The sequence below is a fragment of the Pedobacter sp. NJ-S-72 genome (assembly GCF_053890575.1).
Genome location: NZ_CM132681.1, coordinates 2,350,959 through 2,406,774 on the forward strand (window position 1 = coordinate 2,350,959; position 55,816 = coordinate 2,406,774).

The 55,816-nt window shown below is 37.7% G+C and carries 62 protein-coding genes, 1 tRNA gene and 10 pseudogenes (2 of these 73 only partly in view); 45 read left to right on the top strand and 28 right to left on the bottom strand.

The window, feature by feature from the left end; translation table 11 throughout:
• Positions 1-1,028, bottom strand: a pseudogene (gene alaS / locus ACWYN3_RS15745) (alanine--tRNA ligase) (it extends 1,682 nt beyond the left edge of the window).
• A 116-nt stretch (positions 1,029-1,144) separates the two neighbouring features.
• On the opposite strand from alaS, the pseudogene ACWYN3_RS15750 reads away from it, so the two are divergent.
• The 8 genes and pseudogenes from ACWYN3_RS15750 to ACWYN3_RS15785 all read left to right on the top strand — a co-directional run.
• Positions 1,145-1,465 (top strand): annotated as a pseudogene (locus tag ACWYN3_RS15750) (MerR family transcriptional regulator); the annotation flags it as partial.
• A gap of 470 nt (positions 1,466-1,935) precedes the next feature.
• Complete coding sequence (locus ACWYN3_RS15755; RefSeq protein WP_456221984.1) at positions 1,936-2,466, top strand: hypothetical protein; 531 nt, start codon at positions 1,936-1,938, stop codon at positions 2,464-2,466.
• Positions 2,467-2,588: 122 nt separating this feature from the next.
• A complete protein-coding gene (locus tag ACWYN3_RS15760; protein ID WP_456221985.1) occupies positions 2,589-3,617 on the top strand; it encodes a hypothetical protein in 1,029 nt (342 codons plus the stop codon).
• Positions 3,618-4,469: a ComEC/Rec2 family competence protein gene (locus tag ACWYN3_RS15765; RefSeq protein ID WP_456221986.1), complete on the top strand. Its 852-nt coding sequence runs from the start codon at positions 3,618-3,620 to the stop codon at positions 4,467-4,469. It begins immediately after the preceding gene.
• Positions 4,470-4,474: 5 nt separating this feature from the next.
• A complete protein-coding gene (locus tag ACWYN3_RS15770; RefSeq protein ID WP_456221987.1) occupies positions 4,475-5,725 on the top strand; it encodes a ComEC/Rec2 family competence protein in 1,251 nt (416 codons plus the stop codon).
• A gap of 37 nt (positions 5,726-5,762) precedes the next feature.
• Positions 5,763-6,170: a hypothetical protein gene (locus ACWYN3_RS15775; RefSeq protein ID WP_456221988.1), complete on the top strand. Its 408-nt coding sequence runs from the start codon at positions 5,763-5,765 to the stop codon at positions 6,168-6,170.
• Positions 6,171-6,501: 331 nt separating this feature from the next.
• Positions 6,502-7,233, top strand: coding sequence for an enoyl-CoA hydratase/isomerase family protein (locus ACWYN3_RS15780; protein WP_456221989.1), 732 nt, complete (start codon positions 6,502-6,504; stop codon positions 7,231-7,233).
• 18 nt (positions 7,234-7,251) lie between these two features.
• On the top strand, positions 7,252-7,923 hold the full coding sequence (locus tag ACWYN3_RS15785) for a DUF4412 domain-containing protein (protein ID WP_456221990.1): 672 nt from the start codon (positions 7,252-7,254) through the stop codon (positions 7,921-7,923).
• A gap of 80 nt (positions 7,924-8,003) precedes the next feature.
• Here the strand turns inward: ACWYN3_RS15785 and ACWYN3_RS15790 are convergent, their stop codons facing one another.
• Positions 8,004-8,486, bottom strand: coding sequence for a flavin reductase family protein (locus tag ACWYN3_RS15790; RefSeq protein WP_456221991.1), 483 nt, complete (start codon positions 8,484-8,486; stop codon positions 8,004-8,006).
• A gap of 550 nt (positions 8,487-9,036) precedes the next feature.
• Here ACWYN3_RS15790 and ACWYN3_RS15795 point away from each other — a divergent pair.
• Entirely contained in the window at positions 9,037-11,217 is a 2,181-nt protein-coding gene (locus ACWYN3_RS15795) for a DPP IV N-terminal domain-containing protein (protein WP_456221992.1), read from the top strand.
• 88 nt (positions 11,218-11,305) lie between these two features.
• Here the strand turns inward: ACWYN3_RS15795 and ACWYN3_RS15800 are convergent, their stop codons facing one another.
• Positions 11,306-12,082, bottom strand: coding sequence for an SDR family NAD(P)-dependent oxidoreductase (locus tag ACWYN3_RS15800; RefSeq protein ID WP_456221993.1), 777 nt, complete (start codon positions 12,080-12,082; stop codon positions 11,306-11,308).
• A gap of 148 nt (positions 12,083-12,230) precedes the next feature.
• Here ACWYN3_RS15800 and ACWYN3_RS15805 point away from each other — a divergent pair, with 148 nt between their 5' ends.
• From ACWYN3_RS15805 to pdeM, 7 genes and pseudogenes are all read left to right on the top strand, one after another.
• Positions 12,231-12,479: a hypothetical protein gene (locus tag ACWYN3_RS15805; protein WP_456221994.1), complete on the top strand. Its 249-nt coding sequence runs from the start codon at positions 12,231-12,233 to the stop codon at positions 12,477-12,479.
• 15 nt (positions 12,480-12,494) lie between these two features.
• Positions 12,495-13,241, top strand: a pseudogene (locus tag ACWYN3_RS15810) (ligase-associated DNA damage response exonuclease); the annotation flags it as partial.
• 1 nt (position 13,242) lies between these two features.
• Positions 13,243-14,607 carry a cisplatin damage response ATP-dependent DNA ligase gene (locus ACWYN3_RS15815; protein ID WP_456221995.1) on the top strand — a complete coding sequence of 455 codons (1,365 nt, stop codon included), beginning with the start codon at positions 13,243-13,245 and terminating at the stop codon, positions 14,605-14,607.
• A pseudogene (locus ACWYN3_RS15820) lies at positions 14,567-14,719 on the top strand (hypothetical protein); the annotation flags it as partial. The gene ACWYN3_RS15815 and the pseudogene ACWYN3_RS15820, both read left to right, overlap by 41 nt.
• A 154-nt stretch (positions 14,720-14,873) precedes the next feature.
• Positions 14,874-16,514 carry a DEAD/DEAH box helicase gene (locus ACWYN3_RS15825; protein WP_456221996.1) on the top strand — a complete coding sequence of 547 codons (1,641 nt, stop codon included), beginning with the start codon at positions 14,874-14,876 and terminating at the stop codon, positions 16,512-16,514.
• Between the two features lie 4 nt (positions 16,515-16,518).
• Positions 16,519-17,409, top strand: a complete 891-nt coding sequence (locus ACWYN3_RS15830) for a hypothetical protein (RefSeq protein ID WP_456221997.1) — start codon at positions 16,519-16,521, stop codon at positions 17,407-17,409.
• Positions 17,393-18,028, top strand: coding sequence for a ligase-associated DNA damage response endonuclease PdeM (pdeM, locus tag ACWYN3_RS15835; RefSeq protein ID WP_456221998.1), 636 nt, complete (start codon positions 17,393-17,395; stop codon positions 18,026-18,028). The genes ACWYN3_RS15830 and pdeM overlap by 17 nt, the downstream gene beginning before the upstream one ends.
• Positions 18,029-18,048: 20 nt before the next feature.
• Here the strand turns inward: pdeM and ACWYN3_RS15840 are convergent, their stop codons facing one another.
• From ACWYN3_RS15840 to ACWYN3_RS15850, 3 genes are all read right to left on the bottom strand, one after another.
• Positions 18,049-18,522, bottom strand: coding sequence for an NUDIX domain-containing protein (locus tag ACWYN3_RS15840; protein WP_456221999.1), 474 nt, complete (start codon positions 18,520-18,522; stop codon positions 18,049-18,051).
• Positions 18,523-18,631: 109 nt separating this feature from the next.
• Positions 18,632-18,985 (bottom strand): cation transporter dimerization domain-containing protein, encoded by a 354-nt coding sequence (locus ACWYN3_RS15845; protein WP_456223037.1) that lies wholly within the window; start codon positions 18,983-18,985, stop codon positions 18,632-18,634.
• Positions 18,967-19,557 carry a cation diffusion facilitator family transporter gene (locus tag ACWYN3_RS15850; RefSeq protein ID WP_456222000.1) on the bottom strand — a complete coding sequence of 197 codons (591 nt, stop codon included), beginning with the start codon at positions 19,555-19,557 and terminating at the stop codon, positions 18,967-18,969. The genes ACWYN3_RS15845 and ACWYN3_RS15850 overlap by 19 nt, the downstream gene beginning before the upstream one ends.
• A 246-nt stretch (positions 19,558-19,803) precedes the next feature.
• On the opposite strand from ACWYN3_RS15850, the pseudogene ACWYN3_RS15855 reads away from it, so the two are divergent.
• A pseudogene (locus ACWYN3_RS15855) lies at positions 19,804-20,996 on the top strand (pyridoxal phosphate-dependent aminotransferase).
• A gap of 98 nt (positions 20,997-21,094) precedes the next feature.
• On the opposite strand, the gene ACWYN3_RS15860 reads toward ACWYN3_RS15855, so the two are convergent.
• From ACWYN3_RS15860 to ACWYN3_RS15870, 3 genes are read right to left on the bottom strand one after another with little or no spacing between them, the layout of a single operon-like run.
• The gene (locus tag ACWYN3_RS15860; protein WP_456222001.1) at positions 21,095-21,502 is read right to left on the bottom strand and encodes a S26 family signal peptidase; all 408 of its coding nucleotides are present in this window, start codon (positions 21,500-21,502) and stop codon (positions 21,095-21,097) included.
• Positions 21,486-21,986, bottom strand: a complete 501-nt coding sequence (locus tag ACWYN3_RS15865; protein ID WP_456222002.1) for a S26 family signal peptidase — start codon at positions 21,984-21,986, stop codon at positions 21,486-21,488. Before ACWYN3_RS15865 ends, ACWYN3_RS15860 begins: the two co-directional genes overlap by 17 nt.
• A complete protein-coding gene (locus ACWYN3_RS15870; protein WP_456222003.1) occupies positions 21,953-22,204 on the bottom strand; it encodes a S26 family signal peptidase in 252 nt (83 codons plus the stop codon). Before ACWYN3_RS15870 ends, ACWYN3_RS15865 begins: the two co-directional genes overlap by 34 nt.
• A gap of 196 nt (positions 22,205-22,400) precedes the next feature.
• Here ACWYN3_RS15870 and ACWYN3_RS15875 point away from each other — a divergent pair, with 196 nt between their 5' ends.
• Complete coding sequence (locus ACWYN3_RS15875; protein WP_456222004.1) at positions 22,401-23,531, top strand: MFS transporter; 1,131 nt, start codon at positions 22,401-22,403, stop codon at positions 23,529-23,531.
• Between the two features lie 651 nt (positions 23,532-24,182).
• On the opposite strand, the gene ACWYN3_RS15880 is transcribed toward ACWYN3_RS15875, so the two are convergent.
• Complete coding sequence (locus tag ACWYN3_RS15880; RefSeq protein ID WP_456222005.1) at positions 24,183-25,427, bottom strand: ABC transporter permease; 1,245 nt, start codon at positions 25,425-25,427, stop codon at positions 24,183-24,185.
• 194 nt (positions 25,428-25,621) lie between these two features.
• Between ACWYN3_RS15880 and queA the strand changes: the two are divergent.
• The 3 genes and pseudogenes from queA (at position 25,622) to ACWYN3_RS15895 (ending at position 27,463) form a co-directional block, all read left to right on the top strand.
• Positions 25,622-26,668: pseudogene (queA, locus tag ACWYN3_RS15885) on the top strand (tRNA preQ1(34) S-adenosylmethionine ribosyltransferase-isomerase QueA).
• Between the two features lie 118 nt (positions 26,669-26,786).
• Positions 26,787-27,059, top strand: coding sequence for a 2-C-methyl-D-erythritol 4-phosphate cytidylyltransferase (locus tag ACWYN3_RS15890; protein ID WP_456222006.1), 273 nt, complete (start codon positions 26,787-26,789; stop codon positions 27,057-27,059).
• A complete protein-coding gene (locus ACWYN3_RS15895; RefSeq protein ID WP_456222007.1) occupies positions 26,978-27,463 on the top strand; it encodes an IspD/TarI family cytidylyltransferase in 486 nt (161 codons plus the stop codon). Before ACWYN3_RS15890 ends, ACWYN3_RS15895 begins: the two co-directional genes overlap by 82 nt.
• A gap of 44 nt (positions 27,464-27,507) precedes the next feature.
• Here ACWYN3_RS15895 and ACWYN3_RS15900 read toward each other — a convergent pair whose 3' ends face one another.
• From ACWYN3_RS15900 to gatC, 5 genes and pseudogenes are all read right to left on the bottom strand, one after another.
• On the bottom strand, positions 27,508-27,666 hold the full coding sequence (locus ACWYN3_RS15900) for a lmo0937 family membrane protein (RefSeq protein WP_111632538.1): 159 nt from the start codon (positions 27,664-27,666) through the stop codon (positions 27,508-27,510).
• Between the two features lie 157 nt (positions 27,667-27,823).
• Positions 27,824-28,044 (bottom strand): annotated as a pseudogene (locus tag ACWYN3_RS15905) (DUF2795 domain-containing protein).
• An 83-nt stretch (positions 28,045-28,127) separates the two neighbouring features.
• The gene (locus ACWYN3_RS15910; protein WP_456222008.1) at positions 28,128-28,676 is read right to left on the bottom strand and encodes a cob(I)yrinic acid a,c-diamide adenosyltransferase; all 549 of its coding nucleotides are present in this window, start codon (positions 28,674-28,676) and stop codon (positions 28,128-28,130) included.
• Positions 28,676-29,440, bottom strand: coding sequence for an ABC transporter ATP-binding protein (locus ACWYN3_RS15915; RefSeq protein ID WP_456222009.1), 765 nt, complete (start codon positions 29,438-29,440; stop codon positions 28,676-28,678). Before ACWYN3_RS15915 ends, ACWYN3_RS15910 begins: the two co-directional genes overlap by 1 nt.
• 83 nt (positions 29,441-29,523) lie before the next feature.
• Entirely contained in the window at positions 29,524-29,814 is a 291-nt protein-coding gene (gene gatC, locus ACWYN3_RS15920; protein ID WP_456222010.1) for an Asp-tRNA(Asn)/Glu-tRNA(Gln) amidotransferase subunit GatC, read from the bottom strand.
• A gap of 387 nt (positions 29,815-30,201) precedes the next feature.
• Here gatC and trpS point away from each other — a divergent pair.
• From trpS to ACWYN3_RS15985, 13 genes and pseudogenes are all read left to right on the top strand, one after another.
• Positions 30,202-31,197 (top strand): annotated as a pseudogene (gene trpS, locus ACWYN3_RS15925) (tryptophan--tRNA ligase).
• Positions 31,198-31,233: 36 nt separating this feature from the next.
• Positions 31,234-31,851, top strand: a complete 618-nt coding sequence (locus ACWYN3_RS15930; protein WP_456222011.1) for a deoxynucleoside kinase — start codon at positions 31,234-31,236, stop codon at positions 31,849-31,851.
• A gap of 1 nt (position 31,852) precedes the next feature.
• Complete coding sequence (locus ACWYN3_RS15935) at positions 31,853-32,008, top strand: cytidylyltransferase domain-containing protein (protein WP_456222012.1); 156 nt, start codon at positions 31,853-31,855, stop codon at positions 32,006-32,008.
• 46 nt (positions 32,009-32,054) lie between these two features.
• A complete protein-coding gene (kdsB, locus tag ACWYN3_RS15940) occupies positions 32,055-32,597 on the top strand; it encodes a 3-deoxy-manno-octulosonate cytidylyltransferase (protein ID WP_456222013.1) in 543 nt (180 codons plus the stop codon).
• A 30-nt stretch (positions 32,598-32,627) separates the two neighbouring features.
• Entirely contained in the window at positions 32,628-33,167 is a 540-nt protein-coding gene (locus ACWYN3_RS15945) for a hypothetical protein (RefSeq protein ID WP_456222014.1), read from the top strand.
• 463 nt (positions 33,168-33,630) lie between these two features.
• Positions 33,631-35,257: pseudogene (locus tag ACWYN3_RS15950) on the top strand (CTP synthase).
• Positions 35,258-35,277: 20 nt separating this feature from the next.
• Entirely contained in the window at positions 35,278-36,012 is a 735-nt protein-coding gene (locus ACWYN3_RS15955; protein WP_456222015.1) for a hypothetical protein, read from the top strand.
• On the top strand, positions 35,996-37,081 hold the full coding sequence (gene yidC, locus ACWYN3_RS15960) for a membrane protein insertase YidC (RefSeq protein WP_456222016.1): 1,086 nt from the start codon (positions 35,996-35,998) through the stop codon (positions 37,079-37,081). The genes ACWYN3_RS15955 and yidC overlap by 17 nt, the downstream gene beginning before the upstream one ends.
• A 176-nt stretch (positions 37,082-37,257) precedes the next feature.
• Entirely contained in the window at positions 37,258-37,527 is a 270-nt protein-coding gene (locus ACWYN3_RS15965; RefSeq protein WP_456222017.1) for a hypothetical protein, read from the top strand.
• Positions 37,528-37,586: 59 nt separating this feature from the next.
• Positions 37,587-39,053, top strand: a complete 1,467-nt coding sequence (locus ACWYN3_RS15970; protein ID WP_456222018.1) for a hypothetical protein — start codon at positions 37,587-37,589, stop codon at positions 39,051-39,053.
• 5 nt (positions 39,054-39,058) lie between these two features.
• On the top strand, positions 39,059-40,063 hold the full coding sequence (locus ACWYN3_RS15975) for an alpha/beta hydrolase family protein (protein ID WP_456222019.1): 1,005 nt from the start codon (positions 39,059-39,061) through the stop codon (positions 40,061-40,063).
• 129 nt (positions 40,064-40,192) lie between these two features.
• Positions 40,193-41,047 carry a nucleoside recognition domain-containing protein gene (locus ACWYN3_RS15980; protein WP_456222020.1) on the top strand — a complete coding sequence of 285 codons (855 nt, stop codon included), beginning with the start codon at positions 40,193-40,195 and terminating at the stop codon, positions 41,045-41,047.
• A gap of 5 nt (positions 41,048-41,052) precedes the next feature.
• On the top strand, positions 41,053-41,430 hold the full coding sequence (locus tag ACWYN3_RS15985; protein ID WP_456222021.1) for a spore maturation protein: 378 nt from the start codon (positions 41,053-41,055) through the stop codon (positions 41,428-41,430).
• 91 nt (positions 41,431-41,521) lie between these two features.
• Here the strand turns inward: ACWYN3_RS15985 and ACWYN3_RS15990 are convergent, their stop codons facing one another.
• The 3 genes from ACWYN3_RS15990 to ACWYN3_RS16000 all read right to left on the bottom strand — a co-directional run bounded on the left by ACWYN3_RS15990 (position 41,522) and on the right by ACWYN3_RS16000 (position 42,293).
• Complete coding sequence (locus ACWYN3_RS15990) at positions 41,522-41,761, bottom strand: hypothetical protein (RefSeq protein ID WP_456222022.1); 240 nt, start codon at positions 41,759-41,761, stop codon at positions 41,522-41,524.
• Positions 41,762-41,850: 89 nt separating this feature from the next.
• Positions 41,851-41,979, bottom strand: a complete 129-nt coding sequence (locus ACWYN3_RS15995) for a hypothetical protein (RefSeq protein ID WP_456222023.1) — start codon at positions 41,977-41,979, stop codon at positions 41,851-41,853.
• 29 nt (positions 41,980-42,008) lie between these two features.
• On the bottom strand, positions 42,009-42,293 hold the full coding sequence (locus ACWYN3_RS16000; RefSeq protein WP_456222024.1) for a PaaI family thioesterase: 285 nt from the start codon (positions 42,291-42,293) through the stop codon (positions 42,009-42,011).
• A gap of 44 nt (positions 42,294-42,337) precedes the next feature.
• On the opposite strand from ACWYN3_RS16000, the gene ACWYN3_RS16005 reads away from it, so the two are divergent.
• The 5 genes from ACWYN3_RS16005 (at position 42,338) to ACWYN3_RS16025 (ending at position 46,865) form a co-directional block, all read left to right on the top strand.
• The gene (locus tag ACWYN3_RS16005; RefSeq protein ID WP_456222025.1) at positions 42,338-42,748 is read left to right on the top strand and encodes an OsmC family protein; all 411 of its coding nucleotides are present in this window, start codon (positions 42,338-42,340) and stop codon (positions 42,746-42,748) included.
• Positions 42,749-42,751: 3 nt separating this feature from the next.
• Complete coding sequence (locus ACWYN3_RS16010) at positions 42,752-44,014, top strand: exonuclease domain-containing protein (protein ID WP_456222026.1); 1,263 nt, start codon at positions 42,752-42,754, stop codon at positions 44,012-44,014.
• A 197-nt stretch (positions 44,015-44,211) separates the two neighbouring features.
• Positions 44,212-44,285: transfer RNA gene (locus ACWYN3_RS16015), tRNA-Arg, on the top strand.
• A 959-nt stretch (positions 44,286-45,244) separates the two neighbouring features.
• Positions 45,245-45,586, top strand: coding sequence for a LytTR family DNA-binding domain-containing protein (locus ACWYN3_RS16020; RefSeq protein WP_456222027.1), 342 nt, complete (start codon positions 45,245-45,247; stop codon positions 45,584-45,586).
• A gap of 124 nt (positions 45,587-45,710) precedes the next feature.
• The gene (locus tag ACWYN3_RS16025; protein WP_456222028.1) at positions 45,711-46,865 is read left to right on the top strand and encodes an acyltransferase family protein; all 1,155 of its coding nucleotides are present in this window, start codon (positions 45,711-45,713) and stop codon (positions 46,863-46,865) included.
• Between the two features lie 135 nt (positions 46,866-47,000).
• Here the strand turns inward: ACWYN3_RS16025 and ACWYN3_RS16030 are convergent, their stop codons facing one another.
• Positions 47,001-47,618, bottom strand: a complete 618-nt coding sequence (locus ACWYN3_RS16030) for a nitroreductase family protein (protein ID WP_456222029.1) — start codon at positions 47,616-47,618, stop codon at positions 47,001-47,003.
• A 106-nt stretch (positions 47,619-47,724) separates the two neighbouring features.
• On the opposite strand from ACWYN3_RS16030, the gene ACWYN3_RS16035 reads away from it, so the two are divergent.
• Complete coding sequence (locus tag ACWYN3_RS16035; RefSeq protein ID WP_456222030.1) at positions 47,725-48,039, top strand: winged helix-turn-helix transcriptional regulator; 315 nt, start codon at positions 47,725-47,727, stop codon at positions 48,037-48,039.
• A 129-nt stretch (positions 48,040-48,168) separates the two neighbouring features.
• On the opposite strand, the gene ACWYN3_RS16040 is transcribed toward ACWYN3_RS16035, so the two are convergent.
• The 4 genes and pseudogenes from ACWYN3_RS16040 to ACWYN3_RS16055 all read right to left on the bottom strand — a co-directional run.
• Positions 48,169-48,495: a hypothetical protein gene (locus tag ACWYN3_RS16040; RefSeq protein WP_456222031.1), complete on the bottom strand. Its 327-nt coding sequence runs from the start codon at positions 48,493-48,495 to the stop codon at positions 48,169-48,171.
• Positions 48,496-48,506: 11 nt separating this feature from the next.
• Positions 48,507-48,806: a hypothetical protein gene (locus tag ACWYN3_RS16045; RefSeq protein WP_456222032.1), complete on the bottom strand. Its 300-nt coding sequence runs from the start codon at positions 48,804-48,806 to the stop codon at positions 48,507-48,509.
• Entirely contained in the window at positions 48,781-49,032 is a 252-nt protein-coding gene (locus tag ACWYN3_RS16050; protein ID WP_456223038.1) for an AarF/UbiB family protein, read from the bottom strand. The genes ACWYN3_RS16045 and ACWYN3_RS16050 overlap by 26 nt, the downstream gene beginning before the upstream one ends.
• Positions 49,023-49,832 (bottom strand): annotated as a pseudogene (locus ACWYN3_RS16055) (ABC1 kinase family protein); the annotation flags it as partial. The pseudogene ACWYN3_RS16055 and the gene ACWYN3_RS16050, both read right to left, overlap by 10 nt.
• A 192-nt stretch (positions 49,833-50,024) precedes the next feature.
• Here ACWYN3_RS16055 and ACWYN3_RS16060 point away from each other — a divergent pair.
• The gene (locus tag ACWYN3_RS16060; protein WP_456222033.1) at positions 50,025-50,282 is read left to right on the top strand and encodes a hypothetical protein; all 258 of its coding nucleotides are present in this window, start codon (positions 50,025-50,027) and stop codon (positions 50,280-50,282) included.
• Positions 50,283-50,441: 159 nt separating this feature from the next.
• Here ACWYN3_RS16060 and ACWYN3_RS16065 read toward each other — a convergent pair whose 3' ends face one another.
• The 5 genes from ACWYN3_RS16065 to ACWYN3_RS16085 form a co-directional block, all read right to left on the bottom strand.
• Complete coding sequence (locus ACWYN3_RS16065) at positions 50,442-50,792, bottom strand: DHCW motif cupin fold protein (RefSeq protein WP_456222034.1); 351 nt, start codon at positions 50,790-50,792, stop codon at positions 50,442-50,444.
• A gap of 66 nt (positions 50,793-50,858) precedes the next feature.
• Positions 50,859-51,428, bottom strand: coding sequence for a GNAT family N-acetyltransferase (locus ACWYN3_RS16070; protein ID WP_456222035.1), 570 nt, complete (start codon positions 51,426-51,428; stop codon positions 50,859-50,861).
• Complete coding sequence (locus tag ACWYN3_RS16075; RefSeq protein WP_456222036.1) at positions 51,413-51,616, bottom strand: hypothetical protein; 204 nt, start codon at positions 51,614-51,616, stop codon at positions 51,413-51,415. The genes ACWYN3_RS16070 and ACWYN3_RS16075 overlap by 16 nt, the downstream gene beginning before the upstream one ends.
• 137 nt (positions 51,617-51,753) lie before the next feature.
• The gene (locus ACWYN3_RS16080; protein WP_456222037.1) at positions 51,754-52,677 is read right to left on the bottom strand and encodes a hypothetical protein; all 924 of its coding nucleotides are present in this window, start codon (positions 52,675-52,677) and stop codon (positions 51,754-51,756) included.
• Between the two features lie 114 nt (positions 52,678-52,791).
• Complete coding sequence (locus tag ACWYN3_RS16085) at positions 52,792-53,475, bottom strand: S24 family peptidase (protein ID WP_456222038.1); 684 nt, start codon at positions 53,473-53,475, stop codon at positions 52,792-52,794.
• A gap of 339 nt (positions 53,476-53,814) precedes the next feature.
• Here ACWYN3_RS16085 and ACWYN3_RS16090 point away from each other — a divergent pair, with 339 nt between their 5' ends.
• From ACWYN3_RS16090 to ACWYN3_RS16105, 4 genes are all read left to right on the top strand, one after another.
• Positions 53,815-54,066: a hypothetical protein gene (locus ACWYN3_RS16090; protein ID WP_456222039.1), complete on the top strand. Its 252-nt coding sequence runs from the start codon at positions 53,815-53,817 to the stop codon at positions 54,064-54,066.
• Positions 54,067-54,107: 41 nt separating this feature from the next.
• A complete protein-coding gene (locus ACWYN3_RS16095) occupies positions 54,108-54,545 on the top strand; it encodes an Hsp70 family protein (protein WP_456222040.1) in 438 nt (145 codons plus the stop codon).
• A gap of 31 nt (positions 54,546-54,576) precedes the next feature.
• Positions 54,577-55,110: an Hsp70 family protein gene (locus ACWYN3_RS16100; protein ID WP_456222041.1), complete on the top strand. Its 534-nt coding sequence runs from the start codon at positions 54,577-54,579 to the stop codon at positions 55,108-55,110.
• Between the two features lie 262 nt (positions 55,111-55,372).
• On the top strand, positions 55,373-55,816 hold the 5' portion of the coding sequence (locus ACWYN3_RS16105; protein WP_456222042.1) for a hypothetical protein. 114 nt of this gene lie beyond the right edge of the window; 444 of the gene's 558 nt are visible here — the first part of the coding sequence; it begins with the start codon at positions 55,373-55,375; the stop codon falls past the right edge of the window.

Below are 55,816 nucleotides of genomic sequence, written 5' to 3' on the forward strand. Positions count from 1 at the left end.
AAGAACAGGTACCAATTGATTTAAGAATGGCTCTTTCAGGTCAAGGAAAGTATAAGCATAGCGAACTGCCCTTCTTAAAATCCTGCGGATCACATAACCTGCCTTATTGTTTGCAGGCAATTGCCCATCAGCAATTACAAAAGAGATGGCACGAATATGATCGGCCATTACACGCATGGCAATATCTGTTTTTTTTTTTCGTTAGTCCCGTAAACTATACCAGATTTCTTAGCGATGAACTGGATAAGCGGCTGGAATACGTCAGTATCATAGTTTGATGCTTTATTCTGCAACACGCGGACCAGACGTTCAAAACCCATTCCTGTATCAACATGTTGTGCAGGTAAAGGTTGTAATGAACCATCTTTTAATCTGTTGAACTGCATAAATACATTGTTCCAGATCTCTATAACCTGTGGATGATCGGCATTCACCAATTCTTTACCACTTACAGCTGCACGCTCTTCATCAGGGCGGCAATCCACGTGGATTTCAGAACATGGGCCACATGGCCCCATATCTCCCATTTCCCAGAAATTGTCTTTTTTATTTCCCAGAACGATCCTATCTTCAGGAACATATTGCTTCCATAATTCGAAAGCTTCAGTGTCTCTTGGAAGACCTTCTTTTTCGTCTCCTTCAAATATGGAAACATATAATTTATCTTTAGGGATACCATAAACTTCCGTCAGTAACTCCCAGCTCCAGGCAATAGCCTCTTTCTTGAAGTAGTCACCAAAACTCCAGTTACCCAACATCTCGAACATGGTATGGTGATAAGTATCAATACCCACTTCTTCGAGGTCGTTATGTTTACCGGAAACCCGTAAACAACGTTGTGTATCTGTCACTCTTGGGTACCTGGCCGGTGCCTCTCCTAAAAAGATGTCTTTAAACTGATTCATACCTGCATTGGTAAACATCAGTGTCGGATCATTTTTTACAACGATAGGTGCTGATGAAACGATATGGTGTTGTTTCGATTCAAAAAATGCTAAATAGGCTTGTCTGATTTCTTTTGCTGTCATTCGTAGTAGAAATTATCCAACAAAATTAAAATTTTATTGCGGTATTCTACTAAAATCCCTTTACATTTGAATGCTTTATATAAAAGCCATAAACCACTAAATATCAACAAAGAAGTATGCCTTACAAGGAACGGGAAATTAATAAAATGTATTACACGATGGGTGAGGTGACTGAAATGTTCAATGTAAACGCTTCACAGATCCGCTTTTACGAGAAGGAATTTGATGTTCTTCAACCTAAGAAAAACAAAAAAGGTAACCGTCTTTTCACTCCGGAAGACATTGAAAATTTAAAGATCATTTTCCACCTGGTGGACGACAAAGGCTTTACACTTAAAGGTGCAAAAGACCATTTAAAGAACAATAGTACCGATGTTAAAGAAAATCAGAAGATCATTGCATCACTGGAAAAACTGAAAGACTTCCTGTTAAAGCTAAAACGAAGAAATTTAATTAATAAATTAACATTATTAATTAAATCAATATTACTTTGGCATTCCTATGCCAAAGCTAACTCTCCTATCCATTCATTGTCCCGGATTCCAAAGTATCAGGATTTCTTTGCCGGGATACGGTATATTACTCCTTTTCATCTTTTGTTGTCCTTATGCTACTGTTTTTGCGCAGGAAGAGATCCGTATCAAGGAGATCATTTCGTCCGTAACAGAAACTTTTACAGAAGAGGAGGATCTTTCTGAGCTGACTGAGCGACTTTCGTTCTATCTCAAACATCCTATAGATCTCAATAAGACAAATCCCGAAAGCCTGAAAGGACTGTTTTTCCTTTCCCCTTTACAAATCAGTAATCTTTTCAAGCATATTCTGATTAACGGCAAGTTAAAGGACGTATTGGAGCTTCAGTCAATTGATGGTTTTGATATAACGACAATCACCAGGTTAATCCCCTTTGTCACCGTTAAGGAAACAGGGGAAACTGAATTTCAGAAAAATCTATACAGGTAACAGCGAGCTAACGCTGAGGTACGGACTCTTACTGGAAAAACAGAAAGGATACCAACTGCTTCAGGGAAGCAGATACCTGGGCAGTCCGGAAAAAATCCTGCTCAAGTACAGATACAACTTTAATGATCAGGTTGCAATTTCAGTGCTCGCAAAAAAAGATGCAGGTGAAAGCTTTTTCAGCGGAGCCAGCAAAACTGGTTTTGACTTTATTTCAGGAAGCCTTGCCCTGTATAAAACAGGCAGGTTTAAAAAGATAATCGCCGGAGATTACAGCCTGCAATTTGGACAGGGACTAAGCTTATGGACCGGCTCATCTTTTGGAAAAGGAGACGACGTATCAGGGATAGCAAAAAAAGACACCGGGCTTAAACCCTATACTTCTGCCAATGAGTATTCCTTTTTCAGAGGAGCAAGTTTAGTTTATAGTTTATTAAAAAGCATTGATTTAACCTCATTTATATCATTTAGAATTTAGATGCGAGCCTGACCAAAACAGCTGATGGAATTTATAAACTATCAGCCGTTAACACCAGTGGCTTACATAGAACTGCTACTGAATCTGCGCATAAAGGGAATCTTGGATTATTGCTTTATGGCATGGCAGCAACCTATAACAAGAACAACTTAGACTTAGGTATAACTGCTTATCATTCCAGCTATCAGCATGAATTTATGACCGGAAACCAGCGCTATAAACAGTATAGTTTTAGTGGCAAAGAGCTAACCAATCTGGGATTTCATTACAATTACACTTTTAAAAACATTTACTTTTTTGGCGAACTTGCTCAAAGTATTCCTGGTGGCATGGCACTTTTGAGCGGAGCCATGGCCAGCCTCTCCCCCCGTATTTCTACAGTAGTTGTTTTCAGGGATTACGGGAAAGAACATGTTACCTTTTACAGCAAGGGAATGGGTGAAGGAACCGCAGCAGCAAATGAAAAAGGTATTTATAGTGGTATTCATTACAACATTTCCAGAAAATGGACCGCATCTGTTTATGGAGACGTTTTCTGGTTTCCATGGGCAAAGTACAGGATTGACGCCGCTTCTGCGGGATATGAACTAATGGGGCACCTCAGTTTCAAACCAAACAAGACATTTAAAGCCTTGTTGAGCTGGAAAACCAAACATAGTGAACAGAATGAAGACCCGGGTCTGCCCGTGAACCCTCTGGTGGATCTCAGAAAAGACAATTACAGACTGGAAGTGCATTGGAAAGCAGGCAGAAAAATAGAACTGCAAAACAGGCTGGAAATAACCAGCTATAAAAAGGGTTTAAAGAATTATGAATATGGATACCTGATTTATCAGGATGCAGACTATCATCCCATGTCGTCCAGGTTTTCAGGTAATCTCAGATTGGCTTATTTCCATACCACATCTTACAATAGCAGGATCTATGCTTATGAAGATGATGTGTTACATGGATCCGGATCGGGTGTTTACAGCGGTGAAGGAATCCGTACATTTCTAAACCTGAGTTACAGACTATCCAAACACCTTCGCGCCTGGTGCAGGTATGCAGTTTACCTCTATCCGGGAAAGTCAGGAACAGGCTCAGGACTTGACCAGATCGATGGAAATAAAAAGTCTGACATCAAGTTTCAAATGCGTTATCAGTTCTAAATGAAACTACAGCAGGGCTATTCTGTTTTCGGAAAAATTCTACTCCCATTTTGCATAGGATTATGGGTTTTGCATGTAACAGAGAATACCAAATTAAATTTCGCCATACAATTTTTTGCTATTTTACTATTTATTTTATTATTAACAATCAGTCTATTATATAGACTACTTAAAGTTTACCATTATAAAAAAGGAATTGCAACTTTGATTAACCTTTTCTTTTTATCATTAGGATTTCTCTGGTATGCTAACGCAAATCAGGCCGGGAATTCTAACAACTTTTCACTTAAGCAGGCAGATTTCCTCTGTATATCCATCACCGGAGAACCTCAGCAGCAAGGATCAATAGTAAGGTTCAAAGCGAAAGTTCATGCGACCTATTTTGCATACCAGAGACAGGAAGCAACCGGCAACCTACTGGTTGCTATTCCCTCAGATTTACACCACCCGGTCTTGCTTCATTATGGAGAAGTTTACCTCATACCAGCTCAATACAAAACAATAGAACCTTCATTTAACCCGGCAGAATTTGACTTCAAAACCTGGCTGTCTTTCCAGGGCATCAACCACCAGATCTTCCTCCAGCCTCAGGAGCTGATCTCTTTAAAAAAGAATAAAGGAATTGCTTTAATCAGGTTTGCGCTGGCACTCAGAAAACGACAGGTGGATTTATACAGAACCCTGATCAGGGATGACAATGCCTATGCAGTTGCCTCTACTTTGATCCTTGGTTACAGGGCCGACTTAAATGCAGAAACAATGTCTGCTTATTCAAAAACAGGAACTATCCACGCGCTCTCGGTTTCGGGTATGCATGTAGGGATTATCTACCTGGTCATCACCACGCATTAAAGTGGATGGACAGAAAATCAATACTGAGGTGGATTAAAGTCATCATCCTGCTCGCTTTAATTTGGTTCTACGCTTTGCTAACCGGATATTCTCCTTCGGTATTACGCTCGGCGGTGATGTTATCCATGTTCATTCTGGCAAAAGCTGTTCACCAGGACACAGATAGCTATCATATCTTATATTTCTCCGCTTTCTGTCTGTTATTGTACAATCCATTTTTCCTGTGGGACGTAGGTTTTCAGCTCTCTTACCTTTCTATCCTGGGATTGATTTATTTACAGCCAAAACTGGAAAAACTCATTACGTTCAGATCCTTTTGGTTGAAAAAGCTCTGGAGTTTGATATCGCTCTCTGTGGCCGCACAGGTTTTCACTTATCCATTGAGCTGTTATTACTTTCATCAGTTCCCTGTCTATTTCATCATCAGTAACCTGTTTATCGCACTTCCAGTTATACTTTTAATGTACATAGGCATTACACTGCTAATGTTCCGCTTATATTGGTTATCACCGTTATTTGAATGGCTGATTATTTTTATGAACCGCGGATTGGAAAAAATTGCAGGTCTCCCCTACTCCAGTATCAATTCGATATGGTACACCAAAACTGAACTCGTCTTACTCTGCTTGTTCCTGTTTTTCCTTTTCGCTGCATGCTCACAAAAAAACAAATATCTGCTGGTGCTTTCTTTACTGCTGTTTTCCTGCTTTCAAGGTTTGCTTGCGTATGATAAGATTAAAACAGGACAACAACAGAAAATCATTCTTTTCGCCCTAAACAGAAACTACGCCGTAGCGTTTATCAGTCAAAAAAAAGCAGTACTGGTAACGGATTTGAAACCTGGAGACAAAACTTTCAGCTTCCATATACAGCCTGCTCTGGATCAATTAAAGATCCGCAAGATTACCTGTTTAAAATGGAATGAAAGCATCAGTATGAATGGCCTGATCATCAAAGAGCATCAGCTTGTGTTCAGAAACTTCAGGGTATTGCTGCTTGATACTACGCTAAACAATCAGAAGATCAGGAATAAGCCCATATTTGATGCCGTATGGATACATAGGAATGCTAAAGTAAAAATCAGTGACCTGAGGCAGGATATAAGCTTAAAAAAAATATGGGTAGATGCCAGCAATAAAAATTATGCAATTCAGAACTATCTGAAGGACAACATAAATTTTAGTGGATCGGTAATCGTTCTAAAAAAAGACAAGGAATATTTAAAACAGGACAGGATCATAGACCTAGGATTTTGAACTCTTTAGCTATCTTTGTAAAAAAATATATAAAACAATGAGTGAAATTAAACAATCTCCAGTCCTGAAACATATTGTAAATGTAATTAAGAATGCCATAGCAGATTCTAAAGTTGAAGAGCAATCTGAAAGCGTTTCAGTTATAAAAGATGGGAATGATTCAATTCATATAACGCAATTATTTGATAGCACTGAAAATATTGATACAATTTTCATTACTGATAAAAAAGAAATATTATTTAGTGAAGATTTATTAGAAACCTTACAGGATATACATGAAACGGCTAAAGCTGATGCAAACCTGAAAAAAGCATTACAAGCCGCTGCTATCGTCATCAACGATTTAAGCATTGAAATGGATTTTATATTCCAGGCTGCCAGAGCTTCATTTGATGAACTAAGTGATAGTTATGAATTTATAAAAGCAACAGAAAAAAAAACATAGAGGAATTAACTGCCCAATTTAAGTTCGGTGATAACAAATTTGATTTAACAATTAAAAATGAGTCCGATAAAATTCACATTGGAGCTGAGGTTAATAAGCTGGTAACCCCAGCGGTTAAAAAAACCATTGAAGCAGATGTTGCCAAGATTGAACAGGCATTAAACAAAATGTTCAAATCATAATCGTTTGATTCCCCCGGCTTCCATATGAATGTGGAAGCCGTTTTTGTTTAACCTGAATTTGAACCAAATATAATCAATAGTATCCCCCATAGTTATGGCATCATCCCGTATTATTATATACAGTAAACGAACGTGTCGCTACAATTTCATTGAACCGTCCTGATAAGCGCAATGCCTTTAATCCAGAACTGGTAAGTTCTTTAACGGGGGCATTATTAAAAGCTTCTGATGATGAAGAGGTGAAAGTGATCATTTTAAAGGCCATTGGTGATGTCTTTAGTGCTGGTGCTGACCTTGCGTATCTACAACAATTACAAAATAACACACACGAGGAAAATGTTCAGGACAGCAACAACCTGAAAACTCTTTTCACTACAATCTATTATCTTCCTAAAGTAGTCATTGCACAGGTTGAAGGTCATGCAATTGCAGGCGGATGCGGACTGGCAACGGTTTGTGACGTCACTTTTGCTATTCCTGAGGCAAATTTCGGTTATACAGAAGTAAAGCTTGGCTTTGTGCCTGCAATAGTTTCTTGTTTTTTAATGCGTAAAACGAGTGAAACAATAGCAAAAAAGATACTATTGACAGGCGATTTGTTTTTTCAGCGGAGCAAGCAAGCACTGGCCTATAATTTGATTACCTATGTAACAAACAAGGAAGAAATTAGTCAGAAGGTACAGGATTTTGCGCAAAAGCTTTGCGAAGAGGCTTCAGGAAACTCCCTGATGGTAACTAAACAACTAATTGGTCAGACTACCAATCCTGAATTGGAAAAAAGTTTGAACTTAGCAGTACAAATCAATGCGAGGGTCAGAGAAAGTGAAGACTTTAAAAAAGGAATCGCCTCTTTTATCAACAAAGAAAAAATTAAATGGTAAACTATCAAAACTAAAAATATGTTAAAATCAATTAAAACAAGTGTACTGGCTGTAATATTAATCAGCACTGCAGTGATTGCACATGCACAGAAAAAAGTAAATGAAGGCACACTTACCTATGGAATTACTTACGAATTAACTGCTGAACAACAATCAATGGCTTCACAGCTTCCAGCAGAGACAAAATTCAAATTCAATGGAAATATTTTAAAGATTGAAATGCAGCAGGGCCCTGCAAAAATCACTATAATTTCTGATGGTGTTCAGAAAAATGGATTGGTATTGGTTGATGTACCACCTATTCAAAAACAATATGCAGTGAAAACTACCAAAGAAGAGACTGAAGCGACTATGGGTAAAACACCTGTATTAAGCGATTTCAAAGCAACTGGTGAGAAATTGAAAATTGGTCAGTATAATACTGAAAAATACACTTATAAAGATGACAAAGGCACTCCTTTCGAACTTTGGGCAACAACTGAGATTCAATTACCAGAAGGAATTATCGGTGAAGAATTCAAAACAGTAAAAGGAACTCCTATCAAATTCACGCGTGTACAAAACGGTGTGAAAGCAGTTTTAACTATCACAGCTCTGGCTGAAGATAAAGTTGGCCCTATATCACTTGAAGTACCTGCAGCTTATGAACTGACTACTATGGATGCTTTAAGAGCAATGGGCGGTCAATAAGCATTAAGAACCGGAGGAAAGGCCTTCTGAGAACTGCATAATGTGGTTATCATCAGAAGGCTTTTTCTTTTTCATTTTAATCACCTGTTTATCATTGCACGGTCAACGTCCGGACTACGATACAGATGCTCAGCTATTGTTGAAAGGGTTGAGGTGTTGACTTGTTCACCCAATCCATAAAACTGCTGGAAACTCATAATCAGTGGTCTCCATTTGTCAGGATCTACCCGATTAGGCTGACCATCCATCTGGATTGATTCTTCCAAATAAATACGCTGGACACGCAACTCGATCGTTACTAGTTTTCCACGTTGAAGTTCGTCCTCCTGAGCCAAGTCGTGAATATTCTCTACTACTGCTTCCATTTGTACAGGACATTCTGCAACCCTGGGTGCAGCAACTGTTTCTGAAAATAATGGAGTTAGTCCGGCTAACTTAAATTTATCAGCTTCATACCTGTATCCTTTTTGTGCTTTCCCTGCAGGTACAGGAAAAGTTCCAGTTGTTAACGCAAGGCGATTTACAGCTTCCGCCTGATTTACTGATGGCAGTTTAAAACACACTCACCTGTACGGCCGATATTTTCAGTCGTTTTTGAAAAGGAGGAGATGCCGATCACACAACGCCAGCCCAACCAAAATACCGATGAGATAGGAGCAAGATTATTTGTTCCGTCCATATTGCGAGTACTGATCAGCACTACCGGAGTGCCGAAATAAAGAATTGATGGTTCACTTAAATGATGCATGTTATTTCGTTTAATGCCCAAAATTACCTGCCAGCAAGTGAGTTTAACACCCGTTTCTTGCGCTATTTATATAAATATGTCTTAAAGATAAAATCAATTCACTATTCTCTCGAACTCAAACTGAAGAAGAGAGGAAATTCTCTTTTTAGCGTATCATTAACCGGAATAAGCTCCTTTATATGCGGCCATCTCAATTGTCGCTACACGGTAGCGACAATCGGAAGAGAGAGAGACGGAATAAATCCAAAAAATAATTAATTATATCAAACTTGGAAATGCGCTTTAACCAGAACAAACAATGTACTACATTTTGAATTGCAGAGAGATCAGAAAACCCCTGAAAAAATTAAAATTATTCAAATCAAATGAAGCGGAAACTCATTATTTTAAAGTTAACGACTGTCTTGTTTATCACCTCTTTTTTTGTAACCGCAGCAAACGCTCAGTATAAAAAAGAAGGAGTTAACTGGACAAAAGATGGTAACGGTTATTATCAGAATTCATACAGAGGAATCGAAATAGTCACTTTACCAAAGAACGAGACAAAAATACTTATCAGCAGCGAATTACTTACGCCTGCCGGACAAAATCAACCATTACCAATCAAAGACTTTGTTCTTTCTGCTGACGGGACTAAAGCTTTGATCTATACCAATAGTAAAAGAGTATGGCGTTATGAAACCAGAGGCGACTACTGGCTTGCAGATTTAACAACTAATAAACTAACTCAAATTGGGAAAGATAAACCAGCTTCATCTTTGATGTTTGCCAAATTATCACCGGATGCAAGTAAAGTTGCCTATGTAAGCGGCCATAATTTATACGTAGAAGATATTGCTGGCGGAACTAGTAAAGCTTTAACAACAGATGGTACAGCCAGACTAATCAACGGTACTTTTGATTGGGCCTATGAAGAAGAATTTGATTGCAGAGATGGTTTCAAGTGGAGTCCTGATGGTACTTCTATCGCTTACTGGCAGCTCGACGCCAGTAAGATCAAGAATTTTCTGATGATCAATAACACAGATTCGATTTATCCTTATACTGTACCAGTTGAGTATCCAATTGTTGGAGAAAATCCTTCTTCATGCAAAATTGGGGTTGTCAATGTAAGCACTGCACAAACTAACTGGGTAAGGGTTCCTGGTGATGCAATACAAAATTATATTCCAAGAATGGATTGGGTGCCTGATACAAAAGATCTGATTTTACAACAGCTGAACAGAGAACAAAATACCAGTCGTGTTTTTGTAGCCAATACACAATCAGGATCGGTATCCAATATTTATACGGAAACTGAAGCATGGATTGATGCTGCACCTGAATGGCAATGGATCAACAATGGAAAAGAATTTATCTGGCCAAGTGAAAAAGACGGATGGCGCCATTTTTACAGAATCAGCAAAGATGGCAAGAAGCAAACACTAATCACCAAAGGCGATTATGATGTAATTAAATCCAGTTTAGTTGATGAAAAGAATAATACCTTTTATTTTATTGCTTCACCAACCAATGCAACGCAAAAATATCTGTTTAAGACAAAATTAGATGGAAAAGGAAAACTAGAACAAGTTACCCCTTCTGTTCTGCCTGGAACACATGATTATGATATTTCTCCCAATGGTATTTTCGCAAACCATAACTATCAGAATGCTAATGTATCTCCGATCAGCGAATGGATGAAGTTAGACACAGGTAATCCTTTCACTATGGAGGGCAGTTTAACAAACCAGCTGGCAAAAATCAGACCGCCAAAAAACAAAACTGAATTTTTCAAGATCAAAACTGAAGATGGCGTTGAGCTTGACGGCTGGATGAAAAAACCAGATAACTTTGATCAGACAAAAAAATATCCTGTAGTATTTTATGTTTATGGTGAACCAGGTGCACAAACTGTCCTTGACACCTATGGAGTCTCTTACAATTTCTTATATGCGGGTGATATGCCTAAAGACGGTTATATCTATATTTCAATAGAAAACCGTGGTACACCAGCACCAAGAGGACGCGAGTTCCGTAAGTCTGTTTACAAAAGCATTGGTACACTAAACATTCGTGATCAGGCAATGGCTGCTAAAGAAATCCTGAAATGGTCATTTGTAGATAAAGACAGGGTCGCTGTATGGGGATGGAGCGGAGGTGGTTCATCTACCCTGAACCTAATGTTCCAGTATCCTGAAATCTATAAAACCGGTATCGCTATTGCAGCAGTAGGCAATCAGCTGACTTATGACAATATTTATCAGGAACGTTATATGGGTTCTCCGTTAAAAACTAAAGAAGCTTATGTTAAAGGTTCACCAATTACCTATGCTAAGAACTTACAAGGTAATCTACTATATATTCATGGTACAGGTGATGATAATGTTCATTATCAAAACGCAGAAATGCTGATTAACGAGCTGATTAAAAACCAGAAAGTATTCCAATTGATGTCTTACCCTAACCGTACACACGGAATTAGTGAAGGAGCTGGTACAAACGCTCATCTTTCTAAAACTTATACTAAGTTTCTTCAGACTAACTGCCCTCCGGGAGGCAGATAATCTGCTAAGAAAATATAAAACCCCCTTATCTGTCTAACAACAGACAAGGGGTTTTCTTTTTAACACACCTTTTTTCTATTATTCTGGATTAAGCTCCCTGACCAATATTGATCATTAAGCCACCATCCATTACATAAGTACTTCCAGTCACGTAATTCGCTTCATCAGAAGCCAAAAATAAAGCCAGAAAAGCAATTTCTTCCGGCCTTCCCGCCCTTCCGAGCGGAATATGCTGCTCTGCTTTTTCTCTGACCTGCGGATCATCCACAGCCTTCTGATTCATCGCAGTAAGAATCATTCCCGGAGCAATATTATTGACATTGATCCCAAATTTGCCTACTTCCAAAGCCATTGTCCGCATCAAATTCCTTATACCAGCCTTTGAAGCATTGTAATCAGCATTACCCGGAGCGTTTATTTCTTCATGGACAGAAGATATATTGATAATTTTCCCAGGTTTACTCACCCCTTTACGATGTTGGATAAACTTTCTGCTGCAAAAAAATGTTCCATACAAATTCGTTTTGATAGTTTTATCAAAAGTATCAGTAGTCATTTCATCAATTGGAATTCCTGATCCATTTACTCCCGAATTATTTACCAGGATGTCAATTCCGCCAAACTCTTTAATGATAGCTTCCATTTTCTCTTCCACATCCTGTTCCTCACTGACATCAAATTTGATTAAAATAGCTCTCCCACCGTGTTTCTTTACTTCTTCCAGAGCCTCCTGCCCTCTTTCTTCATTACTATGATAACAAACGACTACAGTTGCGCCGTTTTTAACAAATTCTATAGCAATGGATCGTCCGATCCCAGAATCTGACCCCGTTACCAATGCAATTTTGTTTTCCAGTTTCTTCATGTGTTATGCTTATATGCCTGATCTTCTTTGCTCTTAACAAACCCCAAAAACCAGGATATGTTTTAGATTACCTGACACTTAACATCATAGAAACCTTTTGTAAACCTTCCGTTAAAACTTTACAGATACCTATTTGTTGTAACAGCCAATGGCACTGATTTCATTCACCAACAAAGGTATATATTGTAAACGGGGAGGTTTTTACATTGATCCCTGGCAGCCAGTAGATCTGGCTGTAACTACGCATGGACATGCAGATCACGTGAAATCCGGCAATAAAGCCTATTTATGCCACGAGCTTACCAAACCTATTTTATTACAAAGACTGGGGGCCGATTTACCTGTACAAACCTTACCTTACAACAAAGAAATCACTATTAACGGTGTCAATTATTAAGCTTTTTTTCCTGCCGGACACGTAATTGGATCTTCACAAGTAAAACTGGAATATAAAGGAGAAATATGTGTTGTTTCGGGAGACTATAAAGTAGAATACGACGGCATCAGTACTGCTTTTGAACCCGTTAAATGCAATACTTTCGTTTCTGAAAGCACGTTCGGCCTTCCTATTTATAAGTGGCTGCCACAGGAAGAAGTATTCGGAAAAATAAGGAACTGGGTTTCTGACAACCATGATCAGTTAAAAACAAGCGTATTAATAGCTTACAGCTTAGGAAAAGCACAACGGTTGATTAAAAATCTTGCAGGTGACACCAATATCTATGTGCATCAATCTATTGCCAATTTAAATGAAGGATTTATCAGGGCTGGCGTTGATTTGCCCCCAACGATCAGGATTACGCCGGATATAAAAAAAGAAGATTTACAAAAAGGTATAGTAATCGTTCCTCCTGCACTTGCAGATGGTAAATGGATGAAAAGCCTGATGAGCGCTTCAACAGGAATTTGTTCCGGATGGATGCAGGTCAGAGCAGGGCGCAGATGGAAATCGGCCGATGCCGGATTTGCATTAAGCGACCATGCAGACTGGCCGGGTTTGTTATCCGCCATCAAATCTACGCAGGCAGAAAAGGTATTTATTACACACGGATTTGTTTCCACATTCGCCAGATATCTGAATGAAACAGGAATAACGGCTGAAGAAGTAACTACCCGCTATGGAAACGAAGAGGAAGAAGAAATTTTAAAAGAAGCTTAACTTGAAAAGGTTTACCGAACTGATACAGCAGCTCGAAATGAGCAATAAGACCAACGACAAGATCGCGGCCCTGGTTAGCTATTTCAACATGGCTGACGAAAAAGACAAACCTTACGTAATTGCAATGTTTACTGGCAAAAAACCACGCAGACCAGTTGCAACAGCCTTAATTAAAGAATGGGCAATAGAACTGAGCGCTATTCCTGCCTGGTTATTTGCCGAGTGTTATCATAGCGTTGGCGATTTAAGTGAAACTATTGCCCTTGTACTCCCTCCTGCTAAACATGGCAGAGACCGTAAGTTACATGAATGGATAACAGACCTGGCTAAATTAAACGGTCAGGAAGATTCGGTAAAAAAGGAATTTATCCTTCAGGCATGGGACAGTCTGGATACACAGGAACGGTTCATCTTCAATAAACTGATCTCCGGGAATTTCCGGATCGGTGTATCTAACAAGATGCTGGTCAATGCGATCGCTAAACAAAGTGATACAGACAGCAATAAAATCATGCACAGTATTATGGGGAAATGGGCTCCGGGAGAGATCACTTATAAAGAGCTGATTGAAGGCGTACATGTCAACACAGATAATTCATGGCCCTACCCTTTTTGTCTGGCTTATGCATTAGATACTGAACCAGAAAAACTAGGCGAAACTACAGCGTGGCTGGCAGAATGGAAATGGGATGGTATCCGCGGTCAAATTGTAAAACGAAACGGGGAGCTATTTATCTGGTCAAGAGGCGAAGAACTGGTAACAGATCAATTTCCGGAACTACATTTTCTCAAGGATGAATTACCTGACGGAACGGTAATAGATGGAGAAATTCTTTCTGTAAAAGACGGAAACGTACAGGCATTCAGCATCCTTCAACAACGGTTAAACAGAAAAACTATTCATAAATCACAGTTAAGAGATGCCCCTATAGGTTTCTTCTGTTATGATATAGTCGAAACTGAGGGAAAAGATATCCGAACAGAACCACTTTCCAGGCGGAGAAAAACACTGGTTGAGCTCATGTCCACCCTTACAATCAAAGACATCGCTATTCTTTCGCCAGTGATCAGTTTCAATAGCTGGGAAGAACTCGCTGAAATCAGAAAAGTGTCAAGAGAGAATAACAGTGAAGGCATTATGCTAAAAAAACTGAGCTCTCTTTACCACAGCGGCCGTAAACGCGGAGATTGGTGGAAATGGAAAATCAACCCCTATACAGTGGATACAGTAATGATTTATTTATGCACAGAAAGGAAGTGGCCGCAGAGCCAATCATTTTACCGACTATACTTTTGCGGTAAGAGACGGAGAACAGCTGATTACGATAGCCAAAGCTTATTCAGGATTAACAGACAAAGAAATTAAAGAAGTAGATTCCTTTGTAAGGAAAAATGCCATTGAGAAATTTGGCCCGGTAAGAACCGTAAAACCAGAGCTCGTCTTTGAAATTGCATTTGAGGGAATCGCTGAAAGCAAAAGACATAAAGCTGGTCTGGCTTTGCGCTTTCCCCGTATCGCCCGCTGGCGAAAAGACAAAGTTGCTGCAGAAATCAATACACTGGACGATCTGAGACAATTATTGGCTTCAACATTATGATATTGATTTAAACCCTTCATACAGGAAAAATCTGATGATGCTAGAAAAAAGTACAGGCTATAAACATGTAATCAAATGGTTAAAAGGTAAAAAGAAAAAGCCTTTTAAATTTCAAACTGATGCCTGGCAATATTATGCTGAAGGATACAGCGGACTGGTCAATGCCCCCACTGGTTTCGGAAAGACATTTTCCCTTTTCCTGGCTGTAGTGATTGATGAACTGAATAATCGTAAACCTGCTAAGGCCGGTTCAAAGAAAAACAAGAAAGACTACGGTTTAAAATTAATATGGATTACCCCCTTGCGTTCTTTAGCCAAAGATTTAGCCAGGGCGATGCGTGAAGTTTGTACAGAATTGGAAATTGACTGGCAAATAGGCGTACGCAATGGCGATACACCACAAAGCGAGAAACTGAAACAGAAAAAACAAATGCCTGAGGTTTTGATCATCACCCCCGAAAGCATGCACCTTTTACTCGCACAGAAAAACACTTCAGCTTATTTTGACGATTTACAGTGTATTGTAGCTGATGAATGGCATGAATTACTGGGTAGTAAACGCGGGGTAATGGCAGAACTGGCCATTTCAAGGATCAGAAGCCTGGTGAAAGAGAAACATCCGGAAAGGCTTTTGAGATGGGGGGGTATATCAGCAACTATAGGAAATATGGATGAGGCACTTGATGTCCTTGTTCCTTATGAAGAAGTATTAAAGATCACGGTGGTTGCTGATGTAGAGAAAAAGATAGAGATTAAATCTATCCTGCCCGATCATATCGATATGCTGCCATGGGCCGGTCACCTTGGACACAAGCTTGCCCATAAATTATTACCAATTATTAAAAAAAAAAAAAGCAAAACCACGCTGATCTTCTGCAATACACGTGGCCAGGCTGAGCTTTGGTATCAGAATCTACTGAAACTCGACGAAAACCTGGCCGGGCAAATCGCCATTCATCATGGATCAATAGATTATGAATTGCGTAACTGGATTGAAGATGCTATTCATACTGGAATATTAAAAGCAGTGATCAGTACTTCTTCGCTGGATCTTGGTGTTGATTTTAAGCCTGTTGATACTGTTGTTCAAATTGGCTCACCCAAAGGTGTAGCCCGGTTTTTGCAGCGGGCCGGCCGTAGTGGCCACTCCCCTTTCGAGACTTCAAAGATCTTTTTTTTACCCACCCATGCTTTGGAACTTGTAGAAGCCGCAGCAATTAAAGAAGCTGCAAGAACTCAGAATATTGAGAGCCGGGAACCGGTGGTTATGGCATTTGATACACTAATCCAATATATGGTTACCCTTGCCGTTGGAGATGGCTTTGACGATCAGAAATTATATACTGAGGTGAAAAACACTTTTGCTTTCAGAGAGCTGGAACCATCAGAGTGGAGCTGGATGATCGCTTTCATTACCACTGGCGGAGATAGTTTAACAGCTTATAACGAATTCAGCAAAGTAGAAAAAGAAGATGGGCTATGGAAAGTTAAAAGCAGACAGGTTGCTATGCGTCACCGTTTACATATAGGAACAATTGTTAGTGATGCGATGTTAAAAGTCAAATATCTGACAGGTGGTTATATTGGTATGCTTGAAGAATCCTTCATTTCAAAAATGAAACCCGGAAACAGCTTTACCTTAGCCGGGCAGAGTCTTAGAGTTTATAATGGTTAAAGAAATGACTGTACTGGTTCGCAAGAGTAAACTCAAAAGTGCCATTACCCCCAGCTGGCTGGGCGGAAGAATATCTTTGAGCGCTAACCTTGGAGCTATTTTAAGGAAAAAGTATAATCAGACACTTGATAAAACCCATGAAGACGAAGAACTCGATATCATTCTTCCCTTATTTGAGCGGCAGGCTAAGGTTTCGCATGTTCCTAAAGATGATGAGTTCCTGATAGAATTGATAAAAACCAGGGATGGTTATCATTTTTTCACTTACCCGTTTGAAGGCCGTCAGGTACATGAGATTATGGCCGCCCTGATCGCTTATCGTCTGGGTAAGATTAAGCCCATAAGTTTTTCTATTGCTATGAATGATTACGGCTTTGAACTACTCAGCGAACAGCCAATCCCGCTGGATGAGGAAAACATTAAGCTGTTATTCAGTCCGGTGAATTTAGGTGAAGATATTGTGGCCAGTATCAATGCAACAACTGAAATGGCAAGACGTAAATTCAGGGATATTGCTTGTATTTCAGGTCTTGTGTTTCAAGGTTATCCGGGTAAGTATGTAGCTAATAAACACCTTCAGTCATCATCATCCTTATTTTTTAACGTTTTTAGTGATTATGATAAACATAACTTATTATTGCGTCAGGCTTATGATGAAGCATTTTATCAGCAGATTGAAGAACCAAGACTGGCCGCAGCTTTGCACAGGATACAAGCCAGTAAAGTAATTATTGTTAAAGCTGAGAGTTATACTCCTTTGTGTTTTCCTATCAAAGTAGATAGTTTAAGAGAAAACATGAGTACTGAGGAATTAGGAGTAAGAATAGCAAAAATGACTGCCGAAGCAGATAAAAAACAGACACAACGCAGAAAAAAGAATGATCATCAATTGTAAAGGAGAAGATTTAGTACTGAGCAAACACAGGGCGATTTATTGGGCAGCTAAAAAGATGCTGATCATTAGCGACCTGCATTTGGGTAAGGGTGCACATTTCAGGAAAGCTGGTATCCAGATCCCTGTTCATGTAAACACGACAGATCTGAATAAGCTAACTATACTTATCCTGGAATTTACGCCTGATATTTTATTGATAAACGGTGATATGTTTCATCATCAAATGAATAGTGAAGCAGAACTTTTCCGACAATGGAGGTTGCAATATCCCAACTTGAAAATCATGCTGATTAAAGGGAATCATGATCTGTTAAAAGCGCATGATTACTCAGAGTTAGCCATCGAAACACATCACACAGAGTTTTTATGTGGACCATTCAGGTTTATACATGATCAGCCCAGCTTTACAGATAATTACTATAATATTACCGGGCACATTCATCCTGGCGTAACCATTTATGGAAAAGCACGTCAGCTGATCAGGTTACCATGTTTTTATTTCGGAAAAACATGCGCGATTCTGCCTGCTTTTAGTGTTTTTACAGGATTAAGTAAAATCAAGACAGAAAAGGGTGATCTGTTTTATGTGATTACACCTGAAAAAGTAATTCTGGTGTAATCAAAAAAGAATAAATCAGGTTAATCTTCGAAACTAATATCTTCCTGCTCCGCAGACTGCGCAATCAGTGAAAGTAACATATTTACAACCGTTTGATCAGTTTTAAAAGTCACATCACTTTCTGCAAGATCATGGAGGTGAATCCAGCGGAATGATTGTAAAGTTTCCGGATCAAAATCAAACACCTCAGTTTTGAAGTTCAGTTTTAATGCATCAACTTCTCTAACCAGGTAATAAATACTGATGATCTGGCTATCATTAAAAGAAGATTTTTCGAAGAAGTCAGTCGTATAGAAGTGGCTTAATACTTCTATCTCAGCATTACATTCTTCCATGAATTCACGTTTAAGTGCATCAATAAGGCCTTCCCCATATTCTAATCCACCACCGGGGAACTTGCTGAAGCTTCGTCCTCCTGATTGTTCGTCACTAACCAATATCTGATTATCTGCATTGATTAATAAACCGTAAACTCTTACATTGAAATAACTCATGGATCTGAAATGTTTTTATGCTATTAACTATGAGCCAATTTTAAAATAAGCTCAATAAGGGGGCAAATATAAACAAACATATCGCTCCTGCTATGATAAAAGCATGGTTTTATTGACTGAAATGCTTTTTATTTTTAGTAGCATTTTCTATATTCCAGCCAATTTCTCCGGCAAATGCATCTTGCCTTACAGGACAATCCTTTAGTTTGCAATAATTACAGCATTCCGGCAAACAAGGATCTGCATGTATAAATAGCTCAGTACTTCTTTCAGCATTACCATTAATTAAATGATCAATTGATGAAATTTCGGTATGTACCTTATTCAGATCATAATAATAAGGAAGCGTAAGATGGCAATCAATATGAAGATCTGAACCATATTGTTGCGCCCTGAGGTTATGTACGTCTATCCAGGAATCGTGTCTGTTATTTTGTAAGATCTTTACAATTGTTTCAACCAGTTCAACATTACTCTCTCATCCATTAAACCACCTACAGATTTTCGGGTCAGTTTATACCCGCTATATACAATATATAATCCAAGAAGTATAGAAATCACACTATCAAGCCAATAAATCTCAGTGACTTTGATTAACAGAATACCAACAACCAGTCCGGCACTTGTAACTGCGTCAGTCAAAAGATGTTTACCATCGGCCTCTAAAGTAAGTGAGTTATATTTTTTACCTGTATTGATCAGATAATAACCAACCAGCATATTAATCACACCGGTAATACCTATAATGATAGCACCATCCAGTAACTGATGGATTTCTCTCGAAACAACAAGATCATAACTCGACTTGACAATGATAATTAGTCCTGCAATTGCAATCAGCACCCCCTCCACAAAAGCAGAGAAAAACTCCACTTTACCATGCCCGTAAGGATGATTTTCGTCCTTAGGCAAAGTAGCGAGATAAATGCTGTAAAAAGCAAAGCTGGTGGCCAGTACGTTCACAATACTTTCGGCAGCATCAGTTAAAATTGCATTGGAATGTGTGATGAAGTATGCACCGAATTTGGCTAGCATCAGGATAACGCTAATGCATAGTGAAATGAGTATTGCTTTCTTTTTGGGTTGCAAATGAAATGATTTAGCCCTCAAAAATACAGTTTCTTTGCCATATTACGAAGTTGTATAGTATTTATACAATGAATTTACAAATACATATATAACTAAATTCAAAAAGGTTTTAGATAATTTCTGAGTTAAAATTTCATTTTTATAGCCGCAAATTGCTTCAGGTTTTTATATTTGCTTTCTTATAAGCGAATCATGACATTTTTATCGAAAAGAATCAATAACCTATCAGAATCACAGACCATTAAAATGGCAAAGCTGGGGAGAGAACTCACCGCTAAAGGAATTGATGTAATTAATTTAAGCTTCGGAGAGCCTGACTTTTTTACACCAGAACATGTTAAGGAGGCCGCAAAAAAGGCAATTGATGAGAATTATTCTTTTATACTCCTGTATCCGGTTACCCTGAACTGCGGAAGGCGATTGTTGAAAAGCTGAAGAATGAAAATGGATTAACTTATACTTTTGATCAGATTGTAGTATCAACTGGCGCAAAACAATCACTGGCAAATGCGGTAATGTGTTTGGTTAACCCGGGAGAAGAAGTTATCGTACCAACCCCATACTGGGTTTCGTACTCAGAAATGATTAAACTGGCCGAAGGCGAAACAGTATTCATTAATGCTACAGTGGAAAATGATTTCAAAATCACTGCTGATCAGCTTGAAGCTGCAATTACCCCAAACACTAAACTTTTCATGTTCTCGTCCCCTTGTAACCCAACAGGATCAGTTTACAGCCATGAAGAATTAGCCAGCCTTGCTGCTGTTTTCGAAAAACATCCAAACATCTATATCATCTCTGATGAAATTTACGAACATATTAACTTCGTAGACAAACATGCTTCGATTGCTTCTTTCGATGCGATCAAAGACCGCGTAATCATTATCAATGGTTTCTCAAAAGCTTATGCGATGACAGGCTGGAGAGTTGGTTATATGGCTTCAAACACTGAAATTGCAAATGCCTGCGATAAACTTCAAGGCCAGATTACTTCAGGTACATCATCTATTTCACAACGTGCAGCCCTTGGTGCTTACCAAAGCAGTCTTGATAGCGTAATTGCCATGAAAGATGAGTTCAGAAAACGCAGAGATTTAGTTTATGGCTTACTTAAAGAAGTTCCCGGTATTAAGGTGAACCTTCCGGACGGAGCTTTCTATTTCTTCCCTGAAGTAAAAGAATACTTCGGAAAAAGCGTAAATGGGAAAGTAATCAGCAATGCTGAAGAACTATGCCTTTACTTATTAAACGAAGCGCATGTTTCCACTGTAACAGGTGAAGCTTTTGGTAACGAAAACTGTATCCGTATCTCTTATGCAGCAGCGGAAGAACAATTAGTAAAAGCAGTTTCAAGAATCAAAGAGGCGTTGTCTAAATTGAGCTAACGTCAAATAAATAAAGGTTTCCAAACCATATACAAAAAAGAGCCGTCGTATAAGTAATTATGTGACGGCCTTTTTTTGTTCAGAAATTGATATTCTTGTTAATTAATCGGCTTTAGAATCCTGTTCCATCTCACCTTATTCAGCAAAGTTTTTGTCGAATCAATGCTCATCCATGTGATTAATGCTTTACCAAGCACATGGTCTTCAGGCACATAACCCCAGAAACGGGAATCCAGCGAATTATGACGGTTATCACCCATCATCCAGTAATAGTTCATTTTAAAAGTATAGCTATCTGCTTTTTTACCATTGATCAGTATAGTATTTCCTTTTAATTGCACCTTATTATTCTCATACAATTCAATTGCCCTGCGATATAAGATTATATTTTCTTCATTTAGTGGTATTGACATCCCTTTTTTTGGCAAAGTAAGCGGCCCGAAGTTGTCCTCATTCCATTTGAACCTATCATTGTGAGGAAAAACAGACTCACATAGCTCCCCCAACAGGCTCAATTACAGGCGTTACACTTTTAATATAAGAGAACCCCTTAAAAGTTGCCAACTGATCTTTCGGGATAATCATTTCATAAACATTGCTATCGATTTGCCGGCGAACTTCAATATTCATATCACGAAAAATATCGGGGTTAATCATATCTCCGGAAGTCATCACCATATACGATGTCTGAGATTTCTCTGCATTTGGGGCAGCCTTCCCATTAATATAGACCTGTGAATTTACGATTGCAAGTACATCTCCTGGAGTAGCCTGACAGCGTTTAATAAGGTTTGTCCTTACATCTACAGGTTTATCATAAGAAGGATCAGCTTCTTCTGGTTTATTAAACACCACAATATCACCCTTTTTTATGGTTGTTAAGCCCGGTAAACGGAAGTACGGCAGCTGTATACCATCCCAGTAAGTTTTGATATGGTATTTTGTAATCGTAGATTCTAAAAAAGGATTTTGAACAGGCGTAAAGGGCATTCTTGCCCATAGCTGATCTTGCTCACGAACAAATAGTCGCCAGTAAGCAGCGATCCTTCCATGGAGCCTGAAGGAATAGCATAAGCTGAGAATAACAATCCCCGTATAATAGTAGATGCAACAACAGCGAATAACACGGCATCAAACCACTCCCGTTTCCTGCTTTTTTTTGGCCTGGTGGTTTCAGTTTTCTTTTTAGAGAAAAAATTCCATTTCATAGCTTTAGTTTTTAGTTACCTTTTGACAAACAAACCGAACACTTGTTACATTCTGCTGTTCAATTTCATTTCAAAGTAATTATCTGATTTATGCCTTTATTAAATACCCGGGGCTACCAAATCTCATTAACTTTGCGCCGTCATCTTAAGGCTGGTTTAAAACCCATCTGATCACCTTAAGCACATATTAAAGGTTATGCAAACAAATACAATCGCGGATGTTACTCCATCAAGCATCCGTTTAACAATAACAAAATTCGTCACATTCACTTTTTCAGGATACTTCACCATAGGTTTATCACTGGCAGTATTACCAGTTTTTATCCATCAGCAATTGGGTTACAGCCCAATGATTGCTGGTATAGTGATCAGTTTACAATATGTAACGACATTTCTATTCCGTGGCTACGCCGGGAACATTGTCGATAAAAGAGGGCCAAAACCAGCAGTCTTAATTGGCATGACCGGATTTGCCTTAAGCGGCATCTTACTCTTTGCAGCCTATCATCTCAGACATACCCCTGCATTAAGCCTTGGAGTTCTGGTGCTCACCCGTTTTATGACAGGTTTCGGAGAAGGTCTGATCGGAGCCAGTCCTGTTAACTGGGCGATATTTGCCGTTGGCGATCAGCACACCGGAAAAGCAATCTCCTTTAACGGCATTGCCAGTTATGGAGCACTAGCGGTTGGAGCCCCTTTGGGAGTCATCCTGAATAACGAATTTGGAATAGGCAGTATTGGCATCCTGATTATTGTAGTCGGAGCAGCCGGCTTCTTTTATGCCAGAAGTCAGAAAGCCTTAAGAGGAAACCATAAAGAGCCCAGACAACCATTCCTTCAAGTATTGAAGACAGTCTCACCTTACGGTATCTGCCTTGCCCTTGGCGGTCTTGGGTTTGGAACAATTTCTACCTTTATCACCCTTTACTACGCCTCTTTAAACTGGGGCGGAGCTGTTTTATGTCTATCTGTCTTTAGTCTTCTCTTTATAGTTGGCCGTCTTATTTTTGGCCGTGCCATAGAAACATACGGTGGTATGAAAACATCCATAGCCTGCCTGGCCATGGAATCTACAGGTCTTTTCATCCTTGCATTAGCCACCAGCCCTCACCTTGCACTTATAGGCGCAGGTATAGCCGGGCTTGGTTTCTCCCTGATTTTCCCAGCCCTTGGCGTAGAAGCCGTTAAACGCGTACCCGCATCAAACAAAGGCGCTGCCCTCGGTGGTTACGGATTATTCATAGATCTTTCCCTTGGGCTTACCGGGCCATTGGTAGGCGGAGTTGGCCAGTTTTTGGGATGCTATATATCTTCCCCTTTAGTATGACAGTAGTATTTATAGGTTTTGTATTAGCAATTCTGATCTATTACAAACAGAAAAAAGAAGTGATTTAAACACAAGACAATTCTTCTGGAAGATATACCTGAAAATTTCTTTTAGCCAGTCTATCTAAAAGTTTCTTCCTCGTTAGCTTAATCAAAAGTTTCTTCTGAAAATTATATTCTTTCAAGCCGGTCTATCTAAAAGTTTCTTCTAAAAATTATATTCTTTCAAGCCAGTCTATCTAAAAGTTTCTTCTAAAAATTATATTCTTTCAAGCCAGTCTATCTAAAAGTTTCTTCTGAAAATTATATTCTTTCAAGCCGGTCTATCTAAAAGTTTCTTCTAAAAATTATATTCTTCAAGCCAGTCTATCTAAAAGATTCTTCTAAAAATTATATTCTTTCAAGCCAGTCTATCTAAAAGTTTCTTCTAAAAACCTTTCCCTAGCCACCCTGCCGACCCATTTATGCAGTTTCTCCTGTTTAGCAGGAGCTTTATCGGGTTTCTCGCAGTGTGTTGCATCTTCAAGGTTTTCCGCTAATGGATATCCGGGATTTTTAGAGGTAAAAAAAAACTGTTAATGAATTCTGGCATCAGGGCCCTCAAAGAGGGAACGTAGCCAGAATTCATTAACAGTTTTTTTTACCCCGTCGATTAAGACCTTATAGCCTCCACCGGATCAAGCCTTGAAGCCGCATAAGCTGGCCAGAAGCCAGATATCATTCCTATAACCACGGAGATACCAATCCCCATGATGATGTTTTTCATATACAAAACAACCTCCACCTTCACCGCATACGTAAACACAAGTGTCAAACTATACACCAGTAACAGCCCTAACAATCCCCCCATTACACAAAGCGCTACCGCTTCAAACATAAACTGTAATAAAATAAAGTAATTCTTTGCGCCCAGTGATTTTTGAATTCCGATAATATTAGTCCTTTCCTTTACAGAAACGAACATGATATTAGCGATACCGAATCCTCCCACTAAAATAGAGAACCCACCAATCACCCAGCCTGCAATCCTCACCATTTTAAACATCATATCCAGCTGATTAGAGATCATTGTCGTCTTATTCAGCGCAAAATCCTCCTCAGTTCCCGGTTTAGTCCTGTGTATAGCACGCATAGCCCCTTCAAGCTCACTTTCCACCTCTTCCAATGGAACATCAGCCTTTCCTCTTACCGTAATCTGAGGGCCATAATTACCATTCTGAACATCAAATAACCCTCTCGCTAAGTTCAAAGGAATCAGTACATTTTTATCTTGCGACATCCCGATCATATCTTCCCCTTCTTTCTTAAACACTCCTACAATCGTCACCCTTCGTCCCATCACTTTAATTTGTTTACCGACAGCAGATTCACCGTTAAATAACCCATTGGCTACATCAGCACCAATAATGGTTACCGGAGCACCATTCTTACCTTCACTTTCAGTAAAATACCTGCCCTCCTGAAAATCCAGTGTCCAGGTTTTATCATAATCCTGCGTTCCCGCATTTAAGGTTACTCCATTTACAGAGCTGCTTCTATATTTTATAGTTCTGTTGCTTGCAGAAGCTTCAAAAGAAATTCCGTCAACATTTTCCATGCGCTCCTTTAAAGCTTCATAATCTCTGATACTCGGATCAGGTCTGTTAATATATTTCCACCACGGATAATCACCCCCAAACCCCCAGGGCCATTTCTGGACAAAAAGCGTATTAGAACCCAGTTTGTCAACGCTTTCCTGTAATTTATTTCTTAGCGTATCTACACCAGAAAAAACAGCAATGATTGTGAATATACCGATCGTGATCCCCAATAAAGAGAGCATTGTCCGGAGTTTATTCTGACGGAGTGCATCGGCAGCAAACCTGAAACTTTCACCTATAAGTCTGAATATCATCATAATTACACTTTAGATTAAAAAAGGGTGAAAAGGTTACATTAAAATCAGTTTATTATCAAATAATCTTTACAAGATCGTTTATTCTTTGGACACAATGGGATGAAAAATTAACATAAATTTATCAGAATAAATATTTATACATTAATAAGCATTAAATTTCGTAAATTTGCGGCCTTAATTATTTTATAAAAAACATGAAGTTATCTCAATTTAAGTTTAATCTACCTGAATCATTAGTTGCAAATAATCCTTCGGAACACAGGGACGAAGCCCGTTTAATGGTTTTGCATAAAGACACAGGTGAAATTGAACATAAAATCTTTAAAGATGTTTTGGAGTATTTTGATGATCAGGATGTAATGATATTGAATAACACCAAGGTTTTTCCTGCACGTTTATACGGTAATAAAGAGAAAACAGGTGCTACAATTGAAGTGTTTTTATTGCGCGAACTGAATAAAGAATTACGTTTATGGGATGTTTTAGTAGACCCGGCACGTAAAATCCGTGTAGGAAACAAACTTTATTTTGGTGATGACGATTTACTGGTAGCGGAAGTTGTTGAATACAACATCACGTGGCCGTACTATCCGTTTCTTATTCGACGGTACTGACGAAGAATTCAGAAAAAATATTGAGATCCTTGGAGAAACCCCACTTCCAAAATATATAAAACGTAAAGCTACTGCACAGGATAAAGAACGTTACCAGACTATTTTCGCTAAACACGAAGGTGCTGTTGCCGCTCCTACTGCAGGTATGCACTTTAGCCGTGAGTTAATGAAACGTCTTGAATTGAAAGGAATTAATTTTGCAGAAGTAACCCTTCATGTAGGATTAGGTACTTTCAGATCTGTTGAAGTTGAAGATTTAACTAAACACAAAATGGATTCAGAGCAATTCATTATTGAAGAGTCACAAGCTAATATCGTTAACAAAGCATTAAATGAAAAAAGACGTATCTGTGCTGTAGGTACTACTTCTATGCGTGCCATTGAGTCTGCTGTGTCTTCAGGAAAAATGCTTAAACCAGCAAATGACTGGACAAGCAAGTTTATTTTCCTCCATATGATTTCAGCATTGCAAATTCAATGATCACCAATTTCCATACACCAGAATCTACATTATTGATGATGGTTAGTGCATTTGGAGGTTACGACTACGTTAGACATGCTTATGAAGTTGCATTAAAAGAGAAATATCGTTTCTACAGTTACGGTGATGCTATGCTGATCATCTAATTGTTAAAAACACCCCATAAAAAAATAGGAGGATCTTTTGATTCTCCTATTTTTTTTGTCCTAAAACTATTTAAAATGTCTAGATTTAAGACATAGCAAGACCCTATAAAAAAAACAGATGAAATATTACGCTATCATTGTTGCAGGCGGAAAAGGTAACAGGATGAATTTAGCTGTCGCCAAACAATTTTTAGAACTGGATGGCAAACCTATTTTAATGTACACACTGGAAGCTTTTAGCCAATGTGTCCTAAATCCAGAAATCATTTTAGTCCTGAATATTCATCAGCACCTGTTTTGGGAAGAATTATGTACCAAAATGATTTCAAAATCCCTCATCAGGTTATTAAAGGCGGACAGGAACGTTTTGATTCAGTACGAAATGGTTTAAAAACAATTAAAGGTAAAGCAATTGTTGCGATACATGACGCTGTACGTCCCCTTGTTACTGCAGAACTCATCCTGCAATCCTTTCAGATGGCCGAAGAAAAGGGAAATGCAATCACTGCAATACAGCCTGTAGACTCCGTTAGAATGAAGCGGGAAGGCCAGAATTCTGAAGCCTTAAACAGAGAGGAGCTTTACCTGATCCAAACCCCTCAGACCTTCCAGATAGAACAATTAAAAAAGGCTTACCTACAACCATATAGAAATGAATTCACAGACGATGCTTCCGTTGTAGAAAGAGCGGGATTTGGCATTAATCTAATCCCGGGAGAACGAAGTAATATCAAAATAACTTATCCTCAGGATCTGGAAATGGCATCCTTCCTGCTCAAAAAGAAAGGCTCCTGATTTCTCAGAAGCCTCTACGCAAGTTTCACTATGTTGATCTGTTATTAAGCAGCTCTGTTAATTATTTTCAGAATAATTGCAATTACTGCAATTACTAATAATACGTGGATCAAACCTCCTACATCGCCGAAACCGTGAAAGAAAAAGCCAATCACCCAAAGTATGATTAACACTACTGCAACTAAATAAAGTAAATTTCCCATAATAGTATTTTTTATTGGTTCGTTAATTAAATGATTTAAAAGTTTAGACAACTCCTGACATTTCACAAACAATCATCGTTCCAAAAAAACGAAAGCCCCGTCACCGGAGCTTTCAATTATGCGTATTCAAGAATGCTTTTTAAAATTTAAACCGCTTCTAATATTCGTCTTCATTAAAGAAGAAATCATCTTTAGTCGGATAATCCGGCCAAATTTCTTCAATAGTTTCATACGGTTCACCGTCATCTTCTAATGCTTGCAGGTTTTCAATGACCTCTACAGGTGCACCTGATCTGATACCGTAATCAATAAGTTCGTTTTTGTTGCAGGCCATGGAGCGTCTTCCAAATGCGATGCTAATTCTAATGTCCAATACATATTCTATACTATTTTATTGTTCTTATTTATTTTGCAAAAGTATATTAAAAATACTGATGAAAACAAATTTTTTTTCCACCATTTTATAGCCTTGGTAACCAGATACTTTCATCTGTTTTATCATCAAAACCAAGCTTCCTTGCCAGAACAAACAGATAATCACTTAATCTGTTCAAGTATATCGTGACTTTATCATCCACAAAGCTATCCGTTGCCAGATGCACGGTTAGTCTTTCAGCTCTCCTGCAAATACATCGTGCAATATGACAATAAGAGACAACAGTATTCCCTCCGGGCAGTACAAAATGTTTCAGTTCCGGCAAAATTTCATTCATCTTGTCCATCTCCTCTTCCAGCAAAGTAATATCTGTCAGATTCAAATCAGGAATTTTCATTTTTGACTTTTCCGGATCCGCAGCAAGAGAAGCGCCTATCGTGAATAAACGGTCTTGTATCTCCTTTAGTACCTGCTCTGCATGATTATCAATTTCCTGACACTGGATCAGGCCGATGTAAGAATTCAATTCATCTACAGTACCATAACATTCAATACGCAGATGAAATTTCGGGACTCTTGTCCCCCCTATTAATGAGGTTTGTCCCTTGTCACCAGTTTTGGTATATATCTTCATTAATTATGTCCCATTTTCTCAAAATCTTCACCACTCTCTATTAATTTAGAAAGACGCGGAGAAACAGTTTTAATATCCGTGTTCAAATAATCATTTTCGATCAGTCCATCACGCATTCTTACGATCCGGTGCGCATGCAAAGCAATATCTTCCTCGTGCGTCACTAAAATAATTGTATTTCCTTTACTATGGATTTCTTCCAGCAAACCCATGATCTCAATGGACGTTTTAGTATCCAGGTTACCTGTAGGCTCATCAGCAAGAATAATAGAAGGATCATTGATCAATGCTCTTGCAACAGCCACACGCTGCCGCTGACCGCCCGAAAGCTCATTAGGCTTGTGTGTAACCCGGTTTCCTAAACCAACGTTTTCCAGGGCCACCATTGCGCGTCTGTCCCGTTCTTTTTTAGTCACTCCGGCATAGATCAGGGGTAAAGCAACATTATCCAGTGATGTAGATCTTGGCAGCAGGTTAAAGGTCTGGAATACAAATCCGATTTCCTGGTTTCTGACTTCTGCAAGCGCATCATCTGTCATATGGCTTACATCAATATCGTTAAGGATATAATCTCCTTTACTAGGAGTATCCAGACAACCTAAAATATTCATCAAAGTTGATTTCCCTGAACCTGAAGGTCCCATTAGGGCAACAAATTCACCTTTATTAATATTTAGTGAAACTGATTTAAGGGCGTGGATAACCTCAGTTCCTATCACATATTTACGACCTATTTCTTTGATAACAATTAATGGTTTTTCCATTTGCGCCTATATTTTAACAATGACAAAGCTTTTAGTAGCTTCTGAGGTTAGACATATTGAATCGCCTGTTGTTACAAACGAAATTATTTATCGAGTATTTTCGGAACAAGAAAAAACTCTTCATTATGCAGCGCAGCATTTTTCAATCCTTCACTAACTGTAATATCCTGTTTCACTACGTCTTTTCTCCATACATTCACCTCAGGGTTCATATAAACAAGCGGCGCTACATTTTTTGTATCCAGCTCATTCAGCTTCTCCATAAAGGTGAGGATTTTGTTCATATCAGCCTGTAAAGTTCCTACTTCCTCTTCCGCAATCTCAATTCTTGCCAGGTCTGCTACCTTATAAATCGTCGCTTTATCTATGTTCATCTTTTTAAAGGATATATTTTATTAGCTCAAAAATACTGTTTTGTCAGCAATATTTACTTAACATGACAAAGACTTCCGTGCGAATATATCTCTGGTACAACGCTATTACATAGTGAGTCCGCCTATTTACAGAAAAAGGCGGACTCGAGGTGGACCCGACGTGGACCTGACGTGGACTCACACGCATGTTCGTCCGAAAGTCTTATACTGGTATCTTAATATTATATCGGTCATACACAGGTGGTTCATACATTAAAATCAATTATTAAACCTTCGGATAAGGTTTTTTTTTTATTAATTTCGACCTTTGGAAACCTCTGCTGACAGAATTTATGTCAGTCAATTAATATTAACCATTACAGGTTTCAGCAAAACAAACCCAGGAAAATGAAAGAAATAGTAGTAAGTGGTATACGTCCAACAGGAAAATTACATCTTGGCAATTATTTTGGCGCAGTAGCCAATTTTATAAAAATGCAGCATGAATATAATTGTTTTTTCTTTATTGCTGATTTACACTCCTTAACTACCCACCCTACTCCTGGAGATTTGCATGGTTATGTTAAAAATGTGTTAGTAGAATATCTGGCCTGCGGAATTGACCCTGAAGTAGCAACAATTTATATACAGTCTGATGTTCCGGAAGTAACAGAACTTTATCTGTACCTGAATATGAACTTATATGGGTGAATTAGAAAGAAGTACTTCTTTCAAGGATAAAATCCGTTCTCAGCCAGATAACGTTAACGCAGGCTTACTGACTTACCCGGCTTTAATGGCCGCTGATATTCTGATCCATAAAGCATTAAAAGTTCCTGTAGGTAAAGATCAGGAGCAGCATTTGGAAATGACCCGTACTTTTGGAAACCGTTTTAACCGTTTATATAATTCAGAATACTTTCCTGAGCCTTTTGCTTTCAGTTATTCAGCAAACCTGGTGAAGGTTCCCGGATTGGATGGAAAAGGAAAAATGGGAAAATCAGAAGGTGATGCTAATTGCATTTATCTGGCCGATTCTCCGGAAATTATCCGTAAAAAAGTATTAAAAGCAGTTTCTGATGGTGGCCCCACTGAAGAAAACCAGCCTAAACCAGAAGCCATTCAGAACCTGTTCGACCTGATGAAGATTGTTTCAACTCCTGATACAATTGCTCATTTTGACGAACTTTATAAAAATGTCAGATCCGTTACGGTGACTTAAAAAAACAACTGGCTGAAGACATGATTGTGTTCAATTCTCCAATACGTGAGCGCATTGAAGAAATTTCAAAAGACAGTGATTATCTGCGTAAAGTAGCTAATCTGGGTGCGGAAAAAGCAAGAGAAAGTGCAAGAAAAACAATAAAAGAAGTTAGAGAACTGATAGGTTTCAAACCATTTTAATAAATTAGATTAATTTAAGCTCATCATAAAGATCATATGCATATAGCAATAGTTGGCAATATAGGCGCCGGTAAAACTACTTTAACAAGCCTGTTGGCTAAAAATTATGGTTGGGAAGCTTTGTACGAAGAAGTAGATAACAATCCCTATCTGGAAGATTTCTATAGTGATATGAAACGCTGGAGTTTCAATTTACAGATCTATTTCCTGAACAATCGTTTTCAGCAGATCGTAGATATCCAGACTAATAAACGGGACGTTATACAAGACAGGACCATTTATGAGATGCATGCACATATTTTTGCAGAAAACCTGCATGAAATGGGATTAATGACTACAAGGGATCATCAGAATTACAGGGACATTTTTGAAAACATAACTTCTTTCATTAAGCCACCTGATCTATTGGTTTATCTGCGTGCTTCTGTTCCTACACTGGTTAACAATATTCAGCGCAGAGGACGTGATTATGAAGCAAGTATCCGTTTAGACTATTTATCTAAACTCAATGAGAAATACGAAGCATGGATTAAAAATTATTCATTGGGTAAATTATTAATTCTGGATAAGGATAAATTAGATTTCACCAATAATCCTGAAGATCTGGGTACAGTAATACAAGCTATAGAAGCAGAAATACACGGACTTTTTTAAGATGGCTAAACTTGGAATTATTCCTGCCCGGTACGCATCGACACGGTTTCCGGGCAAACCGCTGATAGATATCAACGGGAAAAGTATGATTCAGCGCGTTTATGAACAGGCTTGCAGTTCTGCAAGCCTTGATAAAGTCGTTATAGCTAGCTACTGATGACGAAAGGATTATTGCCGAAATAAAGCGTTTTGGCGGCGAATATATGCTAACAAGGCCAGATCATCAGAGTGGCACTGATCGTTGTGCTGAAGTAGCATTAAATTTCCCGGGGTTTGATGTGATCATTAATATCCAGGGGGACGAACCTTATATCGACCCTATCCAGATTGACCTGCTGAGCTCCTGTTTTGAAGATCCCAACGTCAAATTAGCGACCCTGGTCAAAAAAATACATACTGACGAAGAGTTATTCAATCAGAATATCCCTAAAGTTATTCTTAATTCTACTCAGGAAGCTCTTTATTTCAGCAGACAGACAATTCCTTTTCTTAGAAACGCGGTTCCACAAGACTGGGCGAAAACTTTTCAGTTCTATAAACACATCGGGATTTATGGCTATACCACAGAAACCCTGTTAAAAATCACACAGCTCAAACCCTCCCCGTTAGAAATTGCCGAAAGTCTTGAACAGCTGAGGTGGTTAGAAAACGGCTACAGAATCCAAACAAAAGTAACTGATTTGGAGACAATTGCAGTCGACACCCCCGAAGACCTGGAGAAGATCATTAGGATCAAGGGCAATTAATTCCCTATCTTAGGATTAAAATACCTCTGCATGAAAAGCGTTTATATTTACCTCTTAACCCTGCCTCTTTTTTTAGCGGCCTGTAACTCCTCAGAACCGTCTGGGGTACATGATGCTGCATCCAATACAAAAACGGCTTTACGTTCCTTTAGTGACACCACAAAACTAGATACTTTTAGAATTGTCCTTAAAGGAGACGAACCAAAAAACATGGAGCTTGTTTTTACAATCACCCCGCAAGACGGCCATCAGATTTATACGAAAACACTGAAAGCCACTGCGCTCCTGGATAATTACAAAGAGAGTATTGATTTAGGCAAAAAGAAAGAACAGCTGCAATTTATGAGAGAAGAGCTTTCTCTTTTCTTTGATGAGGAGAATTTTATTGAACCAGCGGTTACTGAAACAGAAACTCCTGACAAGAATACACCGGATAAAAACTTTTTTGAAGAATTAAAAAAAACTGGCGTAAATGGTTTCAAATACCGTTTAGGTAAAGAAAGCAAGGTATATATTGCCTGGTCTGAACAGGATAAAAAGGTCAAAAACTACTACGAATGCTGTAAATAAGACAGGAATGTTAGTGTATATGATAAGCTCTTTATAATCGACCTCCAATCCCTCTCTAATCATATTAAAAGAACGTATTAGCTCGTTATTTTTACCTGAAAATGATATACTCCAGAATAAAACAACAATTAATATATCTGAAAACCAACAAGTTACATATAATATTTTTTTATTCAACAATGTGTATACTAAATTCTAAAATTAATATTAGATTTACCTTAGTGTTACGGCGTAGCTGTTTAACATTTGTTTAACCAAGCATATTCTAACCAAATATAAAATTGAAAAAGGCCAGGTAATTTATCTGGTCTTTTTTTTTATAAAACAGCTTATCAGATTCTATATAATTAGATTTGATTGATAATTAGTTTCCCAATTCCACAATATTTCCGTAGCTTTGTATCCCGTACAAAAACAATAAAAACGCCCTTAAAAGCGGCTTTTATTTCACAAACTCACAAACATGACTAAGTATATTTTTGTTACGGGCGGTGTTACTTCCTCTTTAGGTAAGGGCATCATCTCCGCTTCATTGGCCAAACTTTTACAAGCAAGAGGTTACCGTGTAACCATTCAGAAATTTGATCCCTATATCAATATTGATCCGGGAACGTTAAACCCATATGAGCATGGTGAATGCTACGTAACTGAAGACGGTGCTGAAACTGATTTAGATTTAGGTCATTATGAGCGTTTCTTAAATGTACCTACTTCACAGGCTAATAATATCACAACAGGTCGTATTTATCAGAATGTAATCAACAAAGAACGTCAGGGTGAATATCTTGGAAAAACTGTTCAGGTTGTTCCGCATATCACTGATGAAAAATTAAACGCAATATGCGTATCCTTGGTGAAACAGGTGATTATGATATTGTAATCACTGAACTTGGTGGAACTGTCGGAGATATCGAATCTCTTCCTTTCATTGAGGCAGTAAGACAGTTTAAATGGGAAGCTGGCGCCAATAACGCTATCGTGATCCACTTAACACTGATCCCTTATCTTGCAGCAGCTGGTGAGCTTAAAACAAAAAAACCAACCCAACACTCTGTTAAAGCATTATTGGAATATGGTATTCAGCCAGATATCTTAGTATGTCGTACCGAGCAGCATATTAACATGGATATCCGTAAAAAGATCGCCTTGTTCTGTAATGTAAATGTAAATGCAGTAATTGAATCTATTGATGCTTCATCAATCTATTCTGTTCCATTGTTAATGATGAAGGAACAACTGGATAAAACAGTATTGAGCAAACTTAAACTGGCACAGAAAAACGAGCCGGATATGGAAAGCTGGAAAGACTTCCTTGGAAGACTTAAAAACCCAACTTCTTCTGAAGTTAGAATTGGTCTGGTAGGTAAATATGTTGAATTACCAGATGCTTATAAATCAATTATTGAAGCTTTCATTCACGCTGGTGCTAAAAACGAATGTAAAGTAAGGGTAGAATATATCCATTCTGAAGAAGTTAACGCTGAAAATACAAAAGAGAAACTAGGTCACCTTGATGGTGTTTTAGTTGCGCCAGGATTTGGCAGCCGTGGTATTGAAGGAAAAATTGATGCCATTCGTTACGTTCGTGAAAATAACGTTCCTTTCTTTGGTATTTGTTTAGGTATGCAGTGTGCGGTTATTGAGTTTGGCCGTAATGTACTGGGCTTAAAAACAGCAAATACAACTGAAATTGATGAATTAACTGTTGATCCGGTTATCAATATGATGGAAGATCAGAAAACAGTAACGACTAAAGGTGGTACAATGCGTCTTGGTTCTTACCCTTGTGATCTTAAAAAAGGGACTAAAGCTTTTGGTGCTTATGGTAAACAACACACATTAATGAGCGTCACAGACATCGTTATGAGTTTAACAGTGCTTATTTGAATCAATATGAAGAAGCTGGTATGATCGCTTCCGGTACTAATCCAGACAGTCATTTAGTGGAAATTGTAGAGCTTAAAAACCATCCGTTTTTCGTTGGTGGACAATTTCATCCAGAATTAAAATCAACAGTTGCTAATCCTCACCCACTTTTTGTTAAATTTGTCGCCGCTGCGATGGAGTATGCGAAGAAAAAAACAAACTAATACGCGTTTAAATAACAATAATGGATAAAAATACATTCACAGGATTGTTCCTGATCATGATCGTTTTGGCGGGTTCTTTCTATTTCTTCAAGCCTAGTGAGGCTGAAATGAAGAAAGAACGGGAGCGGATTTCTCTTGATTCCGCTAGTAAAGCTGGCGTTAAACACGCTCCGGCTGCTCTTGCTGAAAATGCAGCGGCTCCACAACTAGACTCAGCAGCGCTGAAAGGTCCTTTCGGCACAAGTATTTCTGGTACTGCTACTACAAGTGTATTAGAAAATGAAGCTTTAAAATTAACTTTCACTAATAAAGGTGGTAAAATTAAGGCTGTAGAAGTTAAAGGTGAAAAAACTTACCTTGATAAACCGGTAGTATTGTTTGATGGTGACGAAAATATATTCGGTTTAACCTTAAACGTTGGCGGTAAACTGGTAAAGACTAATGATCTTTATTTTACAGCAACAAAAACAGACAGTTCAATGGTCATGCGTGCTAATTACAGCGCGGATAAATACATTGAGTTTGTTTATGATTTGCAGCCTAAATCTCATAATGTTGGTTTCAATATCAACTTAAAAGGGATGAACCAGGTAATTCAGAGAGATAGTATCTCACTGGATTGGGAAACTGTATTACTTCAACAGGAAAAATCGTTGAAAAACGAGCAGCAGTATTCTGCACCTTATTACAAGTATTTAGAAAAAAATCCAGATCACCTGAGCATTGCTAAAGATGAGAATGAGAAATTTATCTAAAGCTAAAATTGAGTGGATTGCTTTCAAGCAACACTTTTTCTCAGCTGTGCTGATTCCTGCAGATCCTTTTGCTAAAGTTAATCTTGGTGTAAAAATATTGACTACGCCAGGTCAGGTAAAGGGTTATACTGCAAAAGTAAACCTTCCTTTCAACCAGCTTGATGCTCAAAACTACAAGATGAAGTTCTATTTCGGAACTAATCAGTTCAAAGTTTTAAAAGCTCAGGGTCAGGAAATTGAAAAACTGGTAGAAATGGGCTACTGGCCTCTGAAATACATCAACAGGTTTGTTGTATTGCCAGTATTTAACTTCCTTGAAGGTTTTGGATGGAATTACGGACTGATCATCTTAGTCTTAACTATCGCCTTAAAAGTTGTATTGTCACCATTGACTTACAAGTCTTACATCTCTATGGCTAAGATGAGAATATTGAAACCAGAAATGGACGAGATCAAAGCCAAAGTAGGTGAAGATAATGCTACTTTATTACAACAGGAATATCTTAAACTCTACAAACAGGTCGGGGTAAATCCACTGGGAGGTTGTTTACCGATGTTACTGCAGTTGCCTATCGTAATGGCTTTCTTCTTCTTCTTCCCGAATTTATTCGAATTAAGAGGACAAAGTTTCTTATGGATGCATGACCTTTCAACTTATGATGACTTCATTAAATTTGGATTTACAATTCCATTTATTGGTGATCACTTAAGTTTAATGTGTGTGTTGATGACTATCTCTACACTGATTTATACTTATTTCAATAACCAGGTATCAGGTGCTACCGGACAAATGAAATATATCGGTTATATTATGCCGGTTGTATTCTTAGGTGTACTGAACAGCTACCCTGCTGGTTTGAACTACTATTATTTCCTTGCGAATATGTTAACCTTCGGTCAGCAGTTCCTGATTAAATCAATGGTAAACGACGAGAAAATTCACAATATCCTTAAGGAAAACAAAAAGAAACCTGAAGAGCAAAAGAAAAAATCTAAGTTCCAGACTCGTTTAGACGATTATATGCGTCAGCAACAACAAGAAAAAACACAGGAAAAAAAGAATAAATAAACATTCATTTGAGACTTGTAAAAGGCAGCCTTTCTTATCGAAAGGCTGCCTTTTGTCTTTTAATACCTTTTAGCAAATGATGATTGTTTATGAATTTTGTAAAATTTAATATACAAATGGCATATATTGGTGAAAAATTACAATTTTTAAGGCTGATTTAAATTCACACACCAATTATGATGAAAACCCTTACTCTTACTTTTTTATGCTTTGCGACCGCTACCTTCGCCCAGAAAAAGCCGCTTAATCATTCGGTTTATGATTCATGGGAAAGCATCGGTATTAAACAGTTGTCAGACAATGGACAATGGGCAGCTTATTCCATACTTCAACAGGAAGGTGATGCAAATTTGTATCTCAACAGCTTAACCGGTCTTGCTAAAATTAATATACCGAGAGGTGAAAAACCTAAATTCAGCCCCGACAAAAATTCGCCGCTTTTCTGATCAAACCTTTATTTACGATTACACGTCAGGAGAAAATTAAGAAGAAGAAAGCTGAAGAGATGACTAAAGACTCTTTGGGCTTTGTTAATCTTACTTCTGCTGCAGTTGTTAAAGTACCACGAATCAAATCATTCAAAATACCTGAAAATGCAGGAAACTACCTGGCTTATCAGAAAGAACCACTTTTAGATACAACCAAAAAAGCCAAATCTGCTGCCGAAGAGAAAGAAGACGGAGCAAATGATTTCTTTGCGAAAGATGACAAAAAGAAGGATGCTAAAAAAATCGGATCAGACCTTGTAGTAAGAAATTTACTGACTGGTGCAGAAAGGACTTTTAAATATGTTACTGATTATGAATTCAGTAAAAACGGGAAACAATTAGTTTTTGATTGTTTAGGTTCTAAAACAGATAAAACCGCAAAACCAGGTGTATTTTTATTGAATACTGAAAAAGGAACAATTAAAACACTTGTTAGCGCTAAAGGCAATTTTAAAGGTTTCATTTTTAATGAAACTGGTGAGCAGGTAGCCTTTTTAGGAGAAACATCTCCCGAGAAGAAAGAAATCAAAGATTACAGTATCTACTTCAATTCATTAACCCTTGATACCGCGCAGGCATTAGTTGACTATGAAATTGACGGTATGCCAGCTAAATGGGCAGTTAGCGGAGATGGAAAACTGACCTTTAGTAAAGATGGAAATAAGTTGTTTTTTGGTATCGCCCCGGTGAAAAAAGAAAAAGATACTACATTGGTTGATTTTGAACATGCTAAACTGGACATATGGGGATATAAGGACGATTATTTACAACCTATTCAGTTGAAAAATGCAGATAAAGAAAGTAAGAGGAGTTATTTATCAGTGATTGACATTTTTAGCAGCGATCCTAAAATAGTTCCTTTAACTGACATTAAAATCTCTGAAGCGAGCATAGTTAAAGAAGGCGATGCTAATTTCGTATTGGCTTCTACAGACTTCGGAAATCGTGCACAAGCACAATGGACGGGTTCTAAAATCAGTGATTATTACCTTGTTGACACAAAAACAGGTAATAAAAAGAAAATCATAACTGCTCTGGATGGTCAGGCATCAGTTTCTCCAGGCGGGAATTACGTGCTGTTCTATAATAATAAAACAGCAACCTGGTCTACGTATGCAGTAGCTACCGGAAAGATCACTGCGCTAAATACCAGTGCAATGCCAAAATTCGCTGATGAAGATAATGACCTGCCTGATGATCCTAAAGTTTATGGTTTTGCAGGATGGACTGAAGAAGATAAACAGGTTTTAATCTATGACAAATACGACATCTGGAACTTCACACCAGATGGTAAAACTGCCCCTAAAAACATGACGAATGGATTTGGCAGACAGAACAGTATTACTTTCCGTTATGAGAGATTAGATTCGGCTACACAATTTATCAATAAAAAAGATGATATGTGGCTGAGTGCTTATAACAACCTGACTAAGAAAAAGGGTTTTATAAGACAAAAGCAGCAGAGAATAAAAATCCTGAATTAGCAGTGATGGCCAAATTCAAATACTCATCACTGGTTAAAGCAAAAGGAGCTGAACGTTTTATTTATGATAAAGCAAACTATACAGCTTCACCTAATGTGTATGTCTCTACTGATTTAAAAACAGAAATAAAACTGAGTAATACCAATCAGCAGCAGCAGAATTACAACTGGGGTACAGCAGAATTAGTTAAATGGACTACACCAAAAGGATACAAAGCAGAAGGTATTTTATACAAACCGGAGAATTTTGATCCTGCCAAAAAGTATCCGATGATAGCTTATTTTTATGAAAAACTGACTGACGTACTTTACAATTACCAGGCTCCTGCCCCTACTCCATCCAGATTGAATATTTCATTCTTTGTAAGTAATGGCTATTTGGTATTTGCACCGGATATTAGTTATGAAACAGGACATCCTGGAAAATCTGCTGAAGAATATATATCAATTTCAGGAGTAGAATCATTGAAAAAGAACAGTTGGGTTGATGGTACAAAAATCGGTATTCAGGGTCAGAGCTGGGGCGGTTACCAGGTTGCACACCTGATCACGGCTACAAATATGTATGCAGCAGCATGGGCTGGCGCACCTGTAGTTAACATGACTTCTGCTTATGGAGGTATCCGCTGGGAATCGGGAATGAACAGACAATTCCAGTATGAAAAACAACAAAGCAGAATTGGTGCGACTTTATGGGAAAAACCAGAGTTATACATTGAAAATTCACCACTTTTCTCTTTACCTAAAGTGACAACACCAATAGTAATCATGTCTAACGACGCTGATGGAGCAGTGCCATGGTACCAGGGAGTTGAAATGTTTACTGCTTTGAAAAGACTGGGTAAACCAGCATGGTTATTAAATTATAATAATGAAGCCCATAACCTGGTTCAACGTCAGAATAAAAAAGATATCCAGATCCGTGAGCAACAGTTTTTTGATTATTATCTGAAAAGGTGCAAAAGCACCAGTATGGATGACTGGCGGAGTACCTGCTACAGAAAAAGGTAAAACATGGGGTTTTGAGCTGACAGACGAGAAGCCTTAACTCAAACATAATTCTTTCTGATCATAAAAAAAGGATCTGTATTCTGATGAATGCAGATCCTTTTTTTTACTTTCATAGCTTCAAACTAAAATATGGCATTAAATTATTTATGGATTGCGTTTTTTCTTATCGCATTCGTTGTTGCACTGATCAGGCTAATCTTTTTTGGTGATACTGAAATATTCAAACTGATTGTAGATGGTACATTTGAATCTGCTAAAGTAGGTGTAATGGATATTGCATTACCACTGGTAGGTATTATGACCTTATGGCTGGGCATTATGAATATTGGAGAAAAGGCTGGTGCTATCAATTTCCTATCCCGTATTATCGGGCCATTTTTTAGCCGTATCTTTCCTGAAGTACCTAAAAACCATCCTGCTACTGGCCATATGGTCATGAATTTCTCTGCCAATTTACTTGGACTGGATAATGCAGCTACTCCTTTTGGTTTAAAGGCCATGCAAAGTTTACAGGAAATCAATCCTGATAAAGATACTGCCAGCAATGCACAGATCATGTTTTTAGTATTGCATACTTCCGGGCTTACGCTTATTCCTTTAAGCATTATGGCGCAAAGAGCGATTCTGGGAGCAGCAGATCCTGCAGATATATTTATCCCTTGTATGATTGCTACTTACGTAGCTACTGTTGTTGGCTTGATCGCCGTTGCTATTAAGCAAAAGATTAACCTGTTTAATACAGTGGTTATTTCCTGGTTAGGCGGAATTACGCTGTTTTTAGTGGGGATGATCTATTATTTCACGAACTTCCTGAGTAAGGAACAGATAGAAGTAGTTTCCAGGGTAGCTTCTAACTTTATCCTTTTCTCTATTATCATTGCTTTTATTTTAGGGGCCGTACGTAAAAAGGTAAATGTATATGATGCTTTTATTGAAGGACTAAAAATGGTTTTACAACTTGTATTACGATCATTCCCTATTTAGTAGGGATGCTGGTCGCCATTGGTGTATTAAGAAATTCTGGCGTACTGGGTTATATCGTTGATGGCTTTACCTGGTGTTTTGTACATCTGGGGATCAATACTGACTTTACTCCTGCCCTGCCAACGGCGCTGATAAAACCGTTAAGCGGCAGTGGTGCAAAAGCCATGATGGTAGATACGATGAAAACTTTCGGCCCTGATTCATTTGTAGGCCGTTTATCTTGTGTCTTTAATGGTTCTGCTGATACGACTTTTTATATTGTAGCGCTATATTTTGGTTCTGTAGGGATTAAACGTACGCGTTATGCTATTCCATACGGGCTTCTGGCAGATTTAGCTGGAATAATTGCCGCAGTATTTGTGGCTTATCTGTTTTTCCATTAGTCTTTGGATTTACAGCAATTCATCACTATAATTTATCATAAAAAATGCCCCTTCTGATTTATCAAAAGGGGCATTTTTTGGTATATATGGATTAAGCTAGCTTGTGAACATTTAAATGGCTGATGATTTTTTCCAAAATCCCTGGTTCTACATTCGTATATTTAGAGGAACGCCAGGTAGAAGAAGGCTTGTCAAGCCAAATACAAAATGAGTGATAACCCTCCACTATTACTGCATAGGTCTCATGAAAATCATCCTGAATTCTCATACAAAAACCGTTTACAGGTTTACCCTGTACATCAAACTGGAAATTATGATAATTACTTAGCATAGTCATATCTGGTTAGTTGGTCAATGATAACAAATATGGTTATCAAATGTTTAACTAATTTTAAGCTGACAACATTTTTCTGTTAAGTTCTAACTCACATTCAACATATTAGAATATCCCCGGGCTATTAGCCTGTCTTTTTTAGGCAGAAATACTTCACACTGCAAATTGATAATTTTTCTGCCCCGCTTGATAATTGAAGTTTTAGCTACAATCAAGTCCCCTTCTTTGGCAGGAGAAAAATAGTCTATAGAGAGTTATTTACTGTAGTGAATGCATCGTTCAGTCCTAATGAATAAACTGTGGCGCCAATCAGGTCATCTATAATTCCGGCAGTTACACCTCCGTGCAATATTCCATAGGGATTTGTCATTTCATTCCTGATCACATAACTGAACGTCAGTGCTCCTTTTTCTGCATTTACGACTGTTGGTTTTAACCAGTTCATGTAGTTGGATGGTGAACCCGATAGTTGTTTTCCTGTAAAAGATTGTAAAAAAAGCAATCGTTCGTGTATTTCTGATTGTTCCATGAATGAATTTTTATAATTTTAAATTTAACAAATAAAGCAACCTTATGGATAAGAAACAAATCACCGCAATTACTGAACTAGACCGCTCTCATTACCTGACTAAAGTTTATGCAGGCGGACATTTCATTTATGCGGATGAACCAGCAGATGTTGGCGGAACAGATGAAGGGATGAATCCTGGTGCACTGCTTTTAGCCAGTTTAGGGAGCTGTACTGCTGCGATTACTATCCGAATGTATGCCGACAGGAAAAACATGGCCCTGGATAGCATTAAAATTCATTTAGCGATAGCTAATGAAGAAGAAATGACAACAACGACCAGGATTACCCGTAAAATTGAGTTTGGCGGGGATTTATCGGAGGCAGAATTAAGCAGGTTGATGCAGATTGCTGATAAATGCCCTATTCACAAAATATTGAGTAATCCTATACAAATAGAGACAACCACAACATAATTGATGGTAAAATATGCAGTAGTCGATATTGAAACTACAGGTGGTTTTGCTGCTGGTAATGGAATTACAGAAATTTCTATTCTTATCCATGACGGTTCAAAAGTCATTGATAGTTTTGAGACTTTAATTAACCCACAACAGGACATCCCCATCTATATACAAACGCTAACCGGCATCAGTGATGAAATGGTTCGCAATGCCCCGCTATTTGAAGAAGTAGCCCCTAAAATTTACGAATTATTAAATGATAAGATCTTTGTAGCACATAATGTAAATTTCGATTTTTCATTTGTAAGGCACCAGCTGGCTCAGTCAGGATTTACACTGGAGTCAAAAAAACTATGTACAGTCAGAATGAGCAGAAAAATCATTCCTGGTCTTACCTCCTATAGTCTGGGCAAACTCTGCTCAGCGTTACGCATCCCATTAAATGATCGTCACCGTGCTGGTGGTGATGCCGCAGCGACTGCATTATTGCTCAAGCTGCTGCTGGAAAAAGATGTTGCAGGGGCTATCCCGCTTTCTTTACTTAAAACTTCTAAAGAACAGGTTTTACCCCCAAATCTATCAAAAGATAGTATTGATGCTTTACCACCTAACCCGGGTGTGTATTATTTCAAAGATCAAAAAGGAAAAATCATTTACATTGGTAAGGCTGTTAATATCAGGAAAAGGGTATGTTCTCATTTTTCAGGAAACAAGATTAATGAGCAAAGACAGGACTTTCTTAAAGAGATTTATGAGATAGATTTCACTGTTTGTGGCACTGAGCTGATGGCACTTATTCTTGAAGCTTCGGAAATACAGAAACACTGGCCGGAGAAGAACAAGGCTTTAAAGCGTTTTGAACAAAAATATGCGCTGTACAGTTTTGAGGATCAGAATGGATACATCCGTTTAGGTATTGATAAGTATAAAAGGAGCAGTAACGCTTTATATACTTTCAATAGTTTGTTATCCGGACAAAGTATGTTGAGAGGGATGATTACCGAACACACGTTATGTGAGAAACTGTGTTTTATTCAAAAAAACAGAGCTTCCTGTACTGCCCATGAAAAAGGAAATTGTAATGGCGCATGTCTGGGTTTAGAAGATCCTGCTGATTATAATAACCGGGTTAGCGAGGCAATTGCGCATTTAAAATCGGCTCTTCCCTCCTTTGCATTGATAGATTCGGGCAGAAATGAGGGAGAAAAGAGCTGTTTATGGGTCGAAGAAGGTAAATTTCATGGCATGGGCTATATTTCTTTTTACTCGCATCAATGATATGGAAAGCTTAAAGTCTTGCATAGTTCCTTATACATCAAATGATTATATTTTAAATATGATTCTTTCTTATGCAGAATCTCATCCTCAGCAAAGGATTGATCTGTTAAAATCCATACAATTTTAGAATTATTTGAAAATAGATTTGCGTTTAAAGTAGTTTAATCCTACCTTTGTCGTCCCTAACAAGGGGAAATGCATCCATAGCTCAGCTGGATAGAGCAACGGTTTTCTAAACCGTAGGTCATAGGTTCGAATCCTATTGGGTGTACAGGAGATTTATCTCTTAATTAAAGGCGACGTTGCTCCAGACGTTGCCTTTTTTTGTTTAAAGAATTTTGATATTATAATCAACAATGGGATCAAGTCAAAAAAGCATACCAGCCTTGTTAAGTAATTTCTTTTTGTAACCAATATAAGGATTCAACTCTTTGGGTTCTAACAGACCATAAGCATCTCTCCCCACGTGTAAAGGTAAATTCCCATGATCATATGTTGTACAAGAATAAACAACAGGACTTCCAACTTCAAAAAATGTTCCTTAATTCATTAGGCATGAAATACCTTAATTTGAAAAATAAGTATAAAGATCAAAATATAGCTTCAGGATTTAGAAAGGATTTTTTGTAATTTTAATATCGAAGAAACACTCTTTAACTATGAGATTTTATATCAATAGAGAATATCTGCTAAAAGAGATTGAATACCCAGAAATATACAAATCTGAGAATTTATTCAAAAGTGCCGGTATTATCTTAGTAACAGTTCTTGCGTTTCTTTTATTATTCAAACCTTTTGGCGTATATGAACCGGAGTTAAAGATCAATTTTTTTTTTTTCATCTGCGGTCTTCATGCATTGTCTCCCGCACTAATTATTTATATTTATTTTAGAATACTAAATTATTTAAGAGAAAAAAATGATCAGCTGAAAAGATGGTCCTTACTGGAAGAATATACACATACAGGAGTTACCTTCTTTATAACTGGTATCGTCAGCTTTTTAGTACGTAATTTAATCTACATTAACCCATATAACTGGTCATTCCATTATTTACAAGTAGAAATCAGCAACTGCTTTGTTGCAGGTATATTCTTTATATTTTTTCATCAGGTGGACAAGCTTTTATTTTCAATCAGGAAAAGGTTCGTCATCTATAATCCAATTTGTTCGGGTAAATGATGAAACAATAAAAACAACTATTGGATCAATACCTTTTATTCATACACAAGTGAAGCAAGATAATTTTAACCTGGATATTGACAATTTGCTGTTTGTAAAAGCTGATGGCAACTATATTGAATTAAATAATTCTGGTTGTAGTCAGTTAAGTGCAGAACTAAAGAGAATTTCTCTCACCCAGTTTGAAACACAAATTTCAGCTTATCCTTATATCTTCAGATGTCACAGGGCCTATTTAGTCAATATGTTAAAAATCGAAAAAATTACAGGGAACTCTCAGGGTTACTTATTATATTTTAATGATACCAAGGCAAGGGTTCCTGTTTCCAGAAAGTACCTGGATAGTTTTAATAGCTATTACGAACAGCTCAGACTGCGTCATAACTCTTAGTCTTGTTACCCACCACAAATGCTAGTTATTGGTAACAAATATTTTTGCCACTGTTTTTCTTGCCATACGTTTGACCTATTAACCGATATCCGGCTAAAATGAGTAAACGAACCCCCAATCAATCATGTCTTCTGCAACATCAACTTTACTTACCGCTTCAGACCGGGCCAGCAAACTAATATACATTGACAACATCAAAGTTATATTAACAATACTGGTCGTGCTTCACCATACATTTATTACCTATGGCTCTCCGGGTGGTTGGTATTACACAGAAAAAACTACGCATATAGGCGCCCTTATACCTATGACGATGTTTGTTAGCATAAATCAGTCCTTTTTCATGGGCTTTTTCTTTTTGCTGGCAGCTTATTTTACCAGTTCCTCTTATTCCAGAAAAGGTACTGGCAAATTTCTCAAAGATCGTCTGCTCAGATTAGGTATCCCATTGCTGTTTTATTCATTTATACTTTCTCCTCTGATCTGTTATCCGGTTTATTATTTTAAGAACGGTAAGCGCATTACCTATCTGCAATTCCTGAGTGGTTATGACAACTGGATAGATTTTGGCGTGCTTTGGTTTGTGGCTGCGTTACTATTATTTAGCCTCATCTACGTCTTAGTAAAAAGCCTTTTTAGAATCAATTTCAAAAAAACTTTGCCAGCGCCTGGTGCATGGACTGTATTGTTATTCGCTATTATATTGGGCATTATTAGTTTTGTAGTCAGAATCATATTCCCAGTTGGCTGGGTCCTTAAACCACTGGGATTTCAATTAGGTCATTTCCCACAATATATTGTATTATTCAGTATTGGATTGCTGGCTGCAAGCAATAATTGGTTTGAAGGATTAACCGAACAAACAAGGAAGCGCCTGACCTTATCTGCCTGGTTATGCCTATTATTTTTCCCAATGTTTTTTCTGATTCATAAAAAACTCAATATGCCAGTTGGATGGTACTCGGGGGGACTTCACTGGCAGTCATTATTATACGCAATCTGGGAGCAGTGGATAGGGCTTTCTATTCTTACCGCACTACTTATTAAAGGAAAAAGAAGTTGGAATACCACATCACCCCTACTCTGTAAATTATCACGCTCGAGCTTTGCAGTATATATTTTTCATCCGTTAGTAGTTGTCGGCTTATCGCTAACGGTAAGAAACTGGATGATTGATCCTGCAATAAAGCTGCTGGTTGTAGCACCAATAGCAGTACTAGGTAGTTTTTCACTGGGGTCACTCATCTTAATGGTTCCAGGAGTTAAAAAGATCATTTAAATTATATTTTCACTTCAGCGAAGATTAAGTTATAATAATTTTGGACACTAGCTGTGTCCAAAATATCATTTACAATTCAGTTACTGAGGATACCAAACATTAATTTCGCATCCTTAGTAAACTAAATGATTTCTGTTATAAAATTTCTTTTGGAGTTCTAACCTTCTTCATATTCACCAGCCAGTCATTGGCTTCGTCCCTGTAACCTAATGCAAGGATCACTGCACTTTTCAATCCCAGTTCCTTTAAGCCCAACAATTCATCCAAAGCGGGTGGTAAAAACCCTTCTATTGGAGTAGCATCAACTCTTTGCTCTGCCGCTGCACCAATCGCCAGGCCAAATGAAATATAAGCTTGTCTCGCAGCATGGTTGGCATGCCACTCCTGCCCAAGAGGCTCGTACAAACCCCAAAGTATCTTTTTATAATCATCCATTGCATCTGCAGGCAATCCTCTTTCAGTAATAATTTTACCAAATATATCTTCTATCTTTTCTAAGCTATAACCATCCCAGGCTGCAAAGACTAATAAATGTGAGGCATCAGTAATCTGACTCTGATTATAAGCAATAGGCTTTATTTTTTCCAGTAATTCTTTATTAGAAATTACAAAAACGCGATAAGGTTGTAATCCTGATGAGGATGGGGCAAGCCGAGATGCTTCTAAGATATAATCAAGTTTGTCTTGCGGAACAACTTGTCCGTTCATTTTTTTTGTGGCATATCGCCAATTTAATGCTTCTAGTAAGACCATTTTAAAAAAGTTTTTTTTAATGAGTCAAAAGTAGATATAGTTTATATATTTTTGTCATATGGTTACCAAAAGTAACAGTGACAAAAAGTATACTAACTAACATATTATGGATCAAAACACCTTAACAATAACAGAAAAGTGCAGTGGTAGAATACTTGCTATACATGATGCTGTGGATATCTTAAATGGTCGCTGGAAGATTACTATTATGGGTGCACTTTTTATAAATAAAATGAGGTTCACTGATCTTTTGCGTGAAATAAATGGGATTTCAGGTAAAATGTTAAGTCGTGAATTAAAAGATCTGGAAATCAACCAGCTCATCACCAGAACCGTTTTAAATACGCAGCCCATAGGAGTTGAATATGAACTCACTGACTATGGCCGCACATTGGAAAAAATGTTCTTGATGCACTTTTAGAATGGGGGCTGAATCATAGAAAAAAGATTATTGGCAAATAAATCCCTCTTGAGATTGCGATAGCAAGTCAGATCGATAATTTCAAAAAACTTGATGAGGATATTCATGATGTACTGAGAAAATAATATTTTACTTATCCTTTGACATCCAGGAAATTAGTAGCGAAATCCCAAAAACAATACTGATCAGGAAACCGAATAACGCGAGAGCGGGTATTCCATTAAATTTAGGTGGTTTATCCGCCAGTACCAATATGGCTGAACTAACAAATAACCCGGCCATCAGAATAGCAAGAACCAACCGGTTCATCAAACGGTTCACCAGTTTTTTAATCAGTGGCAAACCTTCTATTTCCTGCACAATCTTTAAGTCTCCCCCATTAAGTTTACCAATAACAGAATGCACGTCGTCAGGCATTGTCTTCAGTGCTTCAGTCAATGTTCTTAATAACTTCATCCCACTAACCTTCAATTTTCAGGACTAAGTTTACGGAGCGCAATTTTGAATATATAAGGTTTCAGACTTTCGATAATATTCAGATCCGGAATAAGTGCTCTTCCGATACCTTCAATTAATACAATCCCACGAACTAACAGATAAAGATGATCGGGCATCAGTATTTCGTTTTCATTCAGAATCGCCGAGAATTTACTCAAGACTTCTTTAACATCAATTTCTTGCAGTGAGGTACTATTCAGCAAATTAAAGAAATCATGAATATCTTTTTCCAATCTCTTTTCATCACTGATATTGAAACGTATAGCCATTTTTTTTGATGGTAGCGATCAGCCTTCGGGCGTCTTGTTCAATAAAGTGAGAGATGAAATCTTCCAGCAACTCTTTTTCTCCTGACACCATGCTACCCATAGAACCAAAATCAATAAAAGCAATTTTACCATTTTCCAATACCAGAAGATTCCCTGGATGTGGATCTGCATGAAAGAAACCATGCTCCAGTACCTGAACAAGGTAAAGAGATCTAATCCTCTTGATGCAATTGTCGCAGGATCAAGCCCAAGAGAAATAATAGCTTCTTTATCAGTTATTTTAACCCCCTCAACAAATTCCATACACAGCACATTATCGTTACTTAGTTCTGGATAGGCTTTGATCAGATGAATAGATTCAACTATTTTAAAGTTTCTGGAAAACTTTTCAATATTAGCTAATTCATTGAGGAAAGACAGCTCCTGAAAAATAGACTTTTCAAATGCAGCTAATACCTCATTGAGATTTATCTTACGAAACAATTCGCTATAGCTCGTTAAGAGTTTAGCTACATCTTTCATAATCAGCATATCTGAGGCTACAACTTCTCTGATTCCGGTACGTTTTATTTTTAAGACGACTAATGATCCATCTTTCAATCTGGCTCTATACACTTGTGATATAGAAGCAGAGGCAAAAGGCTCCGGGTCAACACTTTCAAAATAATCATCAGGATTGATACCCAACTCTGTTTCAATGCGCTCTTTCACATCCATCACCTCGACTTCCACCTTATCCTGCAATTTTTGCAGTTCAACGATCATTTCTTTAGGTAAAAGATCTTCTCTGCTGCTAAATGCCTGCCCAAATTTCACATAAGTAGGGCCCAATTCTTCAAGCGCCATCCTGATCCGTTCATAAACAGTTAGTGACAACGGCTCCTGTGCTGCTTCATCATCATTATAATCTGAAGGCAATAAACTTTTGATATTGCTCCTGATTAATAATTCCTCAAACCCGTATTTCACAAATATCCTGACTAGTGAAACTGTTCTTTTGAGTTTTCTTTTCTGATTAAGCATCATATTTCATTGATTTAGCAAGCGTATGTGATAAAAGATAAAGAAAAATTCATGCCAAGATACTATAATCCAGGTTGAGATATCAGCTGATTCAAGCCGTATTAAAACGGTCAATCTAATCAATAGTCTTATAACCCCTTAATAATCCGTATCTTTGCCAATTAAATGGATATTTGATATGAAGACTATAGTGATTTGATTAATAGCGACAAAAATTCTGGCAAAATTAAAGATCTTGAGGATGCACTGGATGGCGTAGAAGTAACTTATTCTCGCTGGCTGATTAATCGTGAAAATATCCATACGGGTGAGAAACCAGACAGACTTGGAAATTACTTCCGTTATTTCTACGACGAAAACGGTATTCAATTTTATGTAAAAGACTCACTTCCTATTGATATAAAGAATGCGTGCTGGTCTGCATTCAGAGGTATCTTTGTGAATAAACAATAATTTTCAAAAGGTATCTGAATTGTAATAACTACGAATGGCAAAGGAGAAGATTTATCATCTCCGCCATTAGTTTAAAATTTCTGCATACGCAGGATAATCTCCCCGTTCAGGTTTCTCTATACTCCTCATATTATTGGTGTTCAAATCAAATTTCACAGGCTAATGCTGCCCCAGAAATAAACCATCTATGATAAATAACTTTACTCCCTGTTCTGAAATTGTGCGATGAGAACTCAGTTCATCTGAAACCTGGTAAGACATTCCTTTGCTCAGTTTATACTGGCTTCCATCTGATAACTCTGAAATCATCTCCCCTTCAATACAGTAAATGATATGGCCTTTTGAACACCAGTGATCTGCTTTATAATTTTTCGAATATTCGACAACCCTGATACGCAAATCACCGTATTCTATAGTTTTCCAATAAGCAATACCAGTTTCACCATTATGCCGGGTTGCCGGGATATTTTCCCAATCTGTGTTCTGGAAAGGAATACTTCCTGAATTCATAGCTTTAGTTTTTCTTTACAAGATAGTCTTTTCCAAAAGTTAAGATAAATTTACGGGAGATATTTTTCAAGACAATGAATAACCAATAATTTGTTTTACTGGAATAAAACCTAATTTCAGATAAACCTTCTCTCCTGCTTCAGAAGCATGTAATACACAACGCAATCTGCCTTCTTTAATACACTCTTTGAGCAAATGAACGGTGATATTATAAGCCAGTCCCTTTCCCCTGAATTGCGGTAAAGTCCCAATCATGTGCAAACCTGCATTTCCAAACCGATCATAAAACACAAGACCACATGCGGAAGGCTCATCATTATAGTAACCTACAAAAAGTTTAATACTGTGGTCATTATTAACAAGCGTTTCTATGATTCTACCATCTACCTGGTACTTAAATGATTGAGAAGCAATAGACGCGAACAAGTCAGCATCTGATGCATGACTAACCGTTTGAAATTTGTATTCCGCAGATTGCTCAGCAAAATTCATCTCTGATAAGTCAATCATCATTCCCAATTGTTTCATTTTAGGAATAAATCCTGCCTCTGATAAATTCTCCTGGAAACGAATACTCATCGATTCTGTAAGCGTAAGCATATTCGGCAAATCACCGCTGCTTATTTGGGCAGACATTTTTTTTTAAATACATCAACTTTAGGATCTATTCCCTCCCCCAGGCCAAATATTCTTTTTGGCCAGTCTGATTTTTTAGGAAATACGGCTTTAAAATCCGGTTCGGATAAAATAGTTCTGGAATGGTTACCAGCAAAGTTCCAGAATTCAAATAAATTATCAATAACAATCTTCTCGTTTTGTATCATATCAATTAAAATGTAATACAAATTTAATCACCAGCCAAAAATCATTTGTAGACCAGCATTAATATCACCGATAGTCCAGAGGACCTGGTATAATTCAGCATTCCACTTTTAGCGGAATGCTGAAAACACGATCAAACTTATTGGAATAAATAAGTGTTCATCATATTCTTTATGATAGACTCAAACATAATTTTTGCTTTATCATAATCACCTGCATCAACCAAATTGTTAAAATCTTGTATTTTTAACCTGTGCATATGCTCCGCTATGCTATTACTATTTTCAACCGTATTGATTTTTTCATTTATCGCAGGGCTGACAGAATAATACATTTCAACCAGTGGTCCGTTACCTTCATATTTTAAAAGGTACTCATCCCGAAAATGATTATTAAGACTTAGGCTGTCCATACTTGTATATTTTCTACCTGTATTTTGATTATAAAAAATATTATGTACCGGATCAGGCGGAGGGCATGTAGCAGGACATGGCATTGTAAAATCAAAAATATCCAAACCATCACCCCATGAGTTTACGGCCTCAAAAACAGTATCGTCATAGCCAAAATTAAAATTGATGCCTGTGCAGCCTTCTGTGTTCAGCAGCGCTAGCAAACTTCTGATACCGATAAACGAACCACGCATGATTTTATTAAAATTCTGACCGGGATAATAAGTACTAAAGCGTGAAGTATGGTTGTATAATATTTCCCAGCTTTTTTCAAGGCTTACGCTGTTACCTTTATCATTTAGATAACCCTGAGGTTCTATGATAATATTTGGTATAGAAAGATCTGTTGATGTTATATTGCAGGGCATCAGCAAAAGTACCCTTGATTCCGGGTCATCAGCATTTTCAAAACCATACATAAATCGTATCCCGGAAATTTGATCCGGGTCTTCAAAAGATTTCATGATAGCATCTTTAGAGACAAATACAACAGATTTTTCACAAGGAAATTTCTGCTTAAATCCATTTTTCAGATAGTCTGACAGCTCCTCACTAATCCGCTGTCCTACATCCTGTGCAGCTCTTTTTGTAGCAATAGTTTGTGTTTCCATAATCTGGTTTTTATCTTTAAGTTATATGATCTATTAAAGATAAAATAAAATATTCTAATTAAGAAAATTTAAAAACCATTAATCAAATTGTTAAAAACTGAGCCAGAATCATAATTACTGCATGCTATTGATCCTGATACTGGCTTTTATCCATGCAATTGCCTTAACATGTTTAAGGTTTATATCTTTTGATGAATGATGAGTATTCTGACTAACGAGCTTAATATATTCCTCGCCTTTATCCGATTTCTGAATATATTTTACTACCGTAGTATCGTCCCCATCTATGTTTATAGAAAGTAAATACATCTCACCGTAGAAAATCCCATCTTCAATATTGTTTATCCTTTTGTAGATCACAATATCTCCGCTTTTTAATAATGGATACATACTATCCCCCTTAATATATAAAGCTCCGTCACTCTTTGGAAGATTTGGAATACTGATATAATCAATGATGTTTTCATGCCCTTCGAATAGTTTAACCAGGTCTACAGCAGCTTCCGTATTATAAAGTGGCACGCGCTGACTATTATCGCTTTTAAGGATAAATTCACTGGCAGCAGAGACTAATGCCCCCCCCTTAGTCATCTTCATTGGACCCGAATCATTGAACATCCAATCGAAATTTATTTCAATCTCATTACATAATCTAATTATGAAATCTATTTTAGGAACGATTTTACTCCTGTAATTTCTAATATTAGCCTCACTTGTACCCATTTTCGAGGCGAATTTCGAATTATTATCATCAAAAAACTCTACTGCTATATCATTTACCTTCTTGATTATATCCATTTCATTCCCTTTTCAAAAAATACTATTCCAAACAAATTAATGATTTGAAATGCGATTCAATACTAATCCGACTATCAACAAATGTAGATAAATATGCAAACAGATAACAATCTTCCTTTCAACTGATAAGCATGTGAAAATTCAAGTAACTGTTGTTTTTTAATGAAATTGCACAAATTTAACTTCAGATATTATTCTAATAATTTACCTTTGCACGCGCTATAACAGAGTATATCAATCTTAATATATCTGTAAAATCTCCCCCTGATCATTTTGTCCATGATTGAATGGGGAGTTGCCCACAGAAAAAACATTATAAAACAATATTTCCCTTTTGCGATGAGTAAGTTTCTATATGGAATTGATTTTGGAACAACCAATTCTGCCCTATCTATTTATGACGAAGAAAAAAATGAAATCATAAGTACTATAACAGTTCCTTCCCTCCTGTATTTTCAGCAAGAACAAAGTGCAACCCAGCCACTTAATTATGTAGTCGGTGAAAATGCCATTGATGCTTATCTGAGTGACGGGATGAAGGTCGGTTTATCAAGTCTATCAAGCAAATCTTATCAAGAAGTAGTTTTATAGAAACCCGGATACATAACAAAAGATACAATGCATCTGACCTGGTGGCTTTAATTCTTAAAGACCTGAAAACTAAAGCCGATGAAATTATCGGATATGATTGTCAGAAAGCAGTAATCGGAAGGCCCGTATTTTTTTTTGATGATGATAGTGCTGCAAAAGATACGCTTGCTCAAACCAGGCTGAGTAAAGCTGCAGAAAATGCAGGTTTTACTGAAGTACGTTTTCAATTTGAGCCTATAGGTGCTGCATTTGCCTATGAAAAAACAATCAAAAAGAAAGAAAAAGTACTTGTAGCCGATTTAGGCGGAGGAACGACAGATTTCACTTACCTGATACTTGACCCCGACAATGTTGGTAACAAGGACAGGAGAAATGATATGATTGCCTCTGGTGGTATTTATATAGGCGGAGATAGTTTCGATTCTGCATTTATGTGGGATAAAGGAACTCATATACTTTGGAAAAAACACTTTATATGAAGCTACACCAGGAAAAGTCCTGACTGTGCCCATGTCGCTCTTCGCAAATATCTGTACCTGGGATAAGATGAACTTTTTCAATGGTCTTAGAATACAGAAAGACTTACAGGATTATTATCATTATTCTAAAAAAGACCGGAAATTCAAGAACCTGATCACCCTGATTGAAAATAATCTCGGCTACTCGGTATTCCGTTCCATAGAAAAAACAAAAATCACCCTTTCTGATGAGCAGGTATCTCAGTTCAACTATTCGAATATGGAAATCGAAATCGACGAAGAAGTTTCCAAAGAACAATATGCTGTTGTCATCGAAAAAGACATTAAAAAGATCAGTGTTTACCTCGATGAATTTATGTTAAAAAACAATATAAAAGCAGAAGAGATTGACAGTTTGTTTCTTACCGGTGGAAGTTCACTGGTTGGAGGTGTACAAAATCTTTTCAGAAATAAATTCCCTCATATCCCTGTAAATTCTGGAGAGATAACTTCACCAGTGTTGCTAAAGGTCTTGCCTATAGTGGTTATCTGTTTGACGCTGATTAAATCCAGCCCGGTGATATAAGATTAATTGATCTGACATCATTCTTATTATATGCATATAGCCCCTGATTATAATCAGGGGCTATATGCGTTTTAAAGACATTTCTCAAATCCCTCATTTATACCAAATAACAACCTAATTACGCCCTCATACCCTATTTAAAATCAACACCCTCTATAAAATCACCGTTTTATACCAATTCTCCCCTTAAACGGCCCTTTCCTGGACATACCTGCCCATGCATATTTGTGGTATCATAAGATTTAGACGAAAACCACGAAAAATGAGCAACAAATTAGATCAAAAAATCACTTTTATAATTGATGGAACAAGTGAGGTAGGCAAAGAAATTGTCCGCTCATTTCTTTTAGAGAATGCAACCGTGATCGTACCCGCTTTTAATAAGTGTAAGCTCATGCAGCTCGAAGAATATGTAAAAGATATACAAACCGGTAAGCTCATTTCTTTTTTAACTAATACCTATTTTGAGAAAAGATCAATTGTCTCAGAAATCCTCAAAAAACTCTTTCTTCGGGTTGACTTAATACTTACAGTACTGGAAAATGATGCTAAAGACTACTCATTTTTCACAGACGTAGAGATTAATGATATTCAAAAAACATTAAAAAATGATATCTGGCCTTGCCTGATCTGCTCGCAAATCTTCCTTACACATGGCAGAAGAACAAGGTGCATGTATATAGCAGTTACCCAAAATAGTAATCAG

Excerpts from the sequence above, each read along its gene's own strand:
- ACWYN3_RS15965 (WP_456222017.1), top strand. The coding sequence starts at position 37,258 with ATGATGAAAACCCTTACTCTTACTTTTTTATGCTTTGCGACCGCTACC.
- pdeM (WP_456221998.1), top strand. The coding sequence starts at position 17,393 with ATGATCATCAATTGTAAAGGAGAAGATTTAGTACTGAGCAAACACAGG.
- ACWYN3_RS16025 (WP_456222028.1), top strand. The coding sequence starts at position 45,711 with ATGTCTTCTGCAACATCAACTTTACTTACCGCTTCAGACCGGGCCAGC.
- ACWYN3_RS16085 (WP_456222038.1), bottom strand. The coding sequence starts at position 53,475 with ATGGATATAATCAAGAAGGTAAATGATATAGCAGTAGAGTTTTTTGAT.
- ACWYN3_RS16040 (WP_456222031.1), bottom strand. The coding sequence starts at position 48,495 with ATGAAGTTATTAAGAACATTGACTGAAGCACTGAAGACAATGCCTGAC.
- yidC (WP_456222016.1), top strand. The coding sequence starts at position 35,996 with ATGAGAAATTTATCTAAAGCTAAAATTGAGTGGATTGCTTTCAAGCAA.
- kdsB (WP_456222013.1), top strand. The coding sequence starts at position 32,055 with ATGCTAACAAGGCCAGATCATCAGAGTGGCACTGATCGTTGTGCTGAA.
- ACWYN3_RS16045 (WP_456222032.1), bottom strand. The coding sequence starts at position 48,806 with ATGGCTATACGTTTCAATATCAGTGATGAAAAGAGATTGGAAAAAGAT.
- ACWYN3_RS15910 (WP_456222008.1), bottom strand. The coding sequence starts at position 28,676 with ATGAAGATATATACCAAAACTGGTGACAAGGGACAAACCTCATTAATA.
- ACWYN3_RS15930 (WP_456222011.1), top strand. The coding sequence starts at position 31,234 with ATGCATATAGCAATAGTTGGCAATATAGGCGCCGGTAAAACTACTTTA.
- ACWYN3_RS16075 (WP_456222036.1), bottom strand. The coding sequence starts at position 51,616 with ATGATACAAAACGAGAAGATTGTTATTGATAATTTATTTGAATTCTGG.
- ACWYN3_RS15880 (WP_456222005.1), bottom strand. The coding sequence starts at position 25,427 with ATGATGATATTCAGACTTATAGGTGAAAGTTTCAGGTTTGCTGCCGAT.
- ACWYN3_RS15770 (WP_456221987.1), top strand. The coding sequence starts at position 4,475 with ATGGACAGAAAATCAATACTGAGGTGGATTAAAGTCATCATCCTGCTC.
- ACWYN3_RS16070 (WP_456222035.1), bottom strand. The coding sequence starts at position 51,428 with ATGTCTGCCCAAATAAGCAGCGGTGATTTGCCGAATATGCTTACGCTT.
- ACWYN3_RS15760 (WP_456221985.1), top strand. The coding sequence starts at position 2,589 with ATGGCAGCAACCTATAACAAGAACAACTTAGACTTAGGTATAACTGCT.
- ACWYN3_RS15900 (WP_111632538.1), bottom strand. The coding sequence starts at position 27,666 with ATGGGAAATTTACTTTATTTAGTTGCAGTAGTGTTAATCATACTTTGG.
- ACWYN3_RS15865 (WP_456222002.1), bottom strand. The coding sequence starts at position 21,986 with ATGCCCTTTACGCCTGTTCAAAATCCTTTTTTAGAATCTACGATTACA.
- ACWYN3_RS16035 (WP_456222030.1), top strand. The coding sequence starts at position 47,725 with ATGGATCAAAACACCTTAACAATAACAGAAAAGTGCAGTGGTAGAATA.
- ACWYN3_RS16005 (WP_456222025.1), top strand. The coding sequence starts at position 42,338 with ATGGATAAGAAACAAATCACCGCAATTACTGAACTAGACCGCTCTCAT.
- ACWYN3_RS16065 (WP_456222034.1), bottom strand. The coding sequence starts at position 50,792 with ATGAATTCAGGAAGTATTCCTTTCCAGAACACAGATTGGGAAAATATC.
- ACWYN3_RS15875 (WP_456222004.1), top strand. The coding sequence starts at position 22,401 with ATGCAAACAAATACAATCGCGGATGTTACTCCATCAAGCATCCGTTTA.
- ACWYN3_RS15980 (WP_456222020.1), top strand. The coding sequence starts at position 40,193 with ATGGCATTAAATTATTTATGGATTGCGTTTTTTCTTATCGCATTCGTT.
- ACWYN3_RS16100 (WP_456222041.1), top strand. The coding sequence starts at position 54,577 with ATGTCGCTCTTCGCAAATATCTGTACCTGGGATAAGATGAACTTTTTC.
- ACWYN3_RS16000 (WP_456222024.1), bottom strand. The coding sequence starts at position 42,293 with ATGGAACAATCAGAAATACACGAACGATTGCTTTTTTTACAATCTTTT.
- ACWYN3_RS15990 (WP_456222022.1), bottom strand. The coding sequence starts at position 41,761 with ATGCTAAGTAATTATCATAATTTCCAGTTTGATGTACAGGGTAAACCT.
- ACWYN3_RS15850 (WP_456222000.1), bottom strand. The coding sequence starts at position 19,557 with ATGCTAGCCAAATTCGGTGCATACTTCATCACACATTCCAATGCAATT.
- ACWYN3_RS15800 (WP_456221993.1), bottom strand. The coding sequence starts at position 12,082 with ATGAAGAAACTGGAAAACAAAATTGCATTGGTAACGGGGTCAGATTCT.
- ACWYN3_RS15955 (WP_456222015.1), top strand. The coding sequence starts at position 35,278 with ATGGATAAAAATACATTCACAGGATTGTTCCTGATCATGATCGTTTTG.
- ACWYN3_RS15775 (WP_456221988.1), top strand. The coding sequence starts at position 5,763 with ATGAGTGAAATTAAACAATCTCCAGTCCTGAAACATATTGTAAATGTA.
- ACWYN3_RS15890 (WP_456222006.1), top strand. The coding sequence starts at position 26,787 with ATGAAATATTACGCTATCATTGTTGCAGGCGGAAAAGGTAACAGGATG.
- gatC (WP_456222010.1), bottom strand. The coding sequence starts at position 29,814 with ATGAACATAGATAAAGCGACGATTTATAAGGTAGCAGACCTGGCAAGA.
- ACWYN3_RS16080 (WP_456222037.1), bottom strand. The coding sequence starts at position 52,677 with ATGGAAACACAAACTATTGCTACAAAAAGAGCTGCACAGGATGTAGGA.
- ACWYN3_RS15795 (WP_456221992.1), top strand. The coding sequence starts at position 9,037 with ATGAAGCGGAAACTCATTATTTTAAAGTTAACGACTGTCTTGTTTATC.
- ACWYN3_RS15840 (WP_456221999.1), bottom strand. The coding sequence starts at position 18,522 with ATGAGTTATTTCAATGTAAGAGTTTACGGTTTATTAATCAATGCAGAT.
- ACWYN3_RS16010 (WP_456222026.1), top strand. The coding sequence starts at position 42,752 with ATGGTAAAATATGCAGTAGTCGATATTGAAACTACAGGTGGTTTTGCT.
- ACWYN3_RS15945 (WP_456222014.1), top strand. The coding sequence starts at position 32,628 with ATGAAAAGCGTTTATATTTACCTCTTAACCCTGCCTCTTTTTTTAGCG.
- ACWYN3_RS16030 (WP_456222029.1), bottom strand. The coding sequence starts at position 47,618 with ATGGTCTTACTAGAAGCATTAAATTGGCGATATGCCACAAAAAAAATG.
- ACWYN3_RS15765 (WP_456221986.1), top strand. The coding sequence starts at position 3,618 with ATGAAACTACAGCAGGGCTATTCTGTTTTCGGAAAAATTCTACTCCCA.
- ACWYN3_RS15785 (WP_456221990.1), top strand. The coding sequence starts at position 7,252 with ATGTTAAAATCAATTAAAACAAGTGTACTGGCTGTAATATTAATCAGC.
- ACWYN3_RS15895 (WP_456222007.1), top strand. The coding sequence starts at position 26,978 with ATGTACCAAAATGATTTCAAAATCCCTCATCAGGTTATTAAAGGCGGA.
- ACWYN3_RS15985 (WP_456222021.1), top strand. The coding sequence starts at position 41,053 with ATGCTGGTCGCCATTGGTGTATTAAGAAATTCTGGCGTACTGGGTTAT.
- ACWYN3_RS15825 (WP_456221996.1), top strand. The coding sequence starts at position 14,874 with ATGATGCTAGAAAAAAGTACAGGCTATAAACATGTAATCAAATGGTTA.
- ACWYN3_RS16090 (WP_456222039.1), top strand. The coding sequence starts at position 53,815 with ATGAGTAAGTTTCTATATGGAATTGATTTTGGAACAACCAATTCTGCC.
- ACWYN3_RS15870 (WP_456222003.1), bottom strand. The coding sequence starts at position 22,204 with ATGAAATGGAATTTTTTCTCTAAAAAGAAAACTGAAACCACCAGGCCA.
- ACWYN3_RS15975 (WP_456222019.1), top strand. The coding sequence starts at position 39,059 with ATGGCCAAATTCAAATACTCATCACTGGTTAAAGCAAAAGGAGCTGAA.
- ACWYN3_RS15805 (WP_456221994.1), top strand. The coding sequence starts at position 12,231 with ATGGCACTGATTTCATTCACCAACAAAGGTATATATTGTAAACGGGGA.
- ACWYN3_RS15970 (WP_456222018.1), top strand. The coding sequence starts at position 37,587 with ATGACTAAAGACTCTTTGGGCTTTGTTAATCTTACTTCTGCTGCAGTT.
- ACWYN3_RS15915 (WP_456222009.1), bottom strand. The coding sequence starts at position 29,440 with ATGGAAAAACCATTAATTGTTATCAAAGAAATAGGTCGTAAATATGTG.
- ACWYN3_RS15830 (WP_456221997.1), top strand. The coding sequence starts at position 16,519 with ATGACTGTACTGGTTCGCAAGAGTAAACTCAAAAGTGCCATTACCCCC.
- ACWYN3_RS15935 (WP_456222012.1), top strand. The coding sequence starts at position 31,853 with ATGGCTAAACTTGGAATTATTCCTGCCCGGTACGCATCGACACGGTTT.